The sequence below is a fragment of the Bosea sp. 29B genome (assembly GCF_902506165.1).
Taxonomy (GTDB): Bacteria; Pseudomonadota; Alphaproteobacteria; order Rhizobiales; family Beijerinckiaceae; genus Allobosea.
In genome coordinates this window covers 1,846,040-1,900,144 of record NZ_LR733817.1, presented here as the reverse complement: position 1 = coordinate 1,900,144, position 54,105 = coordinate 1,846,040, and the positions used below count along the sequence as shown (strand labels likewise).

Sequence of the window (54,105 nt, the reverse complement as noted above, 5' to 3'; positions counted from 1 at the left end):
CCAACCAGCTGCGCGAAGAGGGCCGGGAACTCGTCGACGCCCTGGTCGAGGCGGCGGAATTGCGCCTGCGGCCCATTTTGATGACGACGGGCGCGATGGTGCTCGGCGCCGTGCCGCTGGCCTTGGCGGAAGGTGCCGGGGCCGAGAGCCGCTCGCAGATCGGCTGGGTCATCGTCGGCGGCATGACCTTCGGCACGCTGCTCACGCTCTATGTCGTGCCGGTGGCCTACAGTTACATGGCGCGGACGAAGCACGGCTCGCGCCATGCCCCTGCCCAGGCCCATCCGCAGCCTGCGGAGTGACCGGCTATTCGGGTAGAGGATATCCGGATAGCCCATAGCGGAAACCTCTATTCGCTTTCGCCGCCGCCCGACGCTAACCGTCGCGGCGGCGGTGCCCAATGAGCGAGAACTCAGGTGCCGCCCGTGACATCAACGGGAGGAACGGCATGAGGACTGGCATCGGTTTCTGGCTCAAGGCCGTGGCGCTCGCCGCCTGCATGGCGAGTTCGAGCGCTCTGGCTCAATCCTTCCCGAGCAAGCCGGTCACCATGCTGATCCCGTTCGCGGCGGGTGGACCGACCGACGTGGTCGGGCGCCTCGTCGGCGAGCATATGAGCCGCACGCTCGGCCAGCCGGTGATCATCGAGAATGCGGTCGGCGCCGCCGGCACGCTCGCCGGGCAGCGATTGATGGCCGCGCCCGCTGACGGCCATGTCATCCTGATCGGCCATACCGGCACGCATGCGGCGGCGGTCTCGCTCAATCCGAACCTGAAATACCGGCCAGTCGAGGATTTTGCCCCGGTCGGGCTGGTCAACACCAATCCGATCTTCCTGACCGTCCGCAAGACCCACCCGAGCGCGACGCTCGCCGAGTTCGTCACTTGGGTGAAGGCGAACGAGAAGGCTGCGAGCAACGCCCATGCCGGCGTCGGCTCGGTCAGCCACACCACCTGCCTGCTGTTCAACACCGTCGTCGGGGTCAAGCCGAACGGCGTGCCCTATCGCGGCACCGGCCCGGCGATGAATGATCTCGTCGCCGGCCAGGTCGACTATCTCTGCGACCAGGCGGTCAACGTCGCCCCGCAGCATCGCGCCGGCACGATCAAGACGCTCGCCGTCGCCTCGGTCGCCCGGGCGACGGCGCTGCCGGATGTGCCGACCAGCACAGAGGCTGGCGTGCCCGGCTTCAAGGTCGAGGTCTGGAACGCGATGTTCGCGCCGAAGGACACGCCGGCGCCGGTTGTCGCCAAACTCAACCAGGCGCTGAAGGGCGCGCTTGCCGATGCGGCGGTGAAGGCCAAGCTCAACGAGCTCGGGGCTGAAATCCCCTCGGCCGAACTGCAGGAGCCCGCCGGTCTGCGCAGCTTCGTCGGCGCCGAGATCGAGCGCTGGGCGCCGATCATCAAGGCGAGCGGCGTCAGGATCGAGTGAGACTGCTTGATTATCGCATTTTCTTCATGCGAACCGGTATCCACTTCGCTCGAAAATGCTCTGGCTACTGCAGCCTGACCGAGACGCTCTCGCTGGCGCCGGCGGCATCGATCACCGAGATCCGGACAAAGCCCTTGCCGGGCGGCTGCCAGGCGGCTTCCCGGCGCTTCACCGCCGACATCACCGGAGCACCGTCGACCAGCCAGGTGAAGGGCGCGACGCCGCCGGAGACCTTGAGGTTGAGCTGAGGGCTGCCGTCGACCGCCGAGGCGGAAAGATCGATCTTTGCGCCTTCGGGCGGGAAGGCGAGCTTGAGGCCGGGTATTGCCAGCGCGGCGACCGTCTTCGGCACATCCTGGCGTAAGTGCCGAAGCGGTGGCGGCAGGGTCGCGCTGCTGGCGGCGATCGTGCCGGGCGGCTGGACGAAGGGATGGGGATCGAGGCCGATGCGGGCAAATGCGTCGAACAGGATCGGTGCCGCGACCACACGCCCGACGAGGCCGGGCACCGCGCCATTGTCAGGCCGGCCGACCCAGACGCCGATCGTGTGCTTGCGGTCGAAGCCGACGGCCCAGGCGTCGCGATAGCCGTAAGACGTGCCGGTCTTGTAGGCGATCCTGCCGGGCGGCGCATTGAGCGGCGGCGGCGCGCCGAGCAGGGTATCGGCGACATACCAGGCGGCGACCGGCTCGACGAGACGCAGCGGCGGTTCCCCTCCCCCCGCTTGCGGTGGGGAAGGGTTAGGGATGGGGGGGTGGAAAGCNGCCGGGCCTGTCAAGGATATCCCTCATCACATGACTAACAGCGCGCGGCGCCAGGTGCCTAAAAGCACCCAGCGCCGCGTTGCCGTTTAAAAATCTTACCGCGGGGTGGAGCAGCCCGGTAGCTCGTCAGGCTCATAACCTGAAGGTCGTCAGTTCAAATCTGGCCCCCGCAACCAATATACCAAAACAAATACCAAAAACCCCGTCGCAAACCGCGGCGGGGTTTTGTTTTGGCCAGAATATCCCACGCCAACAAAATCAAATACTTAGCATCGCAGGTTCAAATCTGGGGTCCCGCCCCTTGCAACCATGCGCACATCATAAGGGCGCAGCCGGGAGACTGTGACTTCCCACTATGCCGCGTGCGCGAGCCGATCCCCTCGCTGACCGCTCCTCACCCATTCCGGACATCGGGAGCGCCCGGTTTCGGGGACGCCGACGGCTAGGCTGAAACTGGCGCATACCCGAATTAGCGAATGTCACGTTTCCGGCGCTCTGGTTAAGACCAGCAGGCTGAAGGCTCGATCATGACGGCAGGCGAATTATCCATTCAGCGCAATGTGGGGTCGAGCCTGTCGCGCAGCCAGTCGCCGACGAGGCTGACGGCGAGCGTCGTCAGCACGATCGTGCAGGCGGGAGCCAGCATGATCCAGGGGGCACGGGTCAGGTATTCGCGGCCATAGCCGACCATGTTGCCGAGGCTCGTCATCGGCGGCTGCACGCCGAGGCCAAGGAAGGACAGACCGCTTTCGAGCAGGATCACTTCCGGAAAGGTCAGCGTCATCGAGACGATCAGCGTCGAGGCGATGTTGGGCAGGATGTGCTTGAGATAGACGCGAGCCGGCGAGGCGCCGATCTGGCGCACCGCGCCGGCATAGCCCTGTGCGCCGGCGGATATGGCGAGGCCGCGCGCGATCCGGGCATAGCGCTCCCAGCCATAGAGCCCCATCAGGCCGATGAAGAGCGGCAGCGCGTTGCCGAAGAAGGCGAGCACCGACAGCGCCAGGATCAGGAAGGGCATCGCCGCCTGGAAATCCGCCAGCATCAGGACGATCTGCTCGACGAGCCCGCGGAAATGCGCGGCGAGAAAGCCCATCAATGTCCCCAGCACGGCCGAGATGATGGTCGCGCCGAACGCCACCAGCAGCGAGATCCGTACCGAGATGATCAGGCGCGAGAGCACGTCGCGGCCGAGTTCGTCCGTGCCAAGCCAGTGCAGCGGATGGAAGGGCAAGGCCAGTCGGTTGCGCAGGTCGTAGGCGGTGAACCGGTAGGGCGTCAGCCAGTCGGCGAAGAGCGCGACGATGATGATGAAGGCGATCCAGACCAGCCCGCACCAGACGAGAAACGGAATCCGCTGCTTCGGTTTCGGCTTGGCCGCGTCGCTAGCGGGGACGGCGGTCACGGTGACATCAGCCATCTCAGTGCGCTCCGGCCTTGGCGCCGCTGCGCAGCCGCGGATCGAGCAGGCCGTAGAGCAGATCGACGATCAGATTGGCGCTGACCATCGTCATCGCGACCAGCAGCAGGATGCACTGCACGACGGCGAGATCGCGATTGGCCACGGCGACGACGAGCAGCCGCCCGACGCCGGGCCAGGAGAACACGCTCTCGACCACGACCGCGCCGGCGATCAGGCTGCCGACCATGAAGCCGACGACGGTGACCGTCGGCACGGCGGCGTTGGGCAGGGCATGGCCGCGCACGACACGGGGCCAGGGCACGCCCTTGGCGCTGGCGGTGCGGATATAGGACTGGCCGAGCACTTCGAGCATGGCGCTGCGCGTGAAGCGCGCCAGCACGGCGGCACCGCCGATGCCGAGCGTCAGCACCGGCAGGATGGCGTGGCGCCAGCTCTCCTGCCCGCCCGAAGGCAGCCAGCCGAGCTGGACCGAGAAGACCAGCACCAGGACGAGGCCGAGCACGAAGCTGGGGACGGTGAAGCCGGCGACCGCCGTCACCATCACGATGCGATCCATCAGGCTGTCGCGGTGAAGCGCGGCATAGATGCCGGCGGGGATGCCGATGCCGAGCTTGAGGGCGAGCGCCGGCAAGGTCAGTGCCAGGGTGGCAGGGATGCGCTCGAGTACAAGCTGCATCGCCGGGCGCCCATCGCGCATCGACTGGCCGAGCTCGCCTTGGCCGATCGCGGAGAAATAGCGCAGATATTGCAGCCAGATCGGGTCATCGAGGCCCCAGGCCTTGCGGAAGGCGGCGATGGCCTCGGGAGGCGCATCGACGCTCATGATGATCAGCGCCGGGTCGCCCGACATCCTGAGCACGACGAAAGCGAAGGTGACGACGAGCGCGACCGTCAGCGCAGCCCGGCACAGCCGGATGAGGAGGAAACGCAGCATCAGCTCGCCGCCTTGAGGAAATTGGCCTGGTCGTGGGCGACATGGCAGGCCGTGAGGCGCCCGTCCGGCAGCGGCAGCAGGGGGGGGCTTTCGACCGTGCAGCGCTCGCGAGCCGCATGGCAGCGGGGGTGGAAGGCGCAGCCGGAAGGGCGCGCCGCCGGATTGGGCGGATCGCCTTGCAAGACGATGCGCGGGCGGGCGCGGCGGCCCGGCACCGGCGAGGCCGAGACCAGCGCTTCGGTATAGGGATGCGCCGGGCTGGCGAGCAGGAGATCGGCATCGCCTTCCTCGACGATGCGCCCGAGATACATCACCGCGACGCGATGGCTGACCTGGCGGATCACTTTCAGGTCGTGGCTGATGAACAGCAGGCCGAGGCCGAGCTCCTGCTGGAGGTCGACCAGCAGGTTGACGACCTGCGCCTGGATCGAGACGTCGAGCGCCGAGACCGGCTCGTCGCAGACCAGCAGGTCCGGCTTGGTCGCCAGCGCCCGGGCGATCACGGCGCGCTGGCGCTGGCCGCCCGACAGCTCATGCGGATAGCGGTTACCCTGGTCGGCGCGCAGGCCGACCGCCTGCAGCAAGGCTGTCGCCATGGCATCGCGCTCCCCGGCCTCGCCGATGCCGTGAACGTCATAGGGTTCGCGCACCTGTTCGAGGATGGAGAGGCGCCGGTCGAGAGCGCCGAGCGGGTCCTGGTAGATCATCTGCATGCGCGCCCGCATCTGGCGCCAGGCCAGCGTGCCGACCGGCGGGATCGGGGCGCCCTTGAACAGCACGTCGCCATCGTCAGGCGGCTCCAGCCCGAGCGCGAGCCGCCCGGTCGTCGACTTGCCCGAGCCGGATTCGCCGACCAGGCCCAGCGTCCGGCCGCGTTCCACCGTCAGCGAGACCCCGTCGACGGCGCGGACATCGACCGATCGACCAAGCAGGCCCTGCCGCATGGCATAGCGACGGGCGACGCCTCGCACCTGAAGCAGAGGGGCAGTGTTCATGCGTAGACCGGCTCCGGCTGGCGCTGTGGCTGCGCCAGCGGCGGCGTCATGATGCAGGCGGCCCGCCGGTCCGCCGCTTTCGAGGCGAGCGGCGGAACCTGCATGTCGCAGGCCTCGACCCGGCGCGGGCAGCGCGGCGCGAAGGAGCAGCCCGGCGGCAGGTTCCAGGGCTCGGGCACGTTGCCCTCGACCGGGACGAGACGCCGGCGCACGCCTTCGAGCGGCGGCAAGGCGGCGAGCAAGCCCTGCGTATAAGGGTGCAGCGGCTGCTCGAAGAGCGCCTCGGATGCCGCCGTCTCGATGATGCGGCCGGCATACATCACGCAGACGCGGTCGCAGGTCTCGGAGATCACACCGAGATCGTGGCTGATCAGGACCAGGGCCATGTTGGTTTCGCGCCTGATCCTGGTCAGTAATTCGAGGATCTGCGCCTGGATCGTCGCGTCGAGCGCCGTTGTCGGCTCATCGGCGACCAGGATGTCGGGCTTACCGGCCAGCGCCATGGCGATCATCACGCGCTGGTTCTGGCCGCCGGACAATTCGTGCGGGAAGGCGTCGAGCCGGCGCGCTGCGTCCGGGATACCGACGAGATCGAACAGGCGCTTCGCTTCGGCGCGGATCGCCCTGCCGGAGAGCCCGCCATGCAGCGCCAGCGCCTCGCCGACCTGCCGGCCGAGCCTGATCACCGGGTTCAGCGCGCTGGCCGGATCCTGGAAGATCATGGCGATGCGGCCACCGCGGACACTGTCGAGCGTGGCCGGCGCCGCGCCGATCAGTTCGCGCCCATCCAGCATGACGCTGCCGGAAATCGTCGCCTTCTTCGGCAGGAGGCCGAGGGCCGCGAGCCAGGTCACCGACTTGCCGCAGCCGGACTCCCCAACGAGGCCGACAGCCTCGCCGCGATGAATGGCGAGGTCGATGCCGTGCAGCACCTTGACGCCGTCGAACGAGACCGCAAGGTCGCGAATGGCGACGAGCGGGCTCGTCTCACGACTGGTGAGACCGGTCATGGCGACCTCCTCGAACATCCAAAAAGAAAACGGCGCGACCCGTGAGGTCACGCCGTCGATGATGCCGGCTTCAGCTGCGCCCGCCCCAGTTCTCGGCACGGAAGTCCATGGCGAAGGCGGGCGAGGCTTTCCAGGCGAGCGCCTTCGGCTTGGCCGTGAAGGTCGCGTTCTGGTGCAGCACCGTATAGGCCGGGTCCTCGCGCTCGGCGATTTCCAGCATGCGGCGGAAGGCGGCCTTGCGGCGGGCGCGATCCGTCGAGGTCTCCAGCTCGACCGAGAGTTGGTTCAGCTCGGCATTGGTCCATTCGCCGGCCTGCTGCTGCTGGCCATTGGGGCCGTGCTGGCTGACCATCGACGAGACCGGGTCATTGAAGGGCGCCGAGTTCGACCAGTCGCGCACCGCGCGCGTCGGGGTCCGCTCCAGGATCTGCTGCCAGTTCTCCTTGACCTGGATCTCGACGTTAAGCCCCGCTTCCTTCCACATCTCGGCCAGGATCTGCGCGGTGGCGGTCTGGTTGGTGTAGTAGTTGTTCAGCAGGCGGTAGGGGATCGGGTCGCCCTTGTAGCCCGACTGCTTCACCAGATCCTTGGCGAGCTTGAGGTCGAAGGCCGGCACCGACCAGTCGGAGACGAACATGTCGCCGTAATAGGGCCATTGCAGGCCCTTCGGCACCACGGTGCGTCCGGCCCAGAGCGAGTCGACGATGGCCTGCCGGTCGATCGCATGGGTCATGGCCCGGCGGACGAGCGGGTTCTGCAGCTGCGGGTGGTTCTTGTCGAACACCGTCAGGCGGTGGTTCAGGATCGTGCCGCCCTGGACCTCGAAGGCCGCGTTCTTCTCGATCTGCGAGATCTGGTCCGGCGGGATGTCGCAGGCGAACTGATACTGGCCCGAGAGCAGGCCGTTGATGCGCGACGCCGTCTCCGGCACCTCGACGAAGCGGATCGACTTCAGCGGCGGGCGGCCGCCCCAGTATTCGTCGTGGGCTTCGAGCAGCAGCGAGACGTCCGGGCGGTATTCGGCGACGCGATACGGGCCGGTCGTGACGGGCTTCATCGCCCAGTCGCTATAGGTCTTGGCTTCCTCGAAGGCGCGGCGGTTCATGATCTCGCTGCCATAGCGCGAGATGCGGCCTTCCATGGTGACATCAGGCGTGCCGTTGACGAAGCGGACCGTGTACTTGTCGATGACCTGGATGCCGAGCAGCGCGGGCCAGGAGCGGCGCGCGACAGCCGGAACCTCGGCCGGCAGCTCCTTGCTGGCGCGGCCGCCGCCGACGACGAAGTCGACGGAGATGGTCTTGCCGGCGGCGGGCTGCGTCTCGCCGAACATGCGCTCCTTGCCGAAGGTGAAGGCGACGTCCTCGGCGGTCAGCTCATCGCCATTATGGAATTTCACGCCCCGGCGCAGCTTGAGCTCGACCGTCTTGTCGTCGATGCGCTTCCACTCGGTGGCGAGACCCGGCACGCTTTCCAGATTGCCGGTCCAGTTGCGGCCGATCAGCCCTTCCCAGAGCGAGGAGAAGAAGACGCGCTCGCCGACATTGGACTGCTCACGCAGCACGTCGAGCAGGTTCGAGTTGGCGATCTTCTGAACCGCGATGGTGATCGAGGGGCGATTATCGGCCTGCGCGATCGCAAAGCGCGAGGGCAGGATGAGGGCAGAACCGCCGAGCGCTATTGCGCTGCGACGCGTGAGGGAGCCGACCATGACTGGTCTCCTGTTTCGGTTGCGTTGGGATTGCGCTCCTCGAGCCCGCGCGGGCTGGAGCGGAAATGGGTCAGCGTCCGGTCGGCATGGGTCAGCCGCCAGGACAGCGCCTTCTGGGCGTAGTCGCGCACCAGCGCCGCATAGGCCGGATCGTCCGCCAGGTTGATGAACTGATTGGGGTCGTTGCGGAGGTCGAAGAACAGCGGCGGCAGGGCGGCGAAGTGGACGTATTTGTAGTTTTCGTCCTGGATGACGCAGAGGCTGGATTCATCCATGCCGAGCCCGAGCACCTTTTCCGGCTCGGAATAATGCACGTCGCGGAAATCGTATTCGTAGTGCAGCTCGGTGCGCCAATCCGCCGGGCGGATACCCTGCGTGAACGGCATCACCGAGTGTCCGTCGCAGGCGCGCGGCGCCTCGCCGCCGAGCCAGTCGAGGATCGTCGGCATCACGTCGACGCTCTCGGTGAAGGCCTCCTCGATGGCGCCGCGGCGGCCGGCGGCGCCCTGGGGGTCCTTGATGACGAGCGGGATGCGGAAGCTCTCGTCGTGGAAGCCGATCTTGCCCAGCAGGTGATGGTCGCCGAGCTGCTCGCCATGGTCGCTGGTGAAGACGACCAGCGTGTCGTCCCATTGCCCGGTCTCGTCGAGATAGGCGAAGACCTGGCCGAGGCAGTCGTCGATCTCGCTGATCAGCCCGCAATAGGTTGCGCGCATCTGGCGGATCTCGGCCTCGTCGAGCGTCGCGCCCGAACCTTCCGCGCCATGGAAGAACGAGCCGCGCGAGATCGCGTCGACATAATATTTGATCAGCGGGTGCTGGGCGCCTTCGGCCTCGGGCGATTCAGCCCGGATCGGCGCCGGCATGTCCTGCGGCCGATACATGTCGTGATAGGGCGCCGGCGCGACGAAGGGCGGATGCGGCCGGTAATAGCCGAGATGCAGGAAGAAGGGCCTGCCGGCGCGGCCCTTGAGATAGGTCAGCGCGCGCTCGGTGAAGAAGGACGAGTCGGAGAGTTCCTTGGGGATGCGCGCCGGGCGCTCGGTGGCTCCGGGCACGGCATCCTCGCCCTCGGGCAGCCAGATGTCCTCGCGGTTGGGCGGTAGCTCGAAACCGTTCTGCGCCACCCAGCCGAAATAGCCGTCCATGTTCGGCTCGAAGGCGCCGACCGAACGGAAGCCGTCCATCAGGTCGCCGAGCACGAGGAAACGCGGGTCCTGCTTCGCGGTCGAGCGCGGGTCCGGAGTCGTCGTGGTGTAGCCGATCAGCGCCGGATCGTAGCCGATGGCACGCAGCGCCTTGCCGAGGTTGAAATGCCGCTGGTCGAGCGGGACGGTGTTCTGAACCGCGCGATGGTTCATCAGGTAGAGGCCGGTCAGCAGGCTGGCGCGGGCCGGGCCGCAGGGCACGCAAGCGGTGACGTGGTTGGCGAAGGTGACTCCTTCCGCGCAGAGCCTGTCGAGGTTCGGGGTCTTGAGGAAAGGCTGCTGGCCACGGGCGCGCAGCAGATGCGGTACGAAATCGGCGCGCCACTGGTCGACGACGATCAGAAGAACGTTTTTACGAGTCATGCTTGGCCTCTCGAGGTGGCGCCCAGCTATCCGCCGTGGATGACGCCTGCATGACCTGCGAGATCGATGTTCGGATGGCTGGCCCGTAGACACGAGCCCTCCCATGCAGGCCGGGGACGGCGCGGCTCCACGTCGCAGCTCGGCGCGGGGTCGACATGTGTTGTCGGCCGGAGCGGTTAACCGGCAGCGCGCTTGTCTCGGCAATTCCCGATCGGCCAACATCGGGTGCTTCGCCGTCACTGATCGCGAGCCGGCCGAAGAATGAGGGGCAAGATACGGCGATATTTCTCGAAGACCGTCTGCCAGATCACGAGGTTGGCGACGCCCGTTTCGTCCTCGATCGTCATGAACATCACGCCTTTGGCCGAGCCTGGTCGCTGTCGTACGAGCACCAAGTCAGCTACATCGACCCAACGTCGATCATGGGAGGCGACCGCATCGGCGCAGGTCACAATCCGCCGGCGCTCGAATTCCGATCTCGGGAATGCAACTGGATGCTGGCGCAGAGTCGGCCCGATGTGGCCATAACCCTCTACCACCTCGCTGCCCGCTGTCGTGCCGGTCATCAGGCGGCCGATCGCCCGGGCATCCTTCCAGTGGGGAGCGGACCGGGGGATTTTCGAGGGAGGTTTGCACACTATCCGCGCGATTTGCTCAGCTCTCGCTTCGACGGTAATGAATTGTCGAAGCACTGGAATATCAACAGGCATATCTGCGGCATGATGCGATGACGGCAAAGAAGGGCGAGAGCGGGCAAAAGCGTCGTCCGGCGCAGCGCGGCAAAAGCAAGAAAGAGTCACTCCCGCTGTCCGAGCAGGCCTACATCGCCATCAAGGACCGGATCATCACCCTGTTCTTCGCGCCCGGCCAATATCTCAACGAAGCGTCGATCTGCGAGCAACTGGATATGGGCCGCACGCCCGTCCACCAGGCGCTGCAACGATTGCAGGCCGAAGGCCTCGTCGATGTCGTGCCGCGCAAGGGCGTGATCATCCAGCCCGACTCGATGGGGCAGGTGATCGAGATCCTCGATGCGCGCCTGGTCGTCGAGCCGGCAATCGCGGCGCGCGCCGCCGAATACGGGCGGCCTGAGGATGTCGAGGCTGCCCGTGCCATCCTCGACCATCACCGTGACGATGCCCATGGCGGCGGCCGGATCGACGCTTTCGTCGAATGCGACCGCGCCTTCCATTCCAAGGTCAGCGACATGTCCCAGTCGCGCATCCTCGGTGACTTCGCCAAGGCCCTTCATGAGCGCTCGATCCGCGCCTGGTATCTGCACCTCTGGCAGACGCTCGACACCGACGCATCCGACCGCCAGCACCGCGCCGTCCTTGCCGCGATCGAGGTGCGAGACCCAGGGGCGGCCGCAGCCGCGATGCGCGATCATCTCAGCGGGCTTCGCGAGCGGGTGGTTCTCCTGCAGCAGCACGCGCCAAAGCGCGTTCCCTCGCATGCCCGCTAGGCATCTTTCAGCGCGTTAGGCGGTAGCGCTCGCATTGCCGCGTGAGCGCTCGGACGCTGCGCTCGCCCCAGCCTCGACCCTTGGTTTCCTCGCCCAGACAAAATCTGGGCGCGGCGGCGCTTTGCGACTTGCATTAGACATCATGTGAAATATCATGATGGACATCGTAAGCGCGACAGCTTGAAAGAAGGGTCCATCATGCAGCTCCCCGCCGGCGCTCCGAGCCTCGAGGAAATCCTGATCCAGACGAACGACATGCCCTGGCGGGAAAAGTCGTTGAAGGGCGTGCACGAGAAGATGCTGTGGCGGGACGAGGCGACCGGCGCGTCAGTCGCGCTGATCCGTTTCGAGAAGGGCGCCGGCATTCCCAAGCCGCATTCCCACGCCTCGAACCAGATGATGTTCTGCTTGTCCGGCCATTTCGAATACACGGCGACCGGCGTCACGCTGAAGCCTGGCAGCTTCTACTGCAATCCCAAGGGCAATGTGCACGGCCCGAGCCTCGCGATCGAGGAAACGGTCGTGGTCGAGATTTATGACGGCCCGCACTACCCGCAGACGCCGTCCTGGTACACCGACGAGCGCGACGCTCATTGATCGCCGGTCGAAACGAGGCCCACATCATGAGCAATTCCGCTTTCCAGCCAGCCGCCGCGCTGCGTGATCTGGCTCAGGCGCTGCTCGCAAAGGTCGGCGCTCCCGCTGACCATGCGAGTCTGGTCGCTGAGGCTCTGGTCGATGCCGACATCGAAGGCCTCGGCTCGCACGGGCTGATGCTGCTGCCGATGTATCTCGAGCGCATCGAGAAGGGCTCGGTCGATGCCGCGGCGAAGGGCGAGATCGTGGTTGATGCCGGTGCGCGCGTCACCATCGATGCCGCGAATGCACTTGGCCAGGTCACGGCCGAGCGGGCTTCCGAGCTCGCAGTCGAGCGGGCGGCGACGCATGGCCTCGCCGCAATCGCCGTGCGTAACGCCTTCCATTTCGGCGCCGCCGGGCGTTTTGCGCGCAAGATCGCGCTCTCCGGTCAGATCGGCATCGTGATGGCCAATACCCGCCCGCTGTTGCCTCCGCCGGGCGGGGCCGAGCGCGTCGTCGGCAACAACCCGCTCGCCATCGCCGTGCCCACGGGCGGCGAGCCGCTCGTGCTCGATCTTGCCATGAGCGCCGGCGCCATGGGCAAGATCAGGCTCGCGCAGAGCCGCGGCGAGCCGATCCCGGAAGGCTGGGCCGCGACCGCCGACGGCTTGCCGACGACCGACGCGGCCGAGGCGATCAAGGGCATGCTCTTGCCAGCCGCCGGCGCCAAGGGCTTCGGCCTCGCCGTGATGGTCGACCTGCTCGCGGGCGGGCTGTCGGGCGGCGCCATCGGCGATGCCGTGCGCCCGCTCTATGGCGATCTTGCCGAGCCTTATGCCAGCGCGAACCTCTTCATCGCCATCGATATCGCCGGCTTTCGGCCGCTGGCCGAGTTCGAGGCGGCGGCCTCCGGCTTCGCCGAGCGTATCCGGGCCTCGAAGCCTGCGCCCGGCGGGCCTCCTGTCCGCATGCCCGGCGACCGAGCCGCCAAGGCGCATCGCAATTTCGATGGCAACTGCCGCATCGCGCCGGCGACGCTTTCGGCGCTACGCGCCGCTGCCGAGCGGCTCGGCATCCCCTTTCCGTCTTCCCTGTCCTGATCTCGAGGAGTTCTCCCATGGCAAAGCAACAGATCACCAGCGCCAAACTGCGCCAGCCCAACGGCCATTTCTCGCAGGCCACCGCGATCGAAGCCCGCGGCCGCCTCGTCTTCCTCTCCGGCATGACCTCGCGCCGCGCCGACGGCTCGATCGCCGGCGTTGGCGACGTCTCGGAGCAGACCCGGCAGGTCTGCGAGAATCTGAAGGCTGCGGTCGAGGAGGCCGGCGGCACGCTCGATGACATCTGCCGCGTCGACGTCTATGTCCGCAACATGGAGCATTTCGACGCGATCCATAAGGTCAGGCGCGAGTACTTCACCGGCATCGCCCCGGCCTCGACCATGGTCGAGATCTGCAAGATGACCTCGCCGGATTATCTGATCGAGATCAACGCTATCGCGGTCATTCCGGACTGAGCCGCAGATGCGCTACGTCAACCTGCGCCATGATGGCGGCGAGCGGCTCGGCCTCGTCGTCGGCGACCAGATCGTCCTGCTGGAGTCGGGCGCCGGCGACCTCGTCGCCTTCATAGGCTTGCCGCACAACGAGCGGCAGGCGCTGATCGTCGCGAGCCTCGACAGGGGCGCGCGGCTGCCGCTGGCAGGCGCAGCACTGGCTGCGCCTGTGCGCCGTTTCCGGCGTGACGTGCTCTGCACCGGCTGGAACTACTGGGACCATTTCGAGGAGAGCAAGGGCAAGCGCGAGGGGCAGGATGTCGATCGCCCGAAGGCGCCGACCTTCTTCACGAAGTCGCCCGATGTGGTGATCGGCCCGCAGGACGACATCGCCTTCGACGCCCGCATCTCCTTGAAATGGGACTACGAGGCCGAGATCGCGATCATCATCGGCAAGGGCGGCCGCAGCATCCCACGCTCGCGGGCGCATGAGCACATCTTCGGTTTCTGCCTCGCCAACGACGTCTCGCAGCGCGACCTGCAGCGCCGCCATGGCGGGCAGTGGCTGAAGGGCAAGAGCATCGACGGCACCATGCCGCTTGGTCCTTTCGTGGTGACGCCGGACGAGATCGACCTGCCCAAGGTCAGGCTGCAATGCCTGCTCAATGGCGAGCTCATGCAGAACGCCGTGGCGGCGCAGATGGCCTTCCCGGTCGATGAGCTCATCGCCGAGCTCTCCTTCGGCATGACGCTGCATCCGGGCGACGTGCTGCTGACCGGGACGCCGAGCGGCATCGGCAACGCGCGCGAGCCAGCAATCTTCCTGAAGGCGGGCGACGAAGTGGTGGTTCGGGCCGAGGGCCTGGGCGAGCTGCGCAATCGCCTCGTCGAGCATGATCTCGCCGGGGATAGCGACGTCACACCCTGAGTGGCGCTTCCATCAAGCGAAAGGGCCGGTTCCTCGGAGCCGGCCCTTTTTCATGTCAGGCTGTCAGCTTGGCGGGGTTATCGCAGAAGATCGCCCGACGCCGGCTCTCGCTAAGCCCGGCGAGCTGCTCATGCGGCTTGATCACGCCCATCGGGAACGGCCAGTCAGAGCCGAAGACGACCCGCTCCGGACCGAACACCGAAGCCGCCAGATCGAGCAGCGTATCGTCATGGGCGATGCAGTCGACGCAGAAACGGCGCAATGCCTGTGCCGGCGCCTCGACTTGCTTGTCGACGCCCGGTCGTCCCGTGGCGAAGCCGCGCTGCCAGCGCCCGGCTAGGGCCGGCACGGTGCCGCCGGCATGGGCGAGGCAGATGGTAATGCGCGGATGGCGCTCCAGCACGCCGGCGAAGACGAGATGACCGGTTGCGACCGCCGTCTCGCTCGGATTGCCCAACAGGTTGTGCAGATAGAACGGGTCGAGCCGCCCGTCGCAGCCCTCGCCAGGATGCAGGAAGACGAACGCAGAGGCGGCATCCAGCGCCTGCCACAGCGGGGCGTAGTTGGCGTCGGACAGCATCAGCCCCGGTTCGCCCGTCGGCATCGAGAAGCGAGCTTCGGTGGCGGTGGCGCGCTCGCGCACGATCCGGGCGGCGAGCTCCGGATGAGCCACGGGCAGATGGAAGAGCGGCGCCAGCCGGTCCGGATGCGCGGCGGCGATCGCCGCGAGCCCGTCATTCAGTAACCGAGTCCAGGCCTCGGCCTGGGCTGCATCGAGCCCGGGACGATAGGTCGGCGGCGGAGCCGAGATCCAGGCCCGCTCGACACTCTGCTCGTCCATCCAGGCGATCAGTGCTTCCGGATGGAACAGCGCCTTTATGCCGATCGGATGGCCATCGATGACGAGCTTTTCGTTCGCCGCGTCCCAGCTCACCCCGGGGACGCTCGCGAGCGGCGCGCCGACCGGAATGAGATGGGCGTGAACGTCGAGAGCGATACGCTGGGCGGTCATGCTGGGGCCATCGCGAAGCGCGCGACATGTGCGGAAAAGCGGGTGAGGAAGCCGTCGAGGAACTGCCGCGTCGCGGGATCAGCGATCCCGCCTGAGGCGTCGAACAAGCCCTCGCGCATCGCCATGCAGACCTCGGGTTGCGGCAGCACGGGAACGTCGAGATGCGAGAGGATGTTGCGCAGGTGCTGCTGGGCAGGGGCTGTCCCGAGCGAGCCGCTCGCCAGGCCCGCGATCGCCGTCGGCTTGCCGCGCCAGGAGTTGGCGCCATAGGGGCGCGAGCCCCAGTCGATGGCGTTCTTGAGGGCGGACGGGACCGAGCGGTTGTACTCGGGCGAGACGATCAGCACGCCATCGGCCGCTTCGATCGCCTGCTTGAAGGCAAGCACCGCCGACGGCAGCGCGCGGTCCAGGTCGCGGTTGTAGAGCGGCAGCCCGGCGAGATCGCTCTCCCCAAAATCGAAACGGTCGGCGCCGAGCCGTGTGAGTGCCGAGGCCAATCGGCGATTGATCGATTCACGGCTGAGCGAGCCGACGAGCAGGACGATGCGGGGCTTTGTCATGGCAAGTCCATCATAGCGAGCCCATCAATGCCGGACTTCGCTGAACCAAGGCTTCAGCGCGATATCGACGAAGGCGACGACGGCGTAGAGAGCCATGCCGAGCACCGCCAGCGCCAGCAGCGCGGCGAAGGCGAGCGGCGTGTTCACTTGCGAATTGGCGACGAGCAGGAGATTGCCGAGGCCTTCGTTCGAGCTGATGAATTCGCCGATCACCGCGCCGATGACGGCGAGCGTGATCGCGACCTTCGAGCCGGTGATGACGAAGGGCAGGGCAGCCGGGAACTTGATCTTCCAGAAGGTCTGCCAGCCGGTGGCGCGGACCGAGGCGGCCAGGTCGAGCATCTCCGACGGCGTCGAGCGCAGGCCCGTCGCGGTGTCGACCACGATCGGGAAGAAGGCAACGAGCCAGGCGATGGCGAGCTTGGATTCGATGCCGGTGCCGAGCCAGACCAGGATCAGCGGTGCCAGTGCGACCTTGGGCAGGGCCTGCGTCGCGATCAGCAGCGGATAGAACATCAGGTTGAGCGTGCGCGACGAGGAAATCGCCACCGCGATCGGGATGCCGAGGAAGAAGGCGAGCAGGAAGCCGTAGACGCTTTCCAGCAGCGTCACACGCCCCTCGGAGAGCAGCAGCGGCAGGTTGTTGACCGTCGCGTTCCAGACTGCGAGCGGGCGCGGCAGCACCGCCTGCGGCACGTCGAACAGGACGATGTAGCCCTGCCAGAGCAGGAGCAGCAGGACCAGGCCGAGCACCGGATAGGCGACCCGCGTGACGGCTTCGGAGGAGATTTTCATGGCGCTGTTCGTCACGCGTGATGAAGGACGCCGAGCCCGGCGCCGGCTCGGCGCTCGTACTCGCTGAAGGCTGTCGTGAAACGCTGGCTCGCGGCCCGCGGATAGGGCAGCTCGATCCGGATCCGGTCGGAGACGCGGCCGGGCCGGGCGCTGAAGACGAGGACCTCGTCGGCGAGATAGACCGCCTCCGAGATTGAGTGCGTCACGAACATCACGGTCGCCCCAGTCAGGCGCCGGATGCCGAGCAGCAATTCGTGCATCTCCATGCGGGTGAGCTCGTCGAGGGCGCCGAAGGGCTCGTCCATCAGGAGGAGGGACGGTGAGTGGATCAGCGCCCGGCAGAGCGCGACACGCTGCTTCATGCCGCCGGAGAGCTCGTGCGGACGGCTCTTCAGGAATTTGCCGAGCCCGACATGCTCCAGGAGCTCGACAGCGCGCGCCTTCGCCGCCGCGTCGAGCCGTCCTTTGATCTCCATCGGAAAGAGTACGTTCGAAAGCACGGTGCGCCAGGGCAGCAGGTTCGGGCTCTGGAAGACGAAGCCGAAATCGTCCTGCGGCTCGGTGACCTCGCGGCCGCGGATCACGACGCTGCCGCCGCTGGGCTTGGTCAGGCCGGCGACGATCCGCAGCAAGGTGGTCTTGCCGCAACCGCTCGGGCCCAGCAGGGCGACGAGCTCGCCCTTCCTGAGTTCGTAGTCGACATCCGAGAGCGCGATCATCGCGCCCTCCTGCTTGCCGAAGACCTTACGGACGCCGACGAAGCGGCCGTAGATGTTGTCCGCCTCGTTGGGCGTGCTTTGCGGTTCTGCGGTGGATGAAGTCACGGAAGAACCGGCGTCGCGTGCAGCAAGGTCGCATCGTAGACGTCGCCGGCGGCCAGCTTGGCGCCGGGCAGGGTCTGGAGGATGAGCGATACGGACGAGGCCATCGCCTCGGGGTCGATCGCGCCCAGCCCCTTCTTGGCGGTGACGTCTGTCTTGACCAGCTCGCTCACGATCTCGATCTCTTCCAGGACGACATCCTTCTCGAGGCCCTTGTTGAGCTTGACGACGATGTCGGCGGCCTCGTCCGGCTTGGCGATCGTATCCTTCCAGCCCTTCAGCGAGGCCGCGATGAAGGCTTTGACCACGTCCGGCTTCGACTTGATCAGGTCATCGCGCACGACGATGCCGTTCGAGTAGAGCACGAGCCCGTCATTGGCGAGCAGGTAGGTGCGGGCGTTCGACGAGCCGACCGCCTTGGCGACGCCAGGCCTTGTCATCACGAAGGTCTCGACCGCCGGGATCTTCTTGGCCGCGAGCATGCCGACGCGGGCCGACGGGTCGATATTGGTGAACTTGGCCGGCGTCTTGATACCCTTCTGCGCCATGAAGGCCTCGATCACCTTCTGGGTGAAGCTGCCGGCGCCGCTGCCGATTTCGAGCCCGGCGAGCTGGTCGGCGGAGCGAACATTGGCGCCGTCGCGCAGCGAGAAGATCGCATAGGGCGCCTTCTGGTAGATGACCGAGACCATTTTTGCGGTCGAACCGCCATTGGCCCGGGCTGCGACGACGCCGGCGACGTCGGAGAAGGCGATCTGCGCGGTTCCGGCTTCGATCGCCTGGATCGCCTGCGCCGTTCCCTGTCCGGCGATGATGCTGACGTCGAGCCCGGCCTGCTTGTAATAGCCCTTGTCGAGAGCGACGAACCAGGCGGCGTGACGCCCGAGCGCGCGAAAGTCGAGCGAGAAGGTGATCGGGGTCTGCGCCTGGGCAGGGGCAGCGGCGAAGCCCAGGGCGGTGGCGAACGCCCCCGCAAGGCTGGCGATGGCGGTCTTCCTCATCCAGTGCATCGGCATTCCCCTCTTCCGGCGAGCACAGCTCTTGGTCTGGAAGATGTCCGATCCACTGATATTTCTCAAGAGATATCTTTTGAAAATCACTCGACCGGGATGCCTGCCTTGGCGATGACCTCGCTCCATGCCTTGCGGTCGCGCGCGATGCGCATCCCAAGCTCCGCCGAGCCTGCGGCTGCGACGGTCACGCCTGCAGTTGCGAGCCTGGCGGAGGTCGCGGGCCGCGCCAGAACGCCCGTCACGGCCTGCTCGAGCCGAGCCAGCAGCTCAGGCGGCGTCGCTCTGGCGGCGAGCACCGCGAACCAGGCCGAGGTGTCGAAGCCGGGGATGGCCGCCTCCGCCACGGTCGGCACCTCCGGCAGCAGAGGCGAGCGGCTGGCCGAGGTCACGGCAAGAGCCCGGAGCTGGCCGCCTCGGATATGTTCGAGCACCGTCGGCAGGTTGTCGAACATCAGGTCGACCTGCCCGCCGACGAGGTCGGTCACCGCCTGGGCGCTGCCCTTGTAGGGGACGTGCACGAGCGAGATGCCGGTGGTGAGCCGGAACATCTCGGCGTTCATCTGGCCGTTCGAGCCGATCCCCTGCGAGGCATAGGTGAGGCCACCGGGTTTGGTCCGGGCGAGCGCGATCAGTTCGGCAAGGTCGCGCGCCGGAAGCCCGGGATTGACGACGACGACATTGGGGACTTGCCCGGTGACGCTGACCGGGACGAGGTCACGCTCCACGTCATAGGACAGCTTCTTGTAGAGCAGAGGATTGAGCGTCAGCGCACTCGAAGCCACGGCGAGCAAAGTGTGCCCATCGGGTGCCGACCTCGCCACGGCCGAGACGCCGATCGAGCCGTTCGCGCCCGGCCGATTCTCGATCAGCACCGGCTGCTTCCAGAGTTCACTCAGCCCCTCGCCAAGGACCCGGGCGATGATGTCGCTGGTGCCGCCTGCCATATAGGGCGAGACGATGGTGACGGGTCTGCTCGACAGGCCCTGAGCTCGCGCGGTCGCTGTCAGGAATGGCGCGAGGAGCGGCAGGGCAAGGAGGCTCCTGCGCTCGATCATGGTGCGGAAGGCGTCGCAGCGGCCGGGGTCTTCAGCTCGACGAGCACATTGCGATACTGCCAGGTGCTGATGTTCTCGAGCTCATGTGGAACGCCGGGCATGCGCCAGAGACAGGCGCCCGGCTTCTCGTCGGTCGCGACCTCGCGCCCGTCATCGAAACGCATGATGTTCTTGCCGTCTGTCAGCGGCACGATCAGATACGGCAATTCGTGGATATGGCGCGACTGAATCTCTCCGGGCTCGAGCTCAACGAGCCACACCCTGACATGCTCGTTCTCTAAGACGATCCTGTCGCCGATTGTCCCGATGCCACTGGTTTTCACGTCGGATTCCTCCACCTGAGCCGGCGCGCAAGAGTCCGCCGGCACAACGGTGTTATAAAATCTCTTGTGAAATATTTGCAACGTGATCGTCGGAAAGCAGATTTTTGTCGAATCTAAAGGGCTGCTCGTCACACATCGCGGCAATATGGCGTCGTCGCGATGTGCGTCATAGAGGCGATCGGCGCCGGCGAACGACCCCGGGACATCGGCCGAAGACCGAATAGATGGAGCGATCCCATGATTGAACGAATTGGCATGACGGAACGCTGGAGCGACGCAGTTATCGTTGGAGATTTGATCTTCCTCGCGGGCCATGTCGCCGAGCAGACGCGCGGACAATCCGTCAAGGTGCAGACCGAGGAAGTTCTGCTCAGCCTCGATGAGACACTGGCCCAGGCCGGCGTCTCCAAGAACAACCTGGTCAGCGTTACCATTTACCTCGCCGACATGGTGGGCTTCGCCGCCATGAACGAAGCTTGGGACGCCTGGGTCGCAAAAGACCACGCGCCGGCCCGCGCGACCGTCGAGGCACGCCTTGCCTATCCCGACCTCCTCGTCGAGATGACGGCGATCGCCTCCCGATAGTCCCGCGCCGGTCCCATCGGTTCTATCGCCAAATGCGAAGACGATCCGTCGGGCTTGATCGCTCGACGGAAAGATGGTGCGCGCCTCCCTAAACCAATCGCTTCTGTGGGCTGGAGGATGCCCTCTGGCTCAGCCCGGCCGGCTCGCGAAATCGAATGCCCATCAGGTGCATGCCGCCCGGCAAAGATGGCCTCGGGCAGGAGATCGCAATGCTCGCGAGCGACTCCAGCTCAAGGGTGCCAACAAGGTCGTCTTCTGATCGATCAGCTCTCCGGAAAAATTGGCTCTGCAGTTGGCCAATTACAGATCCAGAGGTCTGCTCTCGGGCCGAGAGCCAGAGTCCGCTCGTGGCGCGCTTCGGCCGAAAGAACATTGGCGACTGCCGTCGGGGAGCCGAGTTTGCTCCAGTCAGTGTGCCGAATATCGACGTTTAAGTCAGGGCGTCGGCGCCTGACGCAGCTCTTTGCAACGTGCCTTTGGCGCGCCGGCAATCTCGTGAATTAGAGGCGCGCATTGCGCTTTCGGCGGTTTCTTCGGAGCATCTCCGCCAGTTCGTCTGCCTGCACCTGCGTTCAAGGTTTGGGATGTCTCGCGATCTTGCCGATGTGCCTCGACCTGTTGGTGATACCACGTGCGAGCCGCCCTTCGCGCGAGCAAGCCCACTAGCTCGATCAGAGCCTTGTTAACAGCTGGATTGTCGCGATTGAGCGTCAGTTCGGTGCTCGGAGCATCCGTGCGCTGTTTCATAGGGCACCATTGCGCTTAGCAAGGTCACCACTATCCCGTTAGGATGGGACATGGTGGGGCGAGGAAGCACCAGTGAATTTGAGAGATATGACACGGACATCTCAGAAATCCGCAGATGTCGCATCGGGCGAAATAACGCGGGAGCTTCGAGCACCAGCTGCTGGTGCAGGAGAATTCACGGGAGAGGTGCGGGCCAAGGCTGACACCACGGCTTCGGCAGGCGTTCTTGATGCTCTGCGTCGATCGCCGTTGGTCGGATCCGAGCTGCATATGGAGCGCGAGCAAGCGGTGGGCCGGCTGGTCGATCTCTAAGCGGCTGTGTCGAGAGCAGACTGTGATCCCCAGCAAATATCCCAGCTGCACAGCCTGCTACGCAGCGCTGCGAAACAGGCCGCTACGAGCCGCCAGCGCCATCTGCTTTAGTAGTTCGTAACTGATTGGAAAATAACTCAATTTGAGATGATTGCCCGCCCCCCCGCAACCAAATATACTAAAAACCCCGTCGCAAACCGCGGCGGGGTTTTGCCGTTCATAACGCACAACAGAGAGACGCCGGCGCTCGGCAAGGCATCCTGGACGCGAGGAGAACGCGATTCCTCAGGCGATCTACGTTTCCTACTCATCGAGTTCGGCGAAAAATTCAGTGAGGCACGCCAAAGCACTCAGTGTGCCCTGATCCCTGATCTTCTCCGTCGCCTTGTTCACTCTCAAACGCGAAGCAGCCGCTGGTTCAGTTCGATAGAGCTTCTGCTCGACATCCGAGAGGCCCACCGACGCGACCAATGCAGCCATCCCTCTGCCAAGCTCTCGCGGCGAGGTGCCGAGGAAGCTTGAGAACTGCATCAGGAATTGCGAGCTGGCATGGCTCAGGCCACGCTCATAGCTAACATACTGCTGTTCACTGACATGGAGGGCCTGTGCTACCTCGGCTCGCTTCAACCGCGACGCAAGCCGAAGACGCCGCATTCGATCGCCAACGATACGCTTGAATTCCGCCCGCCAGTCGCGATCCATCGACACCCCTCGGTTCTGCTCCTTCAGCGTGCAACTCTGCATAGGATGCAGTCAATAGCTGCAGCCAGGGGTCGCCTGGCCACGGGTGGGGCGCGCAGGCTCGGCATTGGACTTACGTTCGCAGCAAGGGTGAGCATCATGCTGCCGCCTATCGACAGGGGCTGCAGCGTACTACTCTTCGCTTCAGATTGAGCGACACGGTCGAGGATGCGAGCCATGGCCACCAGAACAGCCGGACAGATCCATATCGGCATTGGCGGCTGGGTATTCGAGCCCTGGCGTGGGACCTTCTACCCCGACAAGCTCTCGCAGAAGCGCGAGCTCGAATATGCCGCGAGCAAGCTGACTTCGATCGAGGTCAACGGCACCTATTACGGCTCGCAGAAGCCGGAGAGCTTCGCGAAATGGCGGGCGGAGACGCCTGACGGCTTCGTCTTCGCGCTGAAGGGCTCGCGCTTCTGCACCAATCGCCGCGTGCTGGCCGAGGCCGGGCCTTCGGTCGAGAAGTTCGTGACCTCCGGTCTCAGCGAACTCAAGGAGAAGCTCGGCCCGATCAACTGGCAGTTCATGGCGACCAAGGCCTTCGACCCCGTCGATTTCGAGGCCTTCCTGAAGCTGCTGCCGAAGGAGGTCGACGGCATCAGGCTGCGTCATGCCGTGGAAGTGCGTCATCCGAGCTTCCGCTCGCCCGACTTCGTCGCGCTGCTGCGCGAATACGGCGTCGCCGCGATCACCGCCGGCGATTCCGACTTCCCGCAGGTCGCCGACGTCACCGCGCCCTTCGTCTATGCGCGGATCATGGGGACCAAGGAGGCGGAGGCGCTGGGCTATCCGGCCAAGCAGCTCGACGCCTGGGCCGGCCGGGCCAAGGACTGGGCCAAGGGTGGCGCGCCGGATGATCTGGAACTGGTGGCGCCTGCGGCGGAGAAGACGCCACGCGACGTCTTTCTCTATGTCATCAGCGGCGACAAGGTCCGCAATCCCGCTGCGGCGATGGCACTGATCGAGCGCGTGCGCGGCTGAGGCCTACTCGGCGGCCTGCGCCGCTGGCTCCTGGCAGACATCGACCCATTCTGCGCCGGTCAGCGCGGCCATGCGGTCAGGGCTGATGCGTACCGCGGTCTGCGTCGAGCCGGCAGCCGGCACGACCTCGTCGAAGACCTTCAGCGAGACGTCGCAATAGACCGGCAGCGGCGTCGATAACCCGAACGGGCAGACGCCGCCGACTGGATGGCCGGTGAGGGCGACGACCTCGCCCTGATCGAGCATGCGGGGCTTGGCGCCGAAGGCGGCCTTGGTCTTCTTGTTGTCGAGGCGGGCATCGCCGCGCGTAACCAGCAGGACGACGCGATCGCCGAGGCGGAAGGAGAGGGTCTTGGCGATGCGCGCCGGCTCGACGCCAAAGGCTTCCGCCGCCAGCGTCACCGTGGCGCTGCTGCCGTCGGTTTCGAGGATGGCGATATCGGGAGCATGCTGCGCGAAGAAGGCGCGGACGGATTCAAGGCTCACGACACATTCCTTCCGAAGCGCCACCAGATCAGGGATGCCACCAGCGCCGGCACGCCGAAGACGACGAGCAGGATCGGGGCCTCCTGCAGGAAGCTGTAGCCGGCCCGGGTGATGCCGACGATCAGATTGATCACCGAGGCGGCGAACCAGAGCGGAATGAACAGTTTCATCGCGAAGACGATCGGATGGCGCCCGCCCGTGTTCAGCCGCGGCGCGATCAGGAGCAGCACGCCGAGCAGGGCAAAGCCCGCGGCGATGACCTTGACGGTATGCATTTCACGATTCCTTCGGACGCAGGGACAAGGTTTCCCAAGCTGCGACGAGAATGAGGATCGCGGTCGCGCCCATGCTGAACCCGAGCGGCGGCAAGCTGCCAGCCAGCGGCGTGAGCAAAGCGAGCAGGCCGAGCCCGACCAGATGAGACAATGGATGCCAGCCGGCGGTGACCTTCTTGAACAACAGGTTGCCAAGAAGGTAGAGCGCCGGCCCGGCGATGATCGCGATCGCCGTTTTCATATCTGTATGGCCGCCGGGATGGGCGAGCACGAACTCGTCGCCGACCGCGACCAGGATGATGCCGGCGACGAGCAGCAGGTGGATATAGGTATAGGCGATGCGGGCCAGCCGGCCGGGATCGTCGGAGCGCGCGATCTGCTCGCTGGCGCGCTCGGCACCGATGTTGAAATAGATCCACCACATCGCCACCGAGCTAACAAAGCTGTTGGCGAAGGCGAGCACGATGACCGGCGTCATCGCCAGCTTGGCAAAGGTCGCGCCAGTGACGAGCACGGATTCGCCGAGCGCGATGATGACGAACAGGGCGCAGCGCTCGGAGAAATGGCCGCCCTCGATGGTCCAGTCGGCGGTGGTCGAACGGCCAAGGCCCGGGACATAGAAGCCGAGCGAGGGGGAGACGTATTCGAGGCCGAGAGCCAGTGCCCAGAAGGCGAAGCGGCTATTGCCCTCGGCGAGGCCGCCGGCGATCCAGAAGATGCCGGACAGGACGAGCCAGGCCGTGATGCGCTGGAAATTGCGGTAGTTTCCGGGGCTGTGCGGCTTCAGGCTCAGCATGGTGAAGAGTGAGCGGCCGATCTGCATCGCCGCATAGGCGCCAGCGAAGATCAGGCCCTTCTCGCCGAAGGCCTCGGGCAGCGAGGTCGAGAGCAGGAGCCCCGCGAACATCAGCGCGAACAGCATCAGCCGCACGGCGATGTGGTCGGGATCGAGCCAGTTGGTCACCCAGCTCGTATAAATCCAGACCCACCAGACAGCGCCGAGCAGCAGCGCCGCCTGGGCGAGCCCGAGCGCCGAGAAATGCTCGAGCAGCGTGTGCGAGATCTGGGTGATCGCGAAGACGAAGACCAGGTCGAAGAAGAGCTCGACGAAGCTGACCTTGTTGTGCGTGTGCTCCGCACGCGGGCGCAGCACATGTCGTCTGGCGCTGTTGCCGCTCATCCCGCCCCCACGCTCTCTATCTTGTGAAATCCTAGAGGTTGTCAGGAACCGCGGGCAAGGCTTGGATCAAGCCTCGTCATTCCGGCGCTCCGCTTCGCGGCCTGTCCGGAATGACGGAAAACTCAGCCAGGATTCACAAAGGCGGCTTTGCCGGCTTCAGTGCCGGAAGTGGCGATGGCCGGTGAAGACCATGGCGAGGCCGGCCTCGTCGGCCGCCTTGATCACCTCGTCGTCGCGCATCGAGCCGCCGGGCTGGATCACCGCGGTGGCGCCGGCCTCGGCCGCGGCGAGCAGGCCGTCGGCGAAGGGGAAGAAGGCGTCGGAGGCGACGACCGCGCCCTTGGCCAGGCTCTCCGGCACGCCGGCCGCCTTGGCGGCCTCGCCGGCCTTCCAGGCGGCGATGCGCGAGGAATCGACGCGGCTCATCTGGCCGGCGCCGACGCCGACCGTGGCGAGGTTCTTGGCGTAGACGATGGCGTTCGACTTGACGTGCTTGGCGACGCGGAAGGCGAAGCGCAGATCGGCGAGCTCGGCCTCGCTCGGCTGGCGCTTGGTCACGACCTTGAGCTCCATGTCGTCGACCACGGCATTGTCGCGCGCCTGGGCGAGGAAGCCGCCGGCGACGGTGCGCAGGGACAGGCCGGACTTGCGGACATCCGGCAGGCCGCCGGTCAGGAGCAGGCGCAGGTTCTTCTTGGCTGCGACGAGCGCGATCGCCTCCTCGTCGGCGTCGGGGGCGATGATCACCTCGGTGAAGATCTCGACGATCTTCTTGGCGGCCTCCGCGTCGAGCTTGCGGTTGAGCGCGACGATGCCGCCGAAGGCCGAGACGGGGTCGCAGGCGAGGGCCCGCTCATAGGCCTCGAGCAGCGAGCCGCCCTCGGCGACGCCGCAGGGATTGGCGTGCTTGACGATGACGCAGGCGGCGGTGCGGGCCGGGTCGAACTCGGCGACGCATTCGAAGGCGGCGTCGGTGTCGTTGATATTGTTATAGGAGAGCTGCTTGCCCTGGACCTGGCGGGCGGTGGCGACGCCCGGACGCTGCTCCGGCGTGCGGTAGAAGGCGGCCCATTGGTGCGGGTTCTCGCCATAGCGCATGGTCTCGGCGAGGCTGCCGCCCAGCGCCCGGAAGGCCGGCGAGGTGTCCCCGAGCTCACCAGCGAACCAGTTCGAGATCGCGGCGTCATAGGCGGCAGTGCGCGAATAGGCCTTCTGCGCCAGCTTGCGGCGCAAGGTCAGCGTGGTCGCGCCTTTATGCGTCTCGAGATCGGCCAGCACGGCGGCGTAGTCGGAGCCTTCGACCACGACGGCGACGTCATTGTGGTTCTTGGCGGCGGCGCGGATCATCGCGGGACCGCCGATATCGATGTTCTCGATGCAGGCGTCATAGGGCTTGCCGGCGGCGACCGTTGCCTCGAACGGGTAGAGGTTGACGACGAGCAGGTCGATCGGCGCGATGCCGTGGCCGAGCATCGAGGCCTGGTGCTCGGGATGCGAGCGGACGGCGAGCAGGCCGCCATGGACCTTGGGATGCAGCGTCTTGACCCGGCCGTCCATCATCTCTGGGAAACCGGTCAGGTCGGAGACGTCGGTGACGGCAAGTCCGGCTTCGGCGATCGCCTTGGCGGTGCCGCCGGTCGAGACCAGGGCGATGCCCAGGCGCGAGAGGGCGCGGGCGAAATCGATCAGCCCGGTCTTGTCGGAAACGGAAAGCAGCGCGCGTTCGACGCGGCGGAGTTCGTTCGGCATGGGAAGATCAGGTCCGGGTTGATGAGCGCGAGGCGCGGAATACTCGCGCGCGCCCTATCACGCCCGGGCTTTGCTGCAAAGCACAAGACGCCGCAGCCTTGTCCTGCGGAGAGGTCAGAGCGGCAGATCAGGCTCGGCTTCGGCCTGTTCCTGCCGGGCCTCTTCGGCTCTGGTCTTGCGTTGCGCCGGCGTGCCGAGGCGGGCGAAGCGCCAGATGACCTGCGGCGTCGCCACAGCGTTGAACTCGACGACGAGCTGCGCGGTCTTGTGGCGGCCATCGGCGGCGGCGAAGAAGATGCTTTCTTCCAGCCCGACCCGCAGCCCGGAGGCCTCGAAGGCCCAGATTTCGCCGGAGGGCAGCGCCAGCAACGCGCCCTCGCCGTCGCGGATCAAGCTTGGCTTGACGTTGGGGTGCAGATGGAAGCGTGCGGCGGCCGGCAGGCTCGCCAGCGCGGCCGGCGGGCTCAGCGCATCCTCGCCGACGAGCTCGCTGCCATTGCGGGACAGCAGCAGGCGGCGGGTATGGACGGTGCCGAAAGCGCGCCGGTAGCCGTCATGGCTGGCGACCCATTCATGCCCGTCCTCGCCATCCTGGCGGGCGACGCGGACATCGACCGGGCCGGCCGTGATCCGTCGCTCGCCGAGCACCAGGCCGAAGACGGCGCTGGAGCGGTCGTTCAGCGTCACGGTCGAATGGGCGGCGGTGGCGCGGGCGGCAAGCTTGAGCTCGGGCGTGCCGAAGCGGCTGGCGCCGCAATTCACCACGATGCGCTGTGAGCCCGTCGACAATTCGAAGGAGAGGCAGCCGGCATGGGCCTCGATCGAGTTGGCGCCGCGCGGCGGTGGCCCGGCCTCGACGACGACGATGCTGGTGCCGGCACTGAGCCGGTCATAACCGGAATAGGCGGCGTGCTCGATCGGCCGGGCGCGGACATCGTCATAGGCGGCGAGCGTCGCCATCAGATCGGGTGGCGTCGCGTTCATGCCATTGAACAGAGCGAGCGCGCCATCGCCATGCCGGAACAGCTTGAGATGCGGCATCATCCGGTCGATCCCCATGATGACGGCGCGGGGTGGTTCGAGTCCACGTGCGGTGAAGGTCTCGCGCAGCGGCAGGAGATCGAGCAGGAGGTCGATCAGGATGCGGGGATTGCGGCTGAGATGGCCGCCATCCGGCAGGATCTGCTGTTCCAACTCGTCGGAGAGCGCCACTTCGTAGCGGCGCAGCCGTCGCTCCTGGCCGTCGAGGCAGATGGCGGCGAAGCAGATCGCGATCAGGCATTGCAGCCGCGCCGCGCCTTCGACGGCGCCGGCGAGCGCGAGCTGGAGGCGCTCTGCCGTCTGCGCGACATGGCGGATGAAGCGCTCGTAGAAGGCGTGGTCGGCGCCTTCGAGCAGGAGCGGCGAATGCGACAGGAACGACATCAGCCGGCGGGCGATCACGGCCGGGCGGCGGGCGATCTCGTCGCGGTCATGCCGGCGGGCGATGAACTCGTCGACGAGGGCGCGGGCGTTGGCGCGGGCGATCGCTGTGTCGGCGGCCCGCAAGTGACGCAGCCAGACGAAGCCGTTCAGCGCCTCGGACCAGGCTTCGCTCGGCGGCGCGACCAGGAAGGGCGATTCGCCATGGCAGTTCACGGTGCGGCCGGAGAGCGCGAAGTACCCGGCATAGATCTCGCTCGCTGTGGTCGGGTCGGCGGTGCGCAAATCGTGCGGGGCGAAGAGCAGGCGGCTGGCGCGCAGGCGGCCGAACGGCCAGAGCGCGCGTTTGGCGCCGACGACCTGGCCGCGCGTGCGCCGCGCCGCCCTGCCGATGGCTGCCCGTGCCAGGCCTCCGCGCTCCGACCAGCCGTTCAATGAAGTCTGCTGCCTCGCCGTCCCGCCGCCTCCCTGCGAAGGCGAATCCCCGATCGAGTCATGATCTTATCAGGCGACAAGCGTAAAATCCCGCCCATCCTGAGAGGCGCGGCGTCTCGCCGGCGAGCTGGTGCGGCAGCGTGCGCAAATCGCCCTCAGCCGTCAGCGCCTCAACCTGGCCGCCGATCTCCGCCGGCTTGATCGCATCGCGGGCGAAGTCGGCGTTTCGCGCCAGGAAGGCCTCGATCTGCGCCTCGCCTTCCGCACGTTCGAGCGAGCAGGTGCAGTAGATCAGGCGCCCGCCTGATTTGGTGAGCCGCGCCGCCTGGTCGAGCAGGCGCGCCTGCAGTGCTGCGAGCTTGGCGACATCCTCGGGCTGCTTCGCCCAGGCGACGTCGGGATGGCGGCGGATCGTACCAGTTGCGCTGCAGGGTGCGTCGAGCAGCACGGCGTCGAAAGGCTCGGCCTCAAAGCTCGCGACATCGGCGGTGACGACCTCCGCGCTCAGCCCGAGCCGGTCAAGATTGGCCTTGAGCCGGCGCAGGCGCGGGCCGGAGCGATCGACGGCAACGACCTCAGCGCCCGATTGCGCGAGCTGCACGGTCTTGCCGCCGGGCGCGGCGCAGAGGTCGGCAATGCGCTCGCCTGGCTGGACATTGAGGAGCTGAGCGGGAAGAGCAGCGGCGGCATCCTGCACCCACCATTGCCCCTCGGCGAAGCCTGGCAGGCCGGTGACCGCCTCGCGCCCACGCAGGCGCACCGAGCCAGTCGGCAGGACGATGCCGTCGAGCTTGGCGGCCCAGCTGGCCGGATCGGATTTGACGGTCAGGTCGAGCGGCGGCTCCTCGGCATGAGCCGCGGCGATCGCCATCGCGACATCGGGGCCGTAGACTTGCGTCCAGCTCTCGCGCAGCCAATCGGGCGTATCCGTGAGCGGTTCGAGATCGGCGAGGATCGCCTCGCGCTCGCGCGCCAGCCGCCGCAGCACGGCATTGCCGAGCGAGGCGTAGCGAGAGGACCGGGCGTCTTCGTGCAGTTGGCGGATGGCGAGGTCGACCGCCGCATGGTCGGGCACGTCGAGGAAGAGCAATTGCGCGGCAGCGGCGACCATAATCGGCTCGAACGGGCCGGATTTGCGCGGGCTGCCGCGTTCGAGGCGGGCGCCGACCACCTGGCGGATCGTGCCGAGGCGGCGGAAGGCGACGGTCGCGATCGCGCGCGCCAGCCCGGCGTCGGCGGGCTCCAGCCCCGCCGTCGCAACCATCCGCTCGAAGGTCTCGTCGAGCGCGGTGCCGGCGCGCAGCACCTCGTCGATCAGCGTTGCCGCCAGGCGGCGCGCAGCGAGGCCCGGGGTATCGTCAGCCGGCGCGCGGTTTTCGTGAGGAGCTGCCATCTCAGCCCCAAGGCCCGGGCTCGCGGCCGCCGGCGAAGGGGTTCTGGCTCGCGCCGGCGCCCATGGCGCGCGCCTGCTCCATCAGCGCGGCGATGCGGTTGCCGGTATCGGGGTGGGTCGAGAACAATGAATCCATGCCGCGGCCTGAGAGCGGGTTGATGATGAACATATGCGCCGTAGCAGGCTTCGCCTCGGCCGTCTCGTTCGGGATGTGGGAAACGCCGCCGGCGATCTTGGCAAGCGCGTCGGCGAGCGCCACCGGATTGCCGCAGATCTCGCCACCGATCCGGTCGGCCTCGTATTCGCGCGAGCGCGAGATCGCCATTTGGACGATGGTCGCCGCCAGCGGGGCGAGGATCATCAGCGCGATCTGGACGATGGCGTTGGGACGATTGTCGCGCGAGCCGAAGAACATGCCGAAGGAGGCAAGGGACGAGATCGCGCCGGCCATGGTGGCGCTGATCGTCATGGTCAGCGTGTCGTGGTTCTTGATATGGGCGAGCTCATGCGCCATCACGCCGGCGAGCTCGTCATAGCTCAGCGTGCGGATGATGCCGGTCGTCGCCGCCACTGCGGCATTCTGCGGATTGCGGCCGGTGGCGAAGGCATTCGGCTGGTCTTCCTGGATGATGTAGACGCGCGGCATTGGCATGCCCGCACGCTGGGCGAGGCCCTGGACCATGCCGTAGAGCTCGGGCGCGGTCGCAGCATCGACCTGCTGCGCGTTGTAGGCGGCGAGCGCCAGCTTGTCCGAGTTCCAGTAGCTGAACAGATTGGTCGCGACCGCGATGCCGAGCGCGATCAGCATGCCGCCGGCGCCGGCGAGCAGATAGCCGACCACGCCGAACAGCGCGGTGAGCGCCGCCATCAGCATGCCGGTACGGACATAGTTCATGCAGGAACCCTTTCTTGCATCGCTATCCGGCGCGGAAAGGTTCGCCGGAACGCGGTTTCGTCCTTAGAGCCGGATGATCTCGGATGGAACCGCAAGGCGGTTCCATCCGAGATCTGAATCCGTCTCTCATCAAAGAGTTAGAGCAGGATCACAGCAAAAAACCGGTTCCCACTTTTTCGCATCCTGCTCTATGTGGTGGAGTCGATGCCGATCCTGCAAGAGAATGGCCGATCATGAGCGCGCAGACGAAGACGGATGAAGCCGAGACCAGCGCTCCCGCAAAGGCGTTGTCGCCGGCGGCGCAGCGGGCGCTCGCGGAAGCGCAGGCGCGCCGGGCGGCGATCGACGCCAAGGCCGCCGAACTCAGGCAGCAGAAGGAGCTCGACGGCCGCGGTGGGCTCGAGCCGGTGCGCTATGACGACTGGGAGGTGAAGGGCATCGCCAGCGATTTTTGAATGGCCGGCAGAGCCCGTGCCGCTCAGGCCGTTGCCAATTCGTCTCCAGCCGGCCAAAGACGACTCAACTGCACATGGCTGGACCGGATGAGTGACGATAAACGCATCGAGGCGCTGCGGCGGCTCCTGATCGAAGCGCACCAGAAGCTCGGGCTCAAGCTCGGCTTCTCTCTCTGGGACGGCTCGCGCGTGCCGGCTGACTGGCCTGCGGACGGGCTGATGATCGCGCTTCGCGATGCTGGCGTCGTCGCGGCACTGCTGCGCAAGCCCAAGCTCGATACGCTGCTGCACCTTTATATCGCCGACCGGATTTCGATCGAGAACGGCTCGATCTTCGATCTGGCCGTGGCGCGCCCCGACGGCAAGGTCGGCCGGCTGGCGCGCGGCATCTCCAAGGCGGCGGTGTTCGACGTGGTCCGGCGCTTCATCTTCGCGCCTGGACAGGCGCAGGCGGCGGTGACCCACCGGCGCGGCGACGAGATCGCCCGAGATGGCGACCCGGCGACCAACAAGGCCAATGTCGCCTACCACTACGATGTCTCGAACGCGTTCTACCGGCTCTTCCTCGACGAGGAGATGGTCTACACCTGCGCCTACTTCACCGAAGACCACGGCGATATCGGCCGCGCCCAGCGCGACAAGCTCGACATGATCTGCCGCAAGCTGCGGCTGAAGCCCGGTGACAAGCTGCTCGACATCGGCTGCGGCTGGGGCGCCCTCATCTGCCATGCCGCGCAGCATTACGGCGTCGAGGCGCATGGCGTGACCCTGGCCGAGGAGCAGCTGAAGTTCGCGCAGGAGAAGGTCGAGCGGCTTGGGCTCTCAGGCAAGGTCACGCTGCATCTCAAGGACTTCACCCAGATGGAAGGGGAGTTCGACAAGATCTCCTCGATCGGCATGTTCGAGCAGGTCGGCATCCGCAACCATCCGACCTATTTCCAGGCGGTGAACCGGTTGCTCAGGCCGCGCGGCCTCTATCTGCACCATACGATCTCGCGGCGCGCCAAGAAGACCGAGAAGGCCTTCAACAGGATGCCGGCCGAGTATCGCGCTCTGGTGCGCTACATCTTCCCGGGCGGCGAGCTCGACCATCTGGGCATGTCGATCGCCAATCTCGAGCGCCATGGCTTCGAGGTCCATGATGTCGAAGGCTGGCGCGAACATTATCAGCGCACGACCCGGCTGTGGTGGGAGAAGCTGAATGCCAACAAGGCGCAAGCCGAGGCCGAGATCGGCCCGGAGCGGACGCGGATGTGGCTGATCTATCTCGCCGGGTGCTCGCTCGCCTTCGAGCGCGGCGGGGCGCTGGTCAACCAGACGCTGGTCTCGAAGCGGCGCAAGGGCCCGTCCGGCCTGCCGCTGACGCGGGTCGATCTCTATCGCTGAGCGCGGTTACGACAGGCGCAGTGCGAGCGGCCGAGCGCTGAAGGTCACGGCGCCGGCTTCGGCACGGGCATAGTGCAGGGCATCGTCCCGGCTGCGGAAATATCCGCCGCCGCGTCCATGGGTCTCGACCGCGATCCAGTGGCCCTCGCGGTCGCGCCCGATCTTGAAATGCGGACGGGCGGTTGAGGCGGCGGCGGTCGGCATGGCCGCCTCAAAAGAAGCCGATCGTGGCGCCGAAGGCGAGGCCCGCACCGAAGACGATCATCGAGGCGAAGGTGGCTTCGGCGACGGTGAAGAGCGTCTGGGCGTGGCCGGAGAGGACGGAACGGGACAGCGTGAACATCGAAACCCCCAAGGGCGGAGCATTGATGTTCCGGTCTTGCGGCGCTCTGCGCAGTTTTCGCGGCAGGCTCTGAAAACGCGAATGGCGCCCGAAGGGGCGCCATCAGGTCAGGCCAGGCTTTCAGACCTATTTCTTCACGAAGGCGTCGAGCTTGCCGTAATGTTCGGCCAGCAGATAGTAGAAGGTCAGGCGCGACTTGGTCTTGTCGGCCTTCATGTGATCGCAGGTCGCCTTGATGGAGGCGTCGAGGTCGGCGCTCTTCAAGCCCAGCTTCTTCTTCAGGAAATTCTCGCGGACGCGGTCGAGCTCGGCGGGGTCGGAGCAGGCGACATAGCGGGTGTCGGGCTTGCTCATCACCAATGCATAGGACTTGCTCATGCCGGCAAAGGCGGCCTCGTTGACAGGCTTCTTGGCGAACTTCTTGACGTCGGCGAGATGATCCATCGAGTACCCCTCTGAAGACATATCGGTTCGAAGGCGCGCTGGACTCAGCGTTACGCCTTCGGAAACGATATCCGGCTTTTTTGTCGCAGGCGAGAGGAGCGATTCAGGAAAATCCCGTCGATTGCCCGGTGTTTTCGTATTGCATCTGCGAGATGGCCGACCGGCGCCAGGGGTTGTTGAAGCAGGGGGCGGCAAGTGCTGCGATGCAGCAATCGACCCGGGGACCTTTCAGCCATGAAGCCGACGATCCTGATGGCCCCGCGCATGCCGGCCCGCCTGGTAGCCCGCTTGCAGGAACGGTACGAGGTGCTCGGGCCGATGAGCCATCCCGGGCCGGAGGCATTGCCATCCGGAGCGGAGGCTGCGCGCGTGCTCCTGACAGTCGGAACCTGGAAAACGGACGCAGCCCTGATCGAGGCTTTGCCCAATCTCGGCCTCATTGCTTGCTACGGCACGGGCAATGAAGGCGTCGAGCGGGCTGCCGCGAAGGCGCGCGGCATTCTGGTCAGCAATGCGGCCGATGCCAATGCGACGAGTGTCGCCGAGTTCGCCATGGCGCTGATGCTGGCGAGCGTCCGGCAGATCGGGGCTGCCGAACGCTTCGTGCGGGCTGGCCGCTGGCAGGGCAATGCGATCGAGCGCATGGCGACGGTGCCGGGTCTGGCCGGCCGGAAGCTGGGCATTTTCGGGCTTGGCGCCATCGGCCAGCGCATTGCGGTGCGCGCTGCCGCTTTCGACATGACGATCGGCTATCACAACCGTTCGCCGCGGCCGGAACTGCCCTATCAATACCACGCCAGCCTGCGCGGACTCGCAGAGTGGGCCGATATCCTGATGGTCTCGGTCCGTGCGAGCGGCGAGACACGGCATGCGATCGATGCGCAGATCCTGCGTGCGCTCGGTCCGGACGGTCATCTCGTCAACATATCGCGCGGCATCGCGGTCGACGAGGCCGCGCTAATCGAGGCGCTGGAGAACGGAACAATTGCGGGCGCGGGGCTCGATGTCTACGAGCACGAGCCCGCCATTCCGGACCGGCTCAAAGCGCTCGAGAATGTCGTGCTGACGCCGCATATCGCCGCCAACGCGGAATCGGCCCAGGTCGCGCAGCAAGAGCTGCTGCTCGCCAATCTGGAGGCATTCTTCGCCGGCCGACCGCTTCTGTCGCCAGTCGCAATCTAGGCGCGAGAAACGTTGCCGCTCATCGGCCGTCAGGGCATCACGACGACCGGCGTGCCCATGCGAACCCGGGCGTAGAGATCGATGACGTCACTGTTGTGCATCCGGAAGCAGCCATAGGAGGCGGCGGTGCCGACCGAGCGCGGATTGTTGGTGCCGTGGATGGCGTATTGCCCGCCTGGGCCGAGGCCGATGACGCGCGCGCCCATCGGGTTGTTGGAGGCGCCGCCGGGGATCACGTCGGGCAGGCGCGGATTGTCGCGCTTGACTTCGGCCGGCGGGCTCCAGGCCGGGTCGACCTGGAGTTCCTCAACATATTTGACGCCGCGCCACTGCTTGCCGGCCTTGCCGACAGCTATGGTGTAGCGCAGCGCCTGGCCGGGCGCGGCGATGTAGTAGAGCTTGCGCTCGGCGGTGCGGATCAGGATCGTGCCGGGCTGGTAGCGATAATCCGGGAAGTCGACGACCTCGCGCGCCTGGGCGGGGCGCACCATGAGCAGCATCAGCAGCGAAAGCGCCGCCGCGATGATGAAATCGATCGGTCCGTGCCGGCCCGCCATGGCCTTCTCCCTGAGAAACGGAATGTTTCGGGAGCGGATTTGGGCTGATCGCCGGTGAATCGAGGGTTCAGCAGCATGGTGAACCCTGGATTCAGCATGAATCCGGGCTTAATCCCCTGTCAGGCGAATGCCCGCCGCAGGTCGGCGCTCAGGCCTTCTCGACGACGAGCGTCGCGCCATCGACGCGCACGACGCGGATCTCGGTGCCGGCGAGCAGCTCGGGGCCGGTGACGCGCCAGGAGGAATCGCCGATGCGGATGCGGCCTTCGCCGCCGGTCATCGTCGCCTCCAGCCTGAAGACCTTGCCGATCAGCTGGCGGCCGCGATCGTTCAGGCCGCTTGCGGTGTCAGGTTCGTCGCTGCGGTGGCGCGTGACAAGGCGACCGATGAGGACGGAGGCGACGGCGAGGCCTGCGAAGACCAGCCAGGCGCCTTGCCAGGCGAGGCCGGTCAGCCCGACCACGGCTCCGGTCAACAGCGCGGCGAGCCCGAGCCAGAGCAGGAAGACGCCGGGCGCCAGCATCTCGCCACCGACCAGGACGAGCCCGAGCACGATCCAGCCCCAGCCGCCGAAGGAGGCAAACCAGTCGAGCATACTCAGCCCTCCGTGCGGCCTGCCGCCGGGACGGAACCGGAGCGCCGGTTCGCCACCGCATCCTCGCCGAACACGGCCCTGGTCAGCTGGGCAATGCCGCCGACGGTGCCAGCAAGCGCCGCAGCTTCAATCGGCACGATCACCACCTTGCTGTTATGGGCGCTCGCGATCGCCTTCAGTGCCTCGGTATAGCGCTCGGCGATCAGGAAGTTCGCGGCCTGGATGTCGCCCCGGCTGATCGCCTCGCTGACCATGGCGGTCGCGGCTGCCTCGGCCTGGGCCGAGCGCTCGCGCGCCTCGGCGTCGCGGAAGGCCGCTTCCTTGCGGCCCTCGGCCGCGAGGATCTGCGATTGCTTCTGCCCTTCCGCCTTGAGGATCTCGGCCTGGCGCTGGCCTTCGGCCTCGAGCACGGCGGCGCGCTTCTCGCGCTCGGCCTTCATCTGCCGGTTCATCGCGCCGGCGATGTCGGCCGGCGGCAGGATGTCCCTGATCTCGATGCGGGTGACCTTGACGCCCCAGGGCGAGGCGGCGGCGTCCATCACCCGCAGCAGCCGCTCGTTGATCTCGTCGCGATGCGAGAGCAGCTGGTCGAGATCCATCGAGCCGACCACGGTGCGGATATTGGTCATGGTCAGGACCATCAGCGCCTGGCCGAGATGGGAGACCTCGTAGCAGGCCTTGGCGGCGTCGAGCACCTGGTAGAAGGCGGCGGCGTCGATGCGCACGCCGGCATTGTCCTTGGTGATGGCTTCCTGCGAGGGAATGTCGAGCACCTGCTCCATCACATTCACCTTGTGACCGATGCGCTCGATATAGGGCACGATCAGCCCGAGGCCTGCCCCCAGCGTGCGCGAATAGCGGCCGAAGCGCTCGACCGTATAGTTGAAGCCTTGCGGGATGGTGCGGACCCCGAGCGCGATCGTCAGGATGACCAGCGCGACCAGTGCGACGACGACGATGTCGAAGCCAGTGGGATTCATCTCAGCTCTCCGGCTCAATCGGGGAATTTCGTTCAAGCGTGGCTTTGCGAGCGTCTGATGACGGCTCGCGCGGCGGCTTGCCTTCGAGGTAGCCGACGACCCGCCACATCATCGTGCCGACGGCATTGCATTCCTCGTCGCTGAGCACGCCCATCATCGCCTCGATCCGGGCGGCGTGGATCGCCAGCGCCTTGCGGGTCAGGACCTCGCCATCCCCGGTCAGCCAGAGCCGGCGCACGCGCCGGTCGGCCTCGTCATTGCGACGCTCGATCAGGCCGCGCCGCTCGAGCTCGGGCAGGAGCATGCTCATGGCGCTGCGGCCGACCAGGAGCTTCTCGGCAAGCTGCTGCTGGGTCAGACCGGGTGTACGGAAGACGTTGGCGAGCACATCGTAATGCGCGAGCTGGATGCCGAGCGGTGCCAGCGCCTCGGAGAAGACCTTCTTCCAGAGCTGGTGCATGCGCGCGACCGCGAGCCAGTTCTTGAAGCGCGGCAGGTCCCAGGGAAGCCCCGACTTCACGGTGCTACTCGGCTCATTTGCCGGTGCGGAAATTGGCTCTTGCATTTTGTTCATCGCTGAACATAATAGTTCAAGGCTGAACGAACAAGGTTTCCGATCATGCCCGGCACAGCGCTTCGCGTCATTCGTCCTCTCGTCCGCATCGGCAGTTTCATCGCTCCGCAGACGGCCGGGCGCGCCGCCTTCAAACTCTTCTGTACCCCGCCGCGCCCGCCCGGCCCACAGAGCCGGACCGGCAAGGCGATCATCGCCGCCCGCGACCGGCTCGCGCCGGCGATCAGGCAGGCGGTATCCTACCCGTGCGGGACGGTCAGCACCTATCTGTTCGAACCCGAGCCCCGCTTGCAAGATGGCGATGCTCCGGCGCCGACAGTGATCCTGCTGCATGGCTGGAACAGCGAGGCGGCGTTCATGACCGCTTTCGTGCAGCCATTACTGGCGCAGGGCTTCCGCGTCGTCGCCTTCGACATGCCGGCGCATGGCACCTCGACGGGGGCCGAGCTCAACATCCCGCTCGGAGTCGGCGCGCTCGCCGCCGTGGCGCGCGTCTTTGCGCCGGTGCATGCGATCGTGGCGCATTCCTTCGGCGGGGCGATCGCCTTGGCGGCGCTGGCCCGCAGCGTGCCGGGGCAGCCGCGGGTCAAGGCAGGCCGGCTCGCGCTGGTCGCGGCGCCATCCTCGGTCACGACGATCACTCGCAATTTCGGTGCGACGATCGGGCTCGGCCGCCGCGGCCAGGCGGCGCTGGAGCGCCGCATCCACAGCGTCGCCGGCAATCCGGTCGAGGCTTTCGAGGGGCGCGACCAGCTTGAGGCGATCGGCCTGCCGACCCTGGTGATCCATGATCGGCAGGATCGCGAACTGGATTTCCACCACGCGCAGGCGCTGGCGGCGGCAGGGCCGTTCGTGGCGCTGCAGGAGACGAGCGGGCTGGGCCACCGGCGCATCCTGCAGGCGAAGCAGGTGGTAGAGAGCGTGACGCGCTTCGTGGTGGGGTAGGCACAGCCGTCATTCTCGGGCGGAGCGAAGCGCAGCCCCGAGAATGACGGAAACGTCAGGGCGCCTTCTTGTCCTGAGATGCTCGGGTCAAGCCCGAGCATGACGTCGCAGTCACACCCAGCCCATCAGCTCCCGGCGGACCACCGCCTCGATCACCTGCATGCCCTCTTCGGAATCGTTGAGGCAGGGCAGATAGGCGAACTCCTTGCCGCCATTGTGCAGGAAGATCTCGCGGTTCTCGCCGTCGAGTTCCTCAAGCGTCTCCAGGCAATCGGCCGAGAAGCCGGGCGCGACGATGGCGAGCGACTTGGTGCCGCCCTGCGCCAGCGCTTTCACGGTTTCGTCGGTATAGGGCTGCAGCCACTCGTCGGGGCCGAAGCGCGACTGGAAGGTCAGGCGGAAGCGCTCCTCGCTGAGGCCGAGCTTCTCGCGCAGCAGCCGGGCGGTGACGGCGCACTGGCAGTAATAGGGGTCGCCCTTGAGCAGGTATTCCTTGGGCATGCCGTGCAGCGAGCAGAGGATCACCTCCGGCTCGAAGGAGAGCTTGCCGAGCGAGGCGCGGATCGAGGAGGCGAGCGCGTCGATGTAGACGGGGTCGGCGTAATAGGGATGGGCGACCCGCACTGTCGGCTGCCAGCGCATCTCCATCAGGGCACGGAAGGCCTGGTCGCAGGCCGTCGCCGAGGTCGGCGCGGCGTATTGCGGGTAGAGCGGCACCAAAAGGATGCGGTCGCAGCCTTCCGCGAGCAGCGCCTTCAGACGGCTCTTCACATCGGGCAGGCCGTAGCGCATCGCCCAATCGACGGTGATGCGGCCATCGGCGGTCCCTGCCAGTCGTTCGGCGAGCTTCTCCGTCTGCGAACGGGTGATCGTCTTGAGCGGACCCTCATTGCGCTCATTGTTCCAGATCGAGGCGTAGTCCTTGCCCTTCCGGCCCGGGCGCGTCGACAGGATGATCAGGTTGAGGATCGGCCACCATTTCCAGCGCGGTTCCTCGATGACGCGGCGGTCGGAGAGGAACTCCTTGAGATAGGCCCGCATCGGCTTGTAGCTGGTGCCCTCGGGCGTGCCGAGGTTCATCAAGAGCACGCCGATGCGGCCGCTTTTGATGGTGGCGTGGTCGGGCGGCAAACTCGGCTTGAGGCTCATCACATCCGCTTTCGTTCGGCTGTGATTTAGACGAGTTACGGTTTTCGTCCAGTCGGGCCGTACGGGGTGCGACACTGCGTGAGCAGGGGTCTCGCAAGCCGGCTAGGCTCTTGCTAGTCTTTGTCGAAATCAAAACCGCAGGGGTTCGCGCCGATGACCAAGATGACCCGCCGCCACGCGTTCCGCGTTCTCGGCGCTCCCGCAGCCCTTGCCGCCACCGCGCCGGTCGCGAAGGCGCAGACGCCGCCGGCGAGCTTCACGCTGCTGCTGGTCAACGACATCTACAAGATGAGCGACGACAAGGGCAAAGGCGGTTTTGCCCGGGCGGCCGGAATCGCCAAGGCCGAGCGTGCCCGCGGCGTGCCTGTGCTGTTCTGCCATGCCGGCGACTGCTACTCGCCTTCGCTGATGTCGGGTTTCGACCAGGGCGCCCATATCGTTGCGATGCAGAACAAGATGGGCATCGACGTCTTCGTGCCCGGCAATCACGAGTTCGACTTCGGCAAGGAGAGCTATCTCAAACTCGCCGCCGCCCAGACCTACCCGACCTTCGCGGCCAATCTGCGCGATGCCGCCGGCAACCCGCTGCCGGGCCACAAGGACTCGCAGATCTTCGAGCTTGGCGGCATCAAGGTCGGCGTCATCGGCACCACCTTCGATCCGACGCCGCAGCTCTCCAATCCCGGCGACCTGAAATTCTCCTCGACCATGGAGGCGCTGCGGCGCGAGGCGCGCAAGCTGAAAAGCGAGGGCGCCGACATCCTCGTCGCGGTGGTGCATGCCGACCGGGCGATGGACTACGAGATCGTGCGCTCGCGCGTGGTCGATATCCTGCTCACCGGCCACGACCACGACCTCGCCATCGCCTATGACGGCAAGGTCGTGATGGTCGAGTCGAACGAGGAGGGCAATTACGTCACCGCGATCGACATCGCCGCCAAGGCGAGCGGCGAGGGCGCCAATCGCAAGGTCGAGTGGACGCCGACCTTCCGCGTCAACGACAGCCGCGCCGCGACGCCTGATCCCGAGGTCGCCGCCATCGTCAAGGGCTACGAGACCGAGCTGTCGAAGGAACTCGACATCGAGATCGGGACGCTGGGCGCCCCGCTCGATTCGCGTACCGGCGTGATCCGCACGCAGGAAACCGCGATCGGCAACCTGATCGCCGATGCGATCAGGGCGGCGACCGGCGCGCAGCTCGCCATCACCAATGCCGGCGGCATTCGCGCCAACAAGCAATATCCTGCCGGCCACAAGCTGACGCGGCGCGACGTGCTGAGCGAACTGCCCTTCGGCAATGCGACCTCCATGGTCGAGATCACCGGCAAGGACGTGAAGGACGCGATCGAGAACGGCCTGCGCGATGCCCCTCAGGGCTCCGGCCGTTTCCCGGTGGTGTCGGGCCTGACCTTCGAGGCCGACCTCAAGCAGCCGCAGGGCTCGCGTGTCACCTCGGTGAAGGTCGACGGCAAGGAGATCGACCCGGCCGGCAAATACACGGTCGCCACCAACAACTTCATGCTGACGGGGGGCGACGGCTATACCGCGCTCGGCCGCGGCAAGACGCTGATCGGCCTGACCGACGGCAAGCTGATGGCGAACGAGGTGATGGTCTATATCCGCCGCCTCGGCACGGTCGAGGCCAAGGTCGAGGGTCGGGCGGTGCTGAAATAGGCGGCGCTGCCTGATCGTCCTGGTGGGAACTCCGCCGCCAATCCGGACGCGGCGCAGCGATGCGCCGGGCTCGATGCGACAATCAGCCGGTCTTCACAAAACCCGGCCAGTAATGTCCGTCGGGGGTGGGGCGCTTGCCGAAGATCGCCTGGCCGACTCGGACCACCGTCGCCCCTTCCGCGATCGCTTCCTCGAAATCGCCGGTCATGCCCATAGACAATCCGGTCAGGCCGGGATGGCGTGCAAGCGCTTCGTCACGCAGGCGGCGCAGCAGGGCAAAGCAGGGGCGCACCCGCGCCATGTCGGAGCTGAACAGAGCGAGCGTCATCAGGCCGCGCGGCCGCAGCCGCGGGAATTCGCCGAGCCGGTCGACGAAGGGCAGCAGCGCATCCGGATGCAGGCCGAACTTGCTGTCCTCGTCGGAGGTGTTGACCTGCACGTAGACGTCGAGGCTGCGGCCGTCGCGCTCGAGCTGCCGGTCGAGCAGTTCGGCGAGCTTCAGGCTGTCGAGCGCATGGAACTCCCGGGCGAAGCGGGTGAGGTACTTGACCTTGTTGCTCTGGAGATGGCCGACGATGCTCCAGTCGATGGCAAGGTCGCCCAGCGCCTCGCGCTTGCCCATCGCCTCCTGGATCTTGTTTTCACCGAAGGCGGTGATCCCCGCCGCGAAGGCGCAGCGCAGGACCTGCGCCGGTACCGTCTTGGTGATCGGCAGCAGCCGCACCGAAGCACGGTCCCGCCCTGCACGTGCGCAGGACTGGGCGATACGCTCCTCCACGGCGGCGAGATTGGCGCGGAACGTGCCGACCGGATCTGGGCCGAAGCGCTCGATATCAACGGCGGAGAGTGATGTGTCGCCGGGACGCGTGCCGTTCCGGTCGGGCTGGTCGATGTCTGCAGCGGTCAACGGTTCCAATTCCTGTCGGGGCCGCTCGGGACGGCCTCAAATTGGCATAGGTGGAGCGCCATCGGCTACACGCGCGGCGGGTCCAGTTGTGACGGAAGCATGGAGCTGGCCCGGACAGAACGTCCAGTTAAGCACTATCACGCTGGGCCGGTTGACGATGTGTGCGTGATGTCGCCAAACCCCCTTCCTGCGTTGTCCTATCGCTTCGCCGGAGCTGGCGCCTAGGTGCCGATCGTCGCGGTTCGTTCGGTTGCCGGTCGTGGACGGGTTGATCGCGGCAGCCTTTGCGGTTCTCATGCGGTTTCCCGGTTCGCTTTCGGGAAGGCTGGATGATCGGTGTCGTATTTGCCGGGAGTCCCGACAATCCAGGGTCCGCAGTCGTCCGGGAACGGACGAGCATGACGGAGCCGAGACGGCGGCGCTGCATGGATTATCGTGCTGCAAGGAGGAACGATGACGATCGAACTCGGACGTGCTCGAGACACGATGTGGCGATCCGCGGGCGCCGTGGCATGCGGCATCGCGTTGCCGCTCCTGCTGGCTGGCTGCGGTGGCGGCGAGGGGCTGTCGTCGTCCTCGAATAGTGCTGCGAGCGCGCCGGCTCCGGCCGGGATATCGCGCAGTGCCCTGATCGGGCGCTGGGGTGTCGCCTCCTTCCACACGGAAAAGGATCGCAAGCGCACGGAAGCCGAGGCGCGGGCGCAGTGCAAGCAGCCCTACGTCATCGCGCAGGGCCCGGGCGACGGCGTGATGATGCACGCCGCCGACGACCCCAAGCTCTATGAGCTGAGGCTGAAGGCCGGAGCCGGCGGCAAGACCTATCTCGGCTTCGAGGCGCCGGCCGGCGATCCGCAGGACCGCGAACTGCTGTCGGTGAAGCCGAAGGAGATCGTGGCGCGCTTCGTCGATCCCGACGTGCATGCCCGCTATGGCACCTTCATCTATAGCCGCTGCGGCTGAACGGAGGCGATCAGATGAACCAGATCATTCGCGCCGCCCTGCACGGCCTGATCCTCTCCGGACTCGGGCTGGCGCCGGTTCTCGCCCTGCCGGGCGTCGCGGCGGCACAGCCGCGCCCGCCGGCGGCGCTCCAGGAGACGATGGACGTCGGCGACGAGCCAGGCCGTGTCTCGACCGAGGAGGTCAGCATCACCGAAGGCCCCTATGCCCGACAGATGGTGCTTTACCGCTCGAACGAGGCGCCCGGCACCGTGGTGATCCATTCGGCCGAGCGCTTCCTCTATGTGGTGCAGGGCAATGGCCGGGCCTTGCGCTATGGCATCGGCGTCGGCCGTGAGGGCTTCACCTGGTCCGGTCAGGTCCAGGTCAGCCGCAAGGCGGAATGGCCGGACTGGCGCCCGCCGCCGGAGATGTTGCAGCGCCAGCCCTATCTGCCGCGCTTCATGGCTGGCGGCCCCGGCAACCCGATGGGCGCGCGCGCGCTCTATCTCGGCTCCACCGTCTTCCGCATCCACGGCACCAACCAGCCGGAGACGATCGGCCAGGCGATCTCGTCGGGCTGCTTCCGGCTCGCCAATGGCGACATCGCCGACCTCTATGACCGCGTGCCGCTCGGTACCAAGGTCGTCATCCGCCACAAGGCGACGCTATGACCGGCCCCGCCGCATCCGCCGACCTGCAGAAGGAACAGACAGACATGTCGAAGGTCTCCTGGATTGCCCGCTGCGGTCTCGGCCTCGCCGCCCTCGCGGGTTTCGCATTTCCCGCCGCTGCCGGTACGCTCGATACCATTAAGCAGCGAGGCACGCTGCAATGCGGCGTCAGCGAAGGTGTGATCGGCTTTTCGGAGAAAGATCCGCAGGGCGCCTGGCGCGGCTTCGATGTCGATTTCTGCCGCGCCGTCGCGGCGGTCGTGCTCGGCGATGCCGGCAAGGTCGCCTTCACCCCGCTGTCGGCGAGCCAGCGCTTCGATGCGCTGAAGGGCGGCACGGTCGACCTCTTGGCGCGCAACTCGACCTGGACGCTCGGCCGCGAGGCCGAGCTCGGCTTGGCGTTCGCCGGCATCACCTATCATGACGGCCAGGGCTTCCTGGCGAAGCGCGCGCTCAAGGTCGATTCAGCCCTCTCGCTCGACAAGGCGAAGATCTGCGTCGAGGCCGGCACGACCACGCAGCTCAACCTCGCCGATTTCTTCAAGGCCAACTCGATGACCTATGAGGAGAAGGTCTATCCGAGCGCGGCCGAGGCCTTCGCCGCCTTCGAGGGCGGGCAGTGCGACGTGCTGACTCGCGACCAGTCGGCGCTGCACGGCGAGCGGCTCAGGCTCGCCAAGCCGGCCGAAGCGATCGTGCTGCCGGACGTGATCTCCAAGGAACCGCTCGGGCCGGTGGTGCGCAGCGACGACTTCCCCTGGTTCACCGTGGTGCGATGGGTGAATTTCGCGCTGGTCAATGCCGAGGAGCTCGGCGTCTCCGCTGCGAATCTCGCCGAAGCCCTCAAGTCGCAGAAGCCGGATGTGCGCCGCTTCACCGGCGCGGAGGGCGGTTTCGGCAAGGCGCTCGGCCTCGAGGCCGACTGGGCGGTCCGTGCCGTCAAGGCGGGCGGAAACTATGCCGAAATCTATGAGCGCAATCTCGGCACCGGCTCGAAGCTCGGTATCCCGCGCGGCCTCAACCAGCTCTGGAGCATGGGCGGCGTGCTCTACGCTCCGCCGCTGCGATAGGGATAGGTCTGGCTATCCGGCTTCAGGACTGGAACAGGCGGCTGTACTGCGTCTCGTGCCAGGCGCTCGCCATTGCCAGAGCGGGGGCGAGATTGCCGATCTCGTCGTCGCGGAGCGAGCGGGCCCGGGCGGCAGCCTCGTCGATCGCGGTGGCGGCTTCGATGAGCAGACGCTGGCCGGCGGTATGCCCGAGCGGCACCAGCTTGATCGCGGCCGTCACCTGTCCCTCGACATAGACCCACAGGAACCCCTTGAGAGCTGCTTGCGGGGCGATACGCCAATGCTGGCCGGCGAGGGCGAAGGCGGCGGCGTAGGTCAGGGCGTCGCCGGCATGATGCCGGGCGGCGGGGAGGTCGAGATCGGCGAGCAGCCGCAGCAGCGCCTCGCCCTGCCGCCTGTCCTCGCGCTGGAATTCCCGGCTTTCGCGCCCGGCTGCAAGCCAGGCATTGGCCATCAGGAAGCGCTCCTGGTCGCCTTCCTCCAGCGCCATCGCCATGCGCCAGAACAGCGCGCCGTCCAGTTGCGCGACATTGGCCCTCAGCGTGCCGAGGATCCAGTCGCGCGCGCTCGCCTCGTCGGCGACCCAGCCGGCGTGCACGGCCGCTTCGAGCCCGCGCGAATAGGAGAAGCCCCCGACCGGCAGGCTTTGGCTGACCAGGCGCAGCAGATGCAGCGGGAGCGAACCTCGATCGCCGTCGGAGGTCGGAGCGCCGTCCATCTCTCAGGCCTCGGCCGGGCTGGCCTCGGTGGCGCGCTGCGCCCGCAAGCCGCCATGCGCGACGATGAAATCGACGATCGTGTCGAGGCCCTTGCCGCGCGAGAGATCGGTGAAGCCGAAGGGGCGCTTTCCGCGCATCCGTGCCGCATCCGTCTGCATCACGTCGAGATCGGCGTTCACATAAGGGGCGAGGTCGCTCTTGTTGATGACGAGGAAGTCGGAGCGGGTGATGCCCGGCCCGCCCTTGCGGGGGATATCCTCGCCCTGGCACACGGAGATGACATAGAGCGTCAGGTCGGCGAGGTCAGGCGAGAAGGTCGCCGCCAGGTTGTCGCCGCCGGATTCGATGAAGACGATGTCGAGGTCCGGGATCCGCCGGTTGATCTCGGCGATGGCCTGCAGGTTGATCGAGGCGTCCTCACGGATCGCCGTATGCGGACAGCCGCCGGTCTCGACGCCGACGATACGCTCCTCGGGCAGCGCCTGCCGGCGCACCAGGACCATGGCGTCTTCCTTGGTGTAGATGTCGTTGGTGACGACGGCGATGGAGTAGTCGTCCCGCATCGCCTTGCACAATTTCTCCGTGAGCATTGTCTTGCCCGAGCCGACGGGGCCGCCAATGCCGACGCGGAGGGGGCCGTTCTTCGAGATCATGAGCGCGGAGCCTCGATCTATGGGAGGTGGCTGACAGCCTACGAGCTTCCCAGGTCAGATTCAGCCGTGATGGTGGTCGTGCTTCCCGTCGCCATGGGAATGGCCATGGTGGTGGGAATGCGCGTGGCCGTGATCATGGTGCCCGTGGTCATGCGAATGCGTTTGGGCATGGCTGTGGCTATGATCGTGGTCGTGTTCATGGCCATGCGTGTGGCTGTGGCCATGGCCGGAATAGGCGCCGCGCACCGGGTCGAAGGGCGCGACGATGTCCTCGACCTCAGCGCCTAATCCTTCGAGCATGGCTTTGATGACGTGGTCGCGCAGGATCAGGATGCGGTTCGTCGCGATCGCCGCGGCGAGATGACGGTTGCCGATGTGCCAGGCGAGTTCGGCAAGATGCAGCGGATCACGGGCCCGGATCGCATAGAGCGGCTCGTCGGCGGCGGCGATCTCGACCACGCCGCCGCCCTCGATCGCAAAGGCGTCGCCAGCGGACAGCACCACGGTTTCGGGCAGATCGACCAGAACCTTGCCGCCATCGATGGTTTCGAGCATGCGCCGGCGCAGATGCCGCGCGTCGTGCTCGAGAACTGCGCGGCCGAGCACAGGCTCATGCGGCGTGGCCGCATCACCCGCGCGTCGGACGGCTATCGCTTTCAACATGCTGAACCCCGTTTCGGACGCGGCCCTGCCCGCGCAGGGATGAAAGTCCGAGAACTATCCCAGAGCGAGACGGGGCGTCGGTCTCCGGGTGCAGAACAGCTTCGATCCGGACGTTCGTCAACGCTCGATAGGGGATCAATTGCTCCAATTGCTCAAACAATGGGCGAATGCTGATAATAGGGGCTCCAAGTTGCTCTCGGTTGAAGCATCGGGCGGCTTACGCCGGCTGAAGCGCGGTCCATGAACGCAGTTGTGCCTACTCGCTCCTCCGAACCGGCCCGCTCGACCGAAGCTTCGCCGGCTCGCGCCCAGTATGCGGCGCAGCCGAGCGCGTGGCCTGCCGAGCTCGAATTGTGGTTCGCGCTGAATGCCGGCAAGACCCGCCTCGTCCGCCGCCGTCATTTCGGCCCGCTCGTCGTGCAGCGGCCGTTCCATCCGGAAAAGGACGGGACCTGCCATGTCTACCTGCTGCACCCGCCGGGCGGGGTCGCGGGTGGCGACCGGCTCGATCTGCGCTTCCATCTCGACGCCGGAGCGCGCGCGCTGCTGACGACACCCGGCGCGACGAAATTCTATCGCAGCGAACACAGCGCAAGCATGCAATCGGCCGATATCGCGGTCGGGGCCGGCGCTGTCTGCGAGTACCTGCCGCAGGAAACCATCGTCTTCGACGGAGCCGATGCGCGGCTCGAGACCAAGGTGTCACTGGCGCCTGACGCCACCTATGTCGGCTGGGACTTCCTGTGCCTCGGGCGTCCGGCAGCCGGCGAGCGCTTCGAGACGGGGCGCCTCAGCCAGCGCATCGAGATCGTGCGGAATGGCAGGCCGATCTGGCTCGAGCGCCTGGAGCTGCGGGGCGGCTCGCCCCTGCTGGAGGCCGCTTTCGCCCTGGCCAGCCAGCCGAGCTGGGGAACGATGGTCTATGCCGGCAACGTCGCCGACGATGCGGCGGAGCAGGTGCGGGCCGCGATCGGCGATGCCGGCGACGGCGTTTTCTCGGTCAGCCAGCTCGAGGAGACCGTGGTCTGCCGCTATCTCGGGCCGCGGGTCGGGGACGGCAAGGCCTTGTTCATGCGGGCATGGAACGTGCTTCGGAGCCTGGGGCAGGGCAAGGTGGCCGATATTCCGCGCATCTGGGCCACCTGAAACGATCGATTGCGAGGATGGGGGAAAGCGATGGAGCTGCTTCCGCGCGAGAAGGACAAGCTTCTGCTCTTTACCGCGGCGCTGCTGGCGGAACGGCGCAAGGCACGAGGCGTCAAGCTGAACTATCCTGAGGCTGTCGCCTATATTTCGGCGGCGATCCTGGAAGGCGCGCGCGACGGGCGTACCGTGGCCGAGCTGATGTCCTACGGCGCGACGCTGCTGACGCGCGAGGACGTCATGGAAGGCATCCCGGAGATGATCCACGACGTGCAGGTCGAAGCCACCTTCCCGGACGGAACCAAGCTGGTCACCGTCCACAACCCGATTCCGTGAGGCGGCGCGATGATCCCGGGCGAGTTCTTCATCGAGGACGGTACGATCGAGCTCAATGTCGGCCGTGAGCGGCGGTCGATCGAGGTCGCCAATTCCGGTGACCGGCCGATCCAGGTTGGTTCGCACTACCACTTCTACGAGACCAACGCGGCGCTGCATTTCGAGCGTGAGACGGCGAGGGGCTTCCGGCTCGACATTCCGGCGGGGACAGCCGTCCGCTTCGAGCCGGGACAATCGCGCACGGTCGCGCTGGTCGCGCTGGACGGCGACAGGGTGGTCTACGGTTTCAACGCCAGGGTCATGGGCAGACTGGAGGCCTGAGATGGTGCGCATCACCCGCGAGAACTATGCCTCGCTCTACGGTCCGACCAAGGGCGACCGCATCCGCCTCGCCGATACCGAGCTCGTGATCGAGGTCGAGGCTGACCACACCGTCTATGGCGAGGAGGTCACCTTCGGTGGCGGCAAGGTCATCCGCGACGGTATGGGCCAGAGCCAGCGCAATGCCGCGGAGGTGCCCGACCTCGTCATCACCAATGCGGTGATCCTCGACCATTGGGGCATCGTGAAGGCCGATGTCGGCATCAAGGACGGGCGCATCGCCGCGATCGGCAAGGCCGGCAATCCCGATATCCAGCCGGGCGTCGATATCGTCATCGGTCCCGGCACCGACGTGGTTGCCGGCGAGGGCAAGATCCTGACTGCCGGCGGCGTCGACGCCCATATCCATTTCATCTGTCCGCAGCAGGCGGAGATGGCGCTCGCCAGCGGCACGACCACGCTGGTCGGCGGCGGCACGGGCCCCTCCGTGGGTACGCTCGCGACCACCGTCACGCCCGGCCCCTGGTACATTCATCGCATGCTTGAGGCGATCGAGGCGTTGCCGGTCAATGTCGGCCTGCTCGGCAAGGGCAATGCGAGCCTGCCCGAGCCGCTGCGCGAGCAGGTCCGGGCCGGTGTCATCGGCCTCAAACTGCATGAAGACTGGGGCACGACTCCGGCGGCGATCGACAATTGTCTGTCCGTCGCTGACGAGATGGACGTTCAGGTCGGGCTGCATTCCGACACGCTGAACGAGAGCGGTTTCGTCGCCGACACCTTTGCGGCGACGAAAGGCCGCGCGATCCACTCCTTCCATACGGAAGGAGCCGGCGGCGGTCATGCGCCGGACATCATCACGGCGGCCGGTCAGGAGAACATTCTGCCCTCCTCGACCAATCCGACCCGCCCCTACACCGTCAACACCATCGACGAGCATCTGGACATGCTGATGGTGTGCCATCATCTCAGCCCGCGGATTCCGGAGGACGTGGCCTTCGCCGAATCGCGAATCCGCAAGGAGACGATCGCAGCCGAGGACATCCTCCACGATCTCGGCGCCTTCTCGATGATGTCGTCGGATTCGCAGGCGATGGGTCGCGTTGGGGAGACGATCCTGCGCTGCTGGCAGACGGCCCACAAGATGAAGGTCCAGCGCGGGCCGCTGCCCGAAGACAACGCGCGCAACGACAATTTCCGCTGCAAGCGCTATGTCGCCAAATACACGATCAACCCGGCGATCACCCATGGCTTTGCCCATGAGGTCGGCTCGATCGAGATCGGCAAGCGTGCCGACCTCGTGCTCTGGAAACCGGGCTTCTTCGGCGTCAAGCCGTCGCTCGTGCTGGTCGGCGGGATGATCGCCACCGCCCCGATGGGCGATCCGAACGCCTCGATCTCGACGCCGCAGCCGGTCCATTACCGGCCTATGTTCGGCGTGCTCGGGCGCGCCCGAGGCAAGACCGGGGTCACCTTCGTCTCGCAGGCGGCGCTCGATGACGGGATCGGCGACAAGCTCGGCCTGCAGAAGCAGCTGGTGGCGGTGAAGGGCACGCGTGGCGTCCGCAAGAAGGACATGATCCACAACGGGCTGACGCCGAAGATCGAGGTCGATCCGCAGAATTATCAGGTGCGCGTCGACGGTGAGCTGATCACCTGCGAGCCCGCGACCTCGCTGCCGATGACACAGCGCTACTTCCTGTTCTGAGGGAGACAGCCGGTACTGAACTTCGCCGCGGGAGAAGTCCGATCGGCTTTGGACAGTGATGCGCCGCGCCGGGACGATCCCGGTTAATGACGGAAAGAAGATCGGCGCCGGTGGCGCGTGTGGCCCTGAAACGAACGTTTGATGGGTCGCCTTGATCCGTTCTGCGAGGGGCGATAGTGACGAAAGCCTGCGTCCCGTCGCGGAACGGGCCTTCGGCCGGAGTGCGGCTGCGCGAGAGCCGAGGGCGCGCGAGGCAAGGCATGAGAGCACGCAGCGCGAGGAAGCCGACCCGGACTGCGACAGCGGAGGTGACGAAGCCAAGCCCGATGCGCGGCGAGATCATCGCTGCCGCCGCCGAGATCATCGTGCGCAAAGGCTACGGTGCCTGCACGATGCGGGCGGTGGCCGCGCTGGTCGATATGAAGGCCGGCAGCCTCTACTACCACTTCAAATCGAAGGACGAGATCGTCGAGGAGATCCTCAACCAGGGCATCGAAACGCTCCATGCCCGCGTGGCGGAGGCGATCCGCAACCTGCCGATCGACGCGCCGTTCGCGGGCCGGCTCTCTGCGGCGGTCGGGGTGCATGTTTCGAGCCTGGTCGGCAAGGACCAGAGATATATGCACGTCTACGAGCACCTGCCGCCGGTCATCAAACGGCGCAGCCGCAAGATGCGCGAGACCTATGCTCAGCTCTGGCACGATCTCTTCGCCGACGGCGTCGCCAGCGGAGAGGTCGATGCCGGCATCGATCTGCAGCTGCTGGTGCCGTATTTCCTCGGCGGGCTGAACCGCGTGCCGGAATGGATGCGCGCTGGCGGCGCCAGCAACGACCGGGTCGCGGCGCTGGCCATCACGACCCTGCTCGACGGAATCAGGGCTGGGCGCTAGCGGCTGCGATCAGGCGCGACTGTGCCGGCGCGAGGCGATGGCGACGACGATCACGACGGCGACCATCAGAGAGCTCACCACGATCAGGGCCGTTGCCAGCGAGACGGCGGTCATGACCGCGCTGGCGAGGATGATCCCGGTCGCATTCGCGGTGCGCAGCAATGCGAAGACTTCGGGCCGCTTTTCGGGAGGTGCGAGGGAATCGAGGGCAAGCGAATAGTGGGTTCCCAACGGAGCAAGCACCGCTCCGACCAACACGGCGCCAAGGACTGTCGCAGCCATCGAGATCTGGACCGCGGCGAGGATGGCTCCGGCTGTCATGATCATCAGCTGGATCAGGACTGCGCGGCGGCTTCCCATGCGGTTGCGGACGCTGACCCAGATGCCGCCGGCCACCGAGGCGATGCAGAGCGGGACGGTGAAAAGGATTGCCAGGGCGGGGGCGTAGCCGAAATGCAGCGCCAGGGCGACGGCGCCGATCTCCAGGGCCGCCACGGTGGAGCTGCCTGCCGCCGCGCAGATCAGCCAGAGCAGGATCGCCGGGCTGATGACCGAGGCGTTGGCCCGATGGACCTCTTCCGTGGGCGTCGACGTCACGGTCGGAACGAGCAGGGCCGGGATTGCGCCAAGGGCTGCGATAACCAGAACGGCGAATACGGGGGACATGGTGCCCAATCCGGAAGCCGCCACGGGAGCTAGGACGAACGTCACCTCGTTGAGCGTGGCCGCGATGCCGAGCGCCCTCGGCAGCTTCGTTGGAGGCGTGAGCTGGTTGAGGATGGTCCGAAGATATCCGAACGCCGCGCCGTTCACCGCCCCTGCCAGCGCCGAGAATACGACCAGCCAGATGAAGGGAGCCGCGTAGTGCGCCAACAAGGCGACCGCGCCGAGGGCCAGCGAGCGGAACAGTATCAGCAGCCGCAGGAAGATCGCCGGCGGCAGGCCTCGCCCTGCCCGGGTGATCGGGATTGCACCGGCGACCTGGGCCAGCGTCATCGCCAGGATCATCCCCGCCCCGCCGCTGGTGTCTCCCGTCAGCGCCAGGGCGACCAGTGCAAACGCGACCGGCCCGGCTGCTTGCGGAACGGTCAGGGTCGCGGAGGAGATGAACCAGCGAATCAGCGGTACTGAGCTTGCCGTCCTGGTCGTGGCAGTCGTCATGGGCCGGCCCCAGCGAAAAGGGCCGGGCCGTTCCCGGACATTGAAATCCCATAGAGGGGAGCGAGGACGTTACCTCGGGAGCCTGGTTAGCAAGCCATGCGATGCTGTCAATCCGAGCGCTCGAACAGCGGCGCGGCCGTGTCACCGTCGCGATGTTGCAGTTCAGGCGGTCCAGTGATCGGCGAGCGAGACAGGTCTCACCGCTTGCCCGGCTTCCTGGATGGCAAGGCAGAGTGCCACGGCGTTGCGCGCTTCGATCAGGCTAAGCGATGGCTCGCCTTCGCCAGCGAAGGAGGCGAGTGCCGAAGCAAGGTTCTGTTCGAGCTCGAACAGCTCCCCCGAGAAGGCGATCGCGCGTTCGCTGGCATCGCTCTCGCCGGCCGCCTGGACCCAGAGCGAGAAGCTCGGATGCTCGGCGCGGTCGAAGGCGCCGCTCCAGCTGGTGCGGATCGCGCCGGTGCTACCGGCGATCTCGAGCAGGGAATGGTGCTGGAAGCCGGCAAGGCACTGCGTCACCACGGCGCTCGAGCCATCTTGCCAGTCGAGCAGGGCCGAGAGCGTCTGCGGCATCGCCGAGCCGTCGCTGGACCGTGCAGTGACCCGATCGGGCAGGCCGTTCTCCCTTGCGTACCACATCACGAGATCGACGAAGTGGACCAGCTCCTCCAGGCTGTAGGAGCCGACGCGCCCCGCATCCTGGCGCCAGCCGCCAGAGCCAGGCCGGAAGGGGCGGCGGAAGAGCGAGAGATGCTGGTGGGTCACGCGCCCGATCTCGCCACCGGCGATGATCTCGCGCACCTGCCGCCATTGCTGCGACACCCGCAATTCATGATTGACCGCGACCTCGCGGCCGCTCTCCCGGGCCGCGGCGAGCACCGCGTCGCATTCGGCCAGCGTGACGCCGAGCGGCTTTTCCAGGATGACGTGCTTGCCCGCCCTCAGGGCGGCGACGGCGTGGCGCGCATGCAGATGGTTCGGCACGGCGATCGCGATGACATCGAGCGGCAGGGCGATCAGGTCCTCGAAGCTGCGGACGACCACGGCTTCAGGATAAGCGGATGCGGCAGCCTGCGCCGTCACATCGCCATGGCAGAAGATCACCGCGAGCTCGGCGCCCGGAAGCTGCGCATAGACCCGCGCATGCATGCGCCCCCAGGCGCCGAACCCTGCGAGCCCAACCCGCATCACCATCACCCCTTCTTGGTCGTGACACCGTCGGCGACGCCGCGGAAGCGCGTCGCGGCCGCATCGGCATTGCGCAGGAGCAGCGAGAAGTCGTTGGCGACCGAGACGAAGTCGAAGCCGGAGCGGATATGGCGCTCGGAGATCTCGTCATTGGGCGCGAGTGCGCCGACCGCCTTGCCGAGAGGCCGGCAGCGCCGGAGCCCGTCCTCGATCGCGGCAGTGACGTCGGGATGGGCGGCCCGCCCGGGCATGCCCATGCTGGCGGCGAGATCGCCCGGTCCGAAGAAGACGGCATCGACCCCGTCCACCGCGGCGATCTCCTCGCAGCGCTCGAGCGCTTCCTTGGTCTCGATCTGGACGAT

58 protein-coding genes, 1 tRNA gene and 2 pseudogenes (2 of these 61 only partly in view) are annotated in these 54,105 nt (G+C 66.6%); 23 read left to right on the top strand and 38 right to left on the bottom strand.

The genetic code is table 11. The annotated features are described in order from the left end of the window. Together GV161_RS09265 and GV161_RS09260 are read left to right on the top strand one after the other, a co-directional pair. A protein-coding gene (locus GV161_RS09265; protein WP_152013444.1) for an efflux RND transporter permease subunit crosses the window boundary here: on the top strand, nt 1–302 show its final stretch. The gene continues 2,773 nt to the left of window position 1, outside the view; 302 of the gene's 3,075 nt are visible here — the last part of the coding sequence; its start codon lies off the left edge, out of view; the stop codon is at nt 300–302. A gap of 146 nt (nt 303–448) precedes the next feature. After that, entirely contained in the window at nt 449–1,435 is a 987-nt protein-coding gene (locus GV161_RS09260; protein WP_152013443.1) for a tripartite tricarboxylate transporter substrate-binding protein, read from the top strand. A 64-nt stretch (nt 1,436–1,499) separates the two neighbouring features. Here the strand turns inward: GV161_RS09260 and GV161_RS09255 are convergent. After that, nucleotides 1,500–2,198: pseudogene (locus GV161_RS09255) on the bottom strand (penicillin-binding protein 1C); the annotation flags it as partial. A gap of 100 nt (nt 2,199–2,298) precedes the next feature. Here GV161_RS09255 and GV161_RS09250 point away from each other — a divergent pair. Beyond that, nucleotides 2,299–2,375, top strand: a tRNA-Met gene (locus tag GV161_RS09250). Between the two features lie 374 nt (nt 2,376–2,749). On the opposite strand, the gene GV161_RS09245 is transcribed toward GV161_RS09250, so the two are convergent. From GV161_RS09245 to GV161_RS09215, 7 genes and pseudogenes are all read right to left on the bottom strand, one after another. Further along, the gene (locus GV161_RS09245; protein WP_152014991.1) at nt 2,750–3,619 is read right to left on the bottom strand and encodes an ABC transporter permease; all 870 of its coding nucleotides are present in this window, start codon (nt 3,617–3,619) and stop codon (nt 2,750–2,752) included. 1 nt (nt 3,620) lies between these two features. Further along, the gene (locus GV161_RS09240) at nt 3,621–4,556 is read right to left on the bottom strand and encodes an ABC transporter permease (RefSeq protein WP_193219551.1); all 936 of its coding nucleotides are present in this window, start codon (nt 4,554–4,556) and stop codon (nt 3,621–3,623) included. Then, nucleotides 4,556–5,551 (bottom strand): ABC transporter ATP-binding protein, encoded by a 996-nt coding sequence (locus GV161_RS09235; RefSeq protein WP_152014993.1) that lies wholly within the window; start codon nt 5,549–5,551, stop codon nt 4,556–4,558. Before GV161_RS09235 ends, GV161_RS09240 begins: the two co-directional genes overlap by 1 nt. Next, entirely contained in the window at nt 5,548–6,561 is a 1,014-nt protein-coding gene (locus tag GV161_RS09230; protein WP_152014994.1) for an ABC transporter ATP-binding protein, read from the bottom strand. The genes GV161_RS09235 and GV161_RS09230 overlap by 4 nt, the downstream gene beginning before the upstream one ends. A gap of 70 nt (nt 6,562–6,631) precedes the next feature. After that, nucleotides 6,632–8,272, bottom strand: coding sequence for an ABC transporter substrate-binding protein (locus tag GV161_RS09225; protein WP_152014995.1), 1,641 nt, complete (start codon nt 8,270–8,272; stop codon nt 6,632–6,634). Beyond that, complete coding sequence (gene pehA / locus GV161_RS09220) at nt 8,239–9,843, bottom strand: phosphoric/sulfuric ester hydrolase PehA (protein ID WP_152014996.1); 1,605 nt, start codon at nt 9,841–9,843, stop codon at nt 8,239–8,241. Before pehA ends, GV161_RS09225 begins: the two co-directional genes overlap by 34 nt. 269 nt (nt 9,844–10,112) lie before the next feature. After that, nucleotides 10,113–10,394: pseudogene (locus GV161_RS09215) on the bottom strand (DNA polymerase-like protein); the annotation flags it as partial. A 176-nt stretch (nt 10,395–10,570) separates the two neighbouring features. Here GV161_RS09215 and GV161_RS09210 point away from each other — a divergent pair. From GV161_RS09210 to GV161_RS09190, 5 genes are all read left to right on the top strand, one after another. Further along, a complete protein-coding gene (locus GV161_RS09210) occupies nt 10,571–11,308 on the top strand; it encodes a GntR family transcriptional regulator (protein WP_152014997.1) in 738 nt (245 codons plus the stop codon). Nucleotides 11,309–11,506: 198 nt separating this feature from the next. Continuing rightward, the gene (locus GV161_RS09205) at nt 11,507–11,905 is read left to right on the top strand and encodes a cupin domain-containing protein (protein ID WP_126115457.1); all 399 of its coding nucleotides are present in this window, start codon (nt 11,507–11,509) and stop codon (nt 11,903–11,905) included. 26 nt (nt 11,906–11,931) lie between these two features. Continuing rightward, nucleotides 11,932–12,987, top strand: coding sequence for an Ldh family oxidoreductase (locus tag GV161_RS09200; protein ID WP_152014998.1), 1,056 nt, complete (start codon nt 11,932–11,934; stop codon nt 12,985–12,987). A 17-nt stretch (nt 12,988–13,004) separates the two neighbouring features. Next, nucleotides 13,005–13,403: a RidA family protein gene (locus tag GV161_RS09195; RefSeq protein WP_152014999.1), complete on the top strand. Its 399-nt coding sequence runs from the start codon at nt 13,005–13,007 to the stop codon at nt 13,401–13,403. Between the two features lie 7 nt (nt 13,404–13,410). Further along, nucleotides 13,411–14,310, top strand: coding sequence for a fumarylacetoacetate hydrolase family protein (locus tag GV161_RS09190; RefSeq protein WP_152015000.1), 900 nt, complete (start codon nt 13,411–13,413; stop codon nt 14,308–14,310). Between the two features lie 55 nt (nt 14,311–14,365). Here GV161_RS09190 and GV161_RS09185 read toward each other — a convergent pair whose 3' ends face one another. The 7 genes from GV161_RS09185 to GV161_RS09155 all read right to left on the bottom strand — a co-directional run bounded on the left by GV161_RS09185 (nt 14,366) and on the right by GV161_RS09155 (nt 19,904). Then, entirely contained in the window at nt 14,366–15,322 is a 957-nt protein-coding gene (locus GV161_RS09185) for an amidohydrolase family protein (protein WP_152015001.1), read from the bottom strand. Next, the gene (locus GV161_RS09180; protein WP_152015002.1) at nt 15,319–15,882 is read right to left on the bottom strand and encodes an NAD(P)H-dependent oxidoreductase; all 564 of its coding nucleotides are present in this window, start codon (nt 15,880–15,882) and stop codon (nt 15,319–15,321) included. Before GV161_RS09180 ends, GV161_RS09185 begins: the two co-directional genes overlap by 4 nt. 24 nt (nt 15,883–15,906) lie before the next feature. Continuing rightward, the gene (locus GV161_RS09175; protein WP_152015003.1) at nt 15,907–16,677 is read right to left on the bottom strand and encodes an ABC transporter permease; all 771 of its coding nucleotides are present in this window, start codon (nt 16,675–16,677) and stop codon (nt 15,907–15,909) included. Nucleotides 16,678–16,688: 11 nt separating this feature from the next. Continuing rightward, on the bottom strand, nt 16,689–17,501 hold the full coding sequence (locus GV161_RS09170) for an ABC transporter ATP-binding protein (RefSeq protein ID WP_244624117.1): 813 nt from the start codon (nt 17,499–17,501) through the stop codon (nt 16,689–16,691). Continuing rightward, complete coding sequence (locus tag GV161_RS09165; protein ID WP_159650150.1) at nt 17,498–18,508, bottom strand: ABC transporter substrate-binding protein; 1,011 nt, start codon at nt 18,506–18,508, stop codon at nt 17,498–17,500. Before GV161_RS09165 ends, GV161_RS09170 begins: the two co-directional genes overlap by 4 nt. 86 nt (nt 18,509–18,594) lie before the next feature. Then, nucleotides 18,595–19,566 carry a tripartite tricarboxylate transporter substrate binding protein gene (locus GV161_RS09160; RefSeq protein WP_152015005.1) on the bottom strand — a complete coding sequence of 324 codons (972 nt, stop codon included), beginning with the start codon at nt 19,564–19,566 and terminating at the stop codon, nt 18,595–18,597. After that, the gene (locus GV161_RS09155; RefSeq protein ID WP_152015006.1) at nt 19,563–19,904 is read right to left on the bottom strand and encodes an AraC family ligand binding domain-containing protein; all 342 of its coding nucleotides are present in this window, start codon (nt 19,902–19,904) and stop codon (nt 19,563–19,565) included. The genes GV161_RS09160 and GV161_RS09155 overlap by 4 nt, the downstream gene beginning before the upstream one ends. A 222-nt stretch (nt 19,905–20,126) precedes the next feature. Here GV161_RS09155 and GV161_RS09150 point away from each other — a divergent pair, with 222 nt between their 5' ends. Continuing rightward, the gene (locus GV161_RS09150; protein WP_152015007.1) at nt 20,127–20,474 is read left to right on the top strand and encodes a RidA family protein; all 348 of its coding nucleotides are present in this window, start codon (nt 20,127–20,129) and stop codon (nt 20,472–20,474) included. Nucleotides 20,475–21,836: 1,362 nt separating this feature from the next. Here the strand turns inward: GV161_RS09150 and GV161_RS09145 are convergent. Beyond that, nucleotides 21,837–22,235, bottom strand: a complete 399-nt coding sequence (locus GV161_RS09145) for a helix-turn-helix transcriptional regulator (RefSeq protein WP_159650149.1) — start codon at nt 22,233–22,235, stop codon at nt 21,837–21,839. A gap of 216 nt (nt 22,236–22,451) precedes the next feature. Between GV161_RS09145 and GV161_RS09140 the strand changes: the two genes are divergently transcribed. Beyond that, on the top strand, nt 22,452–23,258 hold the full coding sequence (locus GV161_RS09140; RefSeq protein WP_152015009.1) for a DUF72 domain-containing protein: 807 nt from the start codon (nt 22,452–22,454) through the stop codon (nt 23,256–23,258). 3 nt (nt 23,259–23,261) lie between these two features. On the opposite strand, the gene GV161_RS09135 is transcribed toward GV161_RS09140, so the two are convergent. From GV161_RS09135 to htpX, 7 genes are all read right to left on the bottom strand, one after another. Beyond that, the gene (locus GV161_RS09135) at nt 23,262–23,744 is read right to left on the bottom strand and encodes a YbaK/EbsC family protein (protein ID WP_152015010.1); all 483 of its coding nucleotides are present in this window, start codon (nt 23,742–23,744) and stop codon (nt 23,262–23,264) included. Then, complete coding sequence (locus GV161_RS09130) at nt 23,741–24,019, bottom strand: hypothetical protein (RefSeq protein ID WP_152015011.1); 279 nt, start codon at nt 24,017–24,019, stop codon at nt 23,741–23,743. The genes GV161_RS09135 and GV161_RS09130 overlap by 4 nt, the downstream gene beginning before the upstream one ends. A 1-nt stretch (nt 24,020) precedes the next feature. Beyond that, nucleotides 24,021–25,199 carry a low temperature requirement protein A gene (locus GV161_RS09125; protein ID WP_152015012.1) on the bottom strand — a complete coding sequence of 393 codons (1,179 nt, stop codon included), beginning with the start codon at nt 25,197–25,199 and terminating at the stop codon, nt 24,021–24,023. Nucleotides 25,200–25,355: 156 nt separating this feature from the next. Then, a complete protein-coding gene (purH, locus tag GV161_RS09120; RefSeq protein ID WP_152015013.1) occupies nt 25,356–26,948 on the bottom strand; it encodes a bifunctional phosphoribosylaminoimidazolecarboxamide formyltransferase/IMP cyclohydrolase in 1,593 nt (530 codons plus the stop codon). 114 nt (nt 26,949–27,062) lie between these two features. Further along, nucleotides 27,063–28,805: a heparinase II/III family protein gene (locus GV161_RS09115; RefSeq protein WP_152015014.1), complete on the bottom strand. Its 1,743-nt coding sequence runs from the start codon at nt 28,803–28,805 to the stop codon at nt 27,063–27,065. A gap of 58 nt (nt 28,806–28,863) precedes the next feature. Beyond that, the gene (locus GV161_RS09110; RefSeq protein WP_152015015.1) at nt 28,864–30,198 is read right to left on the bottom strand and encodes a transcription antitermination factor NusB; all 1,335 of its coding nucleotides are present in this window, start codon (nt 30,196–30,198) and stop codon (nt 28,864–28,866) included. A gap of 1 nt (nt 30,199) precedes the next feature. Next, nucleotides 30,200–31,093, bottom strand: coding sequence for a zinc metalloprotease HtpX (gene htpX / locus GV161_RS09105; RefSeq protein WP_152015016.1), 894 nt, complete (start codon nt 31,091–31,093; stop codon nt 30,200–30,202). Nucleotides 31,094–31,326: 233 nt separating this feature from the next. Between htpX and GV161_RS09100 the strand changes: the two genes are divergently transcribed. Both GV161_RS09100 and GV161_RS09095 read left to right on the top strand, forming a co-directional pair. Next, nucleotides 31,327–31,548 (top strand): DUF1674 domain-containing protein, encoded by a 222-nt coding sequence (locus GV161_RS09100; RefSeq protein WP_152015017.1) that lies wholly within the window; start codon nt 31,327–31,329, stop codon nt 31,546–31,548. An 87-nt stretch (nt 31,549–31,635) separates the two neighbouring features. Further along, on the top strand, nt 31,636–32,934 hold the full coding sequence (locus tag GV161_RS09095) for a class I SAM-dependent methyltransferase (protein ID WP_152015018.1): 1,299 nt from the start codon (nt 31,636–31,638) through the stop codon (nt 32,932–32,934). A gap of 6 nt (nt 32,935–32,940) precedes the next feature. On the opposite strand, the gene GV161_RS09090 is transcribed toward GV161_RS09095, so the two are convergent. The 3 genes from GV161_RS09090 to GV161_RS09085 form a co-directional block, all read right to left on the bottom strand. Next, nucleotides 32,941–33,138 (bottom strand): hypothetical protein, encoded by a 198-nt coding sequence (locus GV161_RS09090; protein WP_152015019.1) that lies wholly within the window; start codon nt 33,136–33,138, stop codon nt 32,941–32,943. A 7-nt stretch (nt 33,139–33,145) separates the two neighbouring features. After that, nucleotides 33,146–33,277: a hypothetical protein gene (locus GV161_RS31325; RefSeq protein ID WP_280179052.1), complete on the bottom strand. Its 132-nt coding sequence runs from the start codon at nt 33,275–33,277 to the stop codon at nt 33,146–33,148. Between the two features lie 126 nt (nt 33,278–33,403). Next, entirely contained in the window at nt 33,404–33,721 is a 318-nt protein-coding gene (locus GV161_RS09085; protein WP_152015020.1) for a DUF2853 family protein, read from the bottom strand. A gap of 234 nt (nt 33,722–33,955) precedes the next feature. On the opposite strand from GV161_RS09085, the gene GV161_RS09080 reads away from it, so the two are divergent. Next, the gene (locus GV161_RS09080; RefSeq protein WP_152015021.1) at nt 33,956–34,903 is read left to right on the top strand and encodes a 2-hydroxyacid dehydrogenase; all 948 of its coding nucleotides are present in this window, start codon (nt 33,956–33,958) and stop codon (nt 34,901–34,903) included. Between the two features lie 29 nt (nt 34,904–34,932). Here GV161_RS09080 and GV161_RS09075 read toward each other — a convergent pair whose 3' ends face one another. The 4 genes from GV161_RS09075 to GV161_RS09060 form a co-directional block, all read right to left on the bottom strand. Beyond that, nucleotides 34,933–35,394 (bottom strand): L,D-transpeptidase, encoded by a 462-nt coding sequence (locus GV161_RS09075; RefSeq protein WP_244624189.1) that lies wholly within the window; start codon nt 35,392–35,394, stop codon nt 34,933–34,935. A gap of 214 nt (nt 35,395–35,608) precedes the next feature. After that, nucleotides 35,609–36,055: an NfeD family protein gene (locus GV161_RS09070; RefSeq protein ID WP_152015023.1), complete on the bottom strand. Its 447-nt coding sequence runs from the start codon at nt 36,053–36,055 to the stop codon at nt 35,609–35,611. Between the two features lie 2 nt (nt 36,056–36,057). Further along, nucleotides 36,058–37,035 carry an SPFH domain-containing protein gene (locus GV161_RS09065; RefSeq protein ID WP_152015024.1) on the bottom strand — a complete coding sequence of 326 codons (978 nt, stop codon included), beginning with the start codon at nt 37,033–37,035 and terminating at the stop codon, nt 36,058–36,060. 1 nt (nt 37,036) lies between these two features. Next, a complete protein-coding gene (locus GV161_RS09060) occupies nt 37,037–37,555 on the bottom strand; it encodes a MarR family winged helix-turn-helix transcriptional regulator (protein WP_244624118.1) in 519 nt (172 codons plus the stop codon). Between the two features lie 99 nt (nt 37,556–37,654). Between GV161_RS09060 and GV161_RS09055 the strand changes: the two genes are divergently transcribed. Continuing rightward, nucleotides 37,655–38,554 carry an alpha/beta fold hydrolase gene (locus tag GV161_RS09055; protein ID WP_152015026.1) on the top strand — a complete coding sequence of 300 codons (900 nt, stop codon included), beginning with the start codon at nt 37,655–37,657 and terminating at the stop codon, nt 38,552–38,554. Between the two features lie 111 nt (nt 38,555–38,665). Here GV161_RS09055 and hemH read toward each other — a convergent pair whose 3' ends face one another. After that, a complete protein-coding gene (gene hemH / locus GV161_RS09050; RefSeq protein ID WP_152015027.1) occupies nt 38,666–39,703 on the bottom strand; it encodes a ferrochelatase in 1,038 nt (345 codons plus the stop codon). Between the two features lie 153 nt (nt 39,704–39,856). On the opposite strand from hemH, the gene GV161_RS09045 reads away from it, so the two are divergent. Beyond that, nucleotides 39,857–41,377, top strand: coding sequence for a bifunctional UDP-sugar hydrolase/5'-nucleotidase (locus GV161_RS09045; protein ID WP_152015028.1), 1,521 nt, complete (start codon nt 39,857–39,859; stop codon nt 41,375–41,377). Between the two features lie 82 nt (nt 41,378–41,459). On the opposite strand, the gene GV161_RS09040 is transcribed toward GV161_RS09045, so the two are convergent. Continuing rightward, the gene (locus GV161_RS09040) at nt 41,460–42,209 is read right to left on the bottom strand and encodes a YggS family pyridoxal phosphate-dependent enzyme (RefSeq protein WP_244624190.1); all 750 of its coding nucleotides are present in this window, start codon (nt 42,207–42,209) and stop codon (nt 41,460–41,462) included. A 561-nt stretch (nt 42,210–42,770) separates the two neighbouring features. Here GV161_RS09040 and GV161_RS09035 point away from each other — a divergent pair. From GV161_RS09035 to GV161_RS09025, 3 genes are read left to right on the top strand one after another with little or no spacing between them, the layout of a single operon-like run. Then, nucleotides 42,771–43,244: a hypothetical protein gene (locus tag GV161_RS09035; protein ID WP_152015029.1), complete on the top strand. Its 474-nt coding sequence runs from the start codon at nt 42,771–42,773 to the stop codon at nt 43,242–43,244. Nucleotides 43,245–43,258: 14 nt separating this feature from the next. Continuing rightward, nucleotides 43,259–43,897, top strand: coding sequence for a L,D-transpeptidase (locus GV161_RS09030; protein ID WP_244624119.1), 639 nt, complete (start codon nt 43,259–43,261; stop codon nt 43,895–43,897). Nucleotides 43,898–43,941: 44 nt separating this feature from the next. Then, a complete protein-coding gene (locus tag GV161_RS09025) occupies nt 43,942–44,967 on the top strand; it encodes an amino acid ABC transporter substrate-binding protein (protein ID WP_152015030.1) in 1,026 nt (341 codons plus the stop codon). Between the two features lie 22 nt (nt 44,968–44,989). Here GV161_RS09025 and GV161_RS09020 read toward each other — a convergent pair whose 3' ends face one another. From GV161_RS09020 to GV161_RS09010, 3 genes are read right to left on the bottom strand one after another with little or no spacing between them, the layout of a single operon-like run. After that, nucleotides 44,990–45,685 (bottom strand): urease accessory UreF family protein, encoded by a 696-nt coding sequence (locus GV161_RS09020; RefSeq protein ID WP_152015031.1) that lies wholly within the window; start codon nt 45,683–45,685, stop codon nt 44,990–44,992. A 3-nt stretch (nt 45,686–45,688) separates the two neighbouring features. Next, nucleotides 45,689–46,339, bottom strand: a complete 651-nt coding sequence (gene ureG / locus GV161_RS09015; protein ID WP_152015032.1) for an urease accessory protein UreG — start codon at nt 46,337–46,339, stop codon at nt 45,689–45,691. Nucleotides 46,340–46,399: 60 nt separating this feature from the next. Continuing rightward, a complete protein-coding gene (locus GV161_RS09010; protein WP_152015033.1) occupies nt 46,400–47,002 on the bottom strand; it encodes an urease accessory protein UreE in 603 nt (200 codons plus the stop codon). A gap of 240 nt (nt 47,003–47,242) precedes the next feature. Here GV161_RS09010 and GV161_RS09005 point away from each other — a divergent pair, with 240 nt between their 5' ends. The 5 genes from GV161_RS09005 (at nt 47,243) to GV161_RS08985 (ending at nt 51,397) form a co-directional block, all read left to right on the top strand. Further along, on the top strand, nt 47,243–48,148 hold the full coding sequence (locus tag GV161_RS09005) for an urease accessory protein UreD (protein WP_152015034.1): 906 nt from the start codon (nt 47,243–47,245) through the stop codon (nt 48,146–48,148). A gap of 30 nt (nt 48,149–48,178) precedes the next feature. Next, nucleotides 48,179–48,481, top strand: a complete 303-nt coding sequence (gene ureA / locus GV161_RS09000) for an urease subunit gamma (RefSeq protein WP_152015035.1) — start codon at nt 48,179–48,181, stop codon at nt 48,479–48,481. Nucleotides 48,482–48,490: 9 nt separating this feature from the next. Beyond that, the gene (locus GV161_RS08995) at nt 48,491–48,802 is read left to right on the top strand and encodes an urease subunit beta (RefSeq protein WP_152015036.1); all 312 of its coding nucleotides are present in this window, start codon (nt 48,491–48,493) and stop codon (nt 48,800–48,802) included. A gap of 1 nt (nt 48,803) precedes the next feature. Continuing rightward, nucleotides 48,804–50,507, top strand: a complete 1,704-nt coding sequence (gene ureC / locus GV161_RS08990; protein ID WP_152015037.1) for an urease subunit alpha — start codon at nt 48,804–48,806, stop codon at nt 50,505–50,507. Nucleotides 50,508–50,815: 308 nt separating this feature from the next. Beyond that, nucleotides 50,816–51,397 (top strand): TetR/AcrR family transcriptional regulator, encoded by a 582-nt coding sequence (locus tag GV161_RS08985; protein ID WP_159650148.1) that lies wholly within the window; start codon nt 50,816–50,818, stop codon nt 51,395–51,397. Nucleotides 51,398–51,406: 9 nt separating this feature from the next. Here the strand turns inward: GV161_RS08985 and GV161_RS08980 are convergent, their stop codons facing one another. From GV161_RS08980 to GV161_RS08970, 3 genes are all read right to left on the bottom strand, one after another. Continuing rightward, nucleotides 51,407–52,558 carry an MFS transporter gene (locus tag GV161_RS08980; RefSeq protein WP_152015039.1) on the bottom strand — a complete coding sequence of 384 codons (1,152 nt, stop codon included), beginning with the start codon at nt 52,556–52,558 and terminating at the stop codon, nt 51,407–51,409. A gap of 162 nt (nt 52,559–52,720) precedes the next feature. Then, entirely contained in the window at nt 52,721–53,749 is a 1,029-nt protein-coding gene (locus tag GV161_RS08975) for a Gfo/Idh/MocA family oxidoreductase (RefSeq protein ID WP_152015040.1), read from the bottom strand. Then, nucleotides 53,749–54,105, bottom strand: partial view of an HpcH/HpaI aldolase/citrate lyase family protein gene (locus GV161_RS08970; RefSeq protein WP_152015041.1) — the end only. The gene runs 456 nt beyond the window's last position; 357 of the gene's 813 nt are visible here — the last part of the coding sequence; the start codon falls outside the window, past its right edge; the stop codon is at nt 53,749–53,751. Before GV161_RS08970 ends, GV161_RS08975 begins: the two co-directional genes overlap by 1 nt.

Excerpts from the sequence above, each read along its gene's own strand:
- GV161_RS09260 (WP_152013443.1), top strand. The coding sequence starts at position 449 with ATGAGGACTGGCATCGGTTTCTGGCTCAAGGCCGTGGCGCTCGCCGCC.
- GV161_RS09245 (WP_152014991.1), bottom strand. The coding sequence starts at position 3,619 with ATGGCTGATGTCACCGTGACCGCCGTCCCCGCTAGCGACGCGGCCAAG.
- GV161_RS09240 (WP_193219551.1), bottom strand. The coding sequence starts at position 4,556 with ATGCTGCGTTTCCTCCTCATCCGGCTGTGCCGGGCTGCGCTGACGGTC.
- GV161_RS09235 (WP_152014993.1), bottom strand. The coding sequence starts at position 5,551 with ATGAACACTGCCCCTCTGCTTCAGGTGCGAGGCGTCGCCCGTCGCTAT.
- GV161_RS09230 (WP_152014994.1), bottom strand. The coding sequence starts at position 6,561 with ATGACCGGTCTCACCAGTCGTGAGACGAGCCCGCTCGTCGCCATTCGC.
- GV161_RS09225 (WP_152014995.1), bottom strand. The coding sequence starts at position 8,272 with ATGGTCGGCTCCCTCACGCGTCGCAGCGCAATAGCGCTCGGCGGTTCT.
- pehA (WP_152014996.1), bottom strand. The coding sequence starts at position 9,843 with ATGACTCGTAAAAACGTTCTTCTGATCGTCGTCGACCAGTGGCGCGCC.
- GV161_RS09210 (WP_152014997.1), top strand. The coding sequence starts at position 10,571 with ATGACGGCAAAGAAGGGCGAGAGCGGGCAAAAGCGTCGTCCGGCGCAG.
- GV161_RS09205 (WP_126115457.1), top strand. The coding sequence starts at position 11,507 with ATGCAGCTCCCCGCCGGCGCTCCGAGCCTCGAGGAAATCCTGATCCAG.
- GV161_RS09200 (WP_152014998.1), top strand. The coding sequence starts at position 11,932 with ATGAGCAATTCCGCTTTCCAGCCAGCCGCCGCGCTGCGTGATCTGGCT.
- GV161_RS09195 (WP_152014999.1), top strand. The coding sequence starts at position 13,005 with ATGGCAAAGCAACAGATCACCAGCGCCAAACTGCGCCAGCCCAACGGC.
- GV161_RS09190 (WP_152015000.1), top strand. The coding sequence starts at position 13,411 with ATGCGCTACGTCAACCTGCGCCATGATGGCGGCGAGCGGCTCGGCCTC.
- GV161_RS09185 (WP_152015001.1), bottom strand. The coding sequence starts at position 15,322 with ATGACCGCCCAGCGTATCGCTCTCGACGTTCACGCCCATCTCATTCCG.
- GV161_RS09180 (WP_152015002.1), bottom strand. The coding sequence starts at position 15,882 with ATGACAAAGCCCCGCATCGTCCTGCTCGTCGGCTCGCTCAGCCGTGAA.
- GV161_RS09175 (WP_152015003.1), bottom strand. The coding sequence starts at position 16,677 with ATGAAAATCTCCTCCGAAGCCGTCACGCGGGTCGCCTATCCGGTGCTC.
- GV161_RS09165 (WP_159650150.1), bottom strand. The coding sequence starts at position 18,508 with ATGCACTGGATGAGGAAGACCGCCATCGCCAGCCTTGCGGGGGCGTTC.
- GV161_RS09160 (WP_152015005.1), bottom strand. The coding sequence starts at position 19,566 with ATGATCGAGCGCAGGAGCCTCCTTGCCCTGCCGCTCCTCGCGCCATTC.
- GV161_RS09150 (WP_152015007.1), top strand. The coding sequence starts at position 20,127 with ATGATTGAACGAATTGGCATGACGGAACGCTGGAGCGACGCAGTTATC.
- GV161_RS09145 (WP_159650149.1), bottom strand. The coding sequence starts at position 22,235 with ATGGATCGCGACTGGCGGGCGGAATTCAAGCGTATCGTTGGCGATCGA.
- GV161_RS09140 (WP_152015009.1), top strand. The coding sequence starts at position 22,452 with ATGGCCACCAGAACAGCCGGACAGATCCATATCGGCATTGGCGGCTGG.
- GV161_RS09130 (WP_152015011.1), bottom strand. The coding sequence starts at position 24,019 with ATGCATACCGTCAAGGTCATCGCCGCGGGCTTTGCCCTGCTCGGCGTG.
- GV161_RS09125 (WP_152015012.1), bottom strand. The coding sequence starts at position 25,199 with ATGAGCGGCAACAGCGCCAGACGACATGTGCTGCGCCCGCGTGCGGAG.
- purH (WP_152015013.1), bottom strand. The coding sequence starts at position 26,948 with ATGCCGAACGAACTCCGCCGCGTCGAACGCGCGCTGCTTTCCGTTTCC.
- GV161_RS09110 (WP_152015015.1), bottom strand. The coding sequence starts at position 30,198 with ATGGCAGCTCCTCACGAAAACCGCGCGCCGGCTGACGATACCCCGGGC.
- htpX (WP_152015016.1), bottom strand. The coding sequence starts at position 31,093 with ATGAACTATGTCCGTACCGGCATGCTGATGGCGGCGCTCACCGCGCTG.
- GV161_RS09100 (WP_152015017.1), top strand. The coding sequence starts at position 31,327 with ATGAGCGCGCAGACGAAGACGGATGAAGCCGAGACCAGCGCTCCCGCA.
- GV161_RS09095 (WP_152015018.1), top strand. The coding sequence starts at position 31,636 with ATGAGTGACGATAAACGCATCGAGGCGCTGCGGCGGCTCCTGATCGAA.
- GV161_RS09090 (WP_152015019.1), bottom strand. The coding sequence starts at position 33,138 with ATGCCGACCGCCGCCGCCTCAACCGCCCGTCCGCATTTCAAGATCGGG.
- GV161_RS31325 (WP_280179052.1), bottom strand. The coding sequence starts at position 33,277 with ATGTTCACGCTGTCCCGTTCCGTCCTCTCCGGCCACGCCCAGACGCTC.
- GV161_RS09085 (WP_152015020.1), bottom strand. The coding sequence starts at position 33,721 with ATGGATCATCTCGCCGACGTCAAGAAGTTCGCCAAGAAGCCTGTCAAC.
- GV161_RS09080 (WP_152015021.1), top strand. The coding sequence starts at position 33,956 with ATGAAGCCGACGATCCTGATGGCCCCGCGCATGCCGGCCCGCCTGGTA.
- GV161_RS09075 (WP_244624189.1), bottom strand. The coding sequence starts at position 35,394 with ATGGTGCGCCCCGCCCAGGCGCGCGAGGTCGTCGACTTCCCGGATTAT.
- GV161_RS09070 (WP_152015023.1), bottom strand. The coding sequence starts at position 36,055 with ATGCTCGACTGGTTTGCCTCCTTCGGCGGCTGGGGCTGGATCGTGCTC.
- GV161_RS09065 (WP_152015024.1), bottom strand. The coding sequence starts at position 37,035 with ATGAATCCCACTGGCTTCGACATCGTCGTCGTCGCACTGGTCGCGCTG.
- GV161_RS09055 (WP_152015026.1), top strand. The coding sequence starts at position 37,655 with ATGCCCGGCACAGCGCTTCGCGTCATTCGTCCTCTCGTCCGCATCGGC.
- hemH (WP_152015027.1), bottom strand. The coding sequence starts at position 39,703 with ATGAGCCTCAAGCCGAGTTTGCCGCCCGACCACGCCACCATCAAAAGC.
- GV161_RS09045 (WP_152015028.1), top strand. The coding sequence starts at position 39,857 with ATGACCAAGATGACCCGCCGCCACGCGTTCCGCGTTCTCGGCGCTCCC.
- GV161_RS09035 (WP_152015029.1), top strand. The coding sequence starts at position 42,771 with ATGTGGCGATCCGCGGGCGCCGTGGCATGCGGCATCGCGTTGCCGCTC.
- GV161_RS09030 (WP_244624119.1), top strand. The coding sequence starts at position 43,259 with ATGAACCAGATCATTCGCGCCGCCCTGCACGGCCTGATCCTCTCCGGA.
- GV161_RS09025 (WP_152015030.1), top strand. The coding sequence starts at position 43,942 with ATGTCGAAGGTCTCCTGGATTGCCCGCTGCGGTCTCGGCCTCGCCGCC.
- GV161_RS09020 (WP_152015031.1), bottom strand. The coding sequence starts at position 45,685 with ATGGACGGCGCTCCGACCTCCGACGGCGATCGAGGTTCGCTCCCGCTG.
- ureG (WP_152015032.1), bottom strand. The coding sequence starts at position 46,339 with ATGATCTCGAAGAACGGCCCCCTCCGCGTCGGCATTGGCGGCCCCGTC.
- GV161_RS09010 (WP_152015033.1), bottom strand. The coding sequence starts at position 47,002 with ATGTTGAAAGCGATAGCCGTCCGACGCGCGGGTGATGCGGCCACGCCG.
- GV161_RS09005 (WP_152015034.1), top strand. The coding sequence starts at position 47,243 with ATGAACGCAGTTGTGCCTACTCGCTCCTCCGAACCGGCCCGCTCGACC.
- ureA (WP_152015035.1), top strand. The coding sequence starts at position 48,179 with ATGGAGCTGCTTCCGCGCGAGAAGGACAAGCTTCTGCTCTTTACCGCG.
- GV161_RS08995 (WP_152015036.1), top strand. The coding sequence starts at position 48,491 with ATGATCCCGGGCGAGTTCTTCATCGAGGACGGTACGATCGAGCTCAAT.
- ureC (WP_152015037.1), top strand. The coding sequence starts at position 48,804 with ATGGTGCGCATCACCCGCGAGAACTATGCCTCGCTCTACGGTCCGACC.
- GV161_RS08980 (WP_152015039.1), bottom strand. The coding sequence starts at position 52,558 with ATGACGACTGCCACGACCAGGACGGCAAGCTCAGTACCGCTGATTCGC.
- GV161_RS08975 (WP_152015040.1), bottom strand. The coding sequence starts at position 53,749 with ATGGTGATGCGGGTTGGGCTCGCAGGGTTCGGCGCCTGGGGGCGCATG.